General features: G+C 46.7%; 42 protein-coding genes and 4 pseudogenes. 2 read left to right on the top strand and 44 right to left on the bottom strand.

Annotated features, from left to right (window positions below; all coding sequences use genetic code 11):
- Positions 1–130 precede the first annotated feature (130 nt).
- The 5 genes and pseudogenes from AC0YNV_RS37725 to AC0YNV_RS37705 form a co-directional block, all read right to left on the bottom strand.
- Positions 131–1,366: an MBL fold metallo-hydrolase gene (locus tag AC0YNV_RS37725; protein WP_475772662.1), complete on the bottom strand. Its 1,236-nt coding sequence runs from the start codon at positions 1,364–1,366 to the stop codon at positions 131–133.
- Positions 1,367–2,238: 872 nt separating this feature from the next.
- Complete coding sequence (locus AC0YNV_RS37720) at positions 2,239–3,414, bottom strand: glycosyltransferase (RefSeq protein WP_475772661.1); 1,176 nt, start codon at positions 3,412–3,414, stop codon at positions 2,239–2,241.
- A 55-nt stretch (positions 3,415–3,469) separates the two neighbouring features.
- Complete coding sequence (locus tag AC0YNV_RS37715) at positions 3,470–4,198, bottom strand: glycosyltransferase (protein ID WP_475772660.1); 729 nt, start codon at positions 4,196–4,198, stop codon at positions 3,470–3,472.
- Between the two features lie 300 nt (positions 4,199–4,498).
- Positions 4,499–4,684 carry a hypothetical protein gene (locus tag AC0YNV_RS37710; RefSeq protein ID WP_475772659.1) on the bottom strand — a complete coding sequence of 62 codons (186 nt, stop codon included), beginning with the start codon at positions 4,682–4,684 and terminating at the stop codon, positions 4,499–4,501.
- A pseudogene (locus AC0YNV_RS37705) lies at positions 4,681–5,036 on the bottom strand (polysaccharide biosynthesis protein); the annotation flags it as partial. The pseudogene AC0YNV_RS37705 and the gene AC0YNV_RS37710, both read right to left, overlap by 4 nt.
- 837 nt (positions 5,037–5,873) lie before the next feature.
- On the opposite strand from AC0YNV_RS37705, the gene AC0YNV_RS37700 reads away from it, so the two are divergent.
- Positions 5,874–6,008 carry a multicopper oxidase domain-containing protein gene (locus AC0YNV_RS37700; RefSeq protein WP_475772669.1) on the top strand — a complete coding sequence of 45 codons (135 nt, stop codon included), beginning with the start codon at positions 5,874–5,876 and terminating at the stop codon, positions 6,006–6,008.
- 721 nt (positions 6,009–6,729) lie between these two features.
- Here the strand turns inward: AC0YNV_RS37700 and AC0YNV_RS37695 are convergent.
- The 39 genes and pseudogenes from AC0YNV_RS37695 to AC0YNV_RS37505 all read right to left on the bottom strand — a co-directional run bounded on the left by AC0YNV_RS37695 (position 6,730) and on the right by AC0YNV_RS37505 (position 56,366).
- On the bottom strand, positions 6,730–7,149 hold the full coding sequence (locus AC0YNV_RS37695) for a hypothetical protein (protein ID WP_475772658.1): 420 nt from the start codon (positions 7,147–7,149) through the stop codon (positions 6,730–6,732).
- Positions 7,150–7,565: 416 nt separating this feature from the next.
- Complete coding sequence (locus AC0YNV_RS37690) at positions 7,566–8,006, bottom strand: hypothetical protein (protein WP_475772657.1); 441 nt, start codon at positions 8,004–8,006, stop codon at positions 7,566–7,568.
- Between the two features lie 950 nt (positions 8,007–8,956).
- Entirely contained in the window at positions 8,957–9,334 is a 378-nt protein-coding gene (locus AC0YNV_RS37685; RefSeq protein WP_475772656.1) for a hypothetical protein, read from the bottom strand.
- 32 nt (positions 9,335–9,366) lie between these two features.
- Positions 9,367–9,860 (bottom strand): annotated as a pseudogene (locus AC0YNV_RS37680) (ABC transporter ATP-binding protein); the annotation flags it as partial.
- 489 nt (positions 9,861–10,349) lie between these two features.
- Complete coding sequence (locus AC0YNV_RS37675; protein ID WP_475772655.1) at positions 10,350–11,393, bottom strand: Gfo/Idh/MocA family protein; 1,044 nt, start codon at positions 11,391–11,393, stop codon at positions 10,350–10,352.
- The gene (locus AC0YNV_RS37670; protein ID WP_475772654.1) at positions 11,390–12,427 is read right to left on the bottom strand and encodes a zinc-dependent alcohol dehydrogenase family protein; all 1,038 of its coding nucleotides are present in this window, start codon (positions 12,425–12,427) and stop codon (positions 11,390–11,392) included. Before AC0YNV_RS37670 ends, AC0YNV_RS37675 begins: the two co-directional genes overlap by 4 nt.
- A 113-nt stretch (positions 12,428–12,540) precedes the next feature.
- Positions 12,541–13,560, bottom strand: coding sequence for a LacI family DNA-binding transcriptional regulator (locus AC0YNV_RS37665; RefSeq protein ID WP_475772653.1), 1,020 nt, complete (start codon positions 13,558–13,560; stop codon positions 12,541–12,543).
- A 95-nt stretch (positions 13,561–13,655) separates the two neighbouring features.
- Positions 13,656–14,456 carry a Cof-type HAD-IIB family hydrolase gene (locus tag AC0YNV_RS37660; protein ID WP_475772652.1) on the bottom strand — a complete coding sequence of 267 codons (801 nt, stop codon included), beginning with the start codon at positions 14,454–14,456 and terminating at the stop codon, positions 13,656–13,658.
- A gap of 4 nt (positions 14,457–14,460) precedes the next feature.
- Positions 14,461–15,290 (bottom strand): annotated as a pseudogene (locus AC0YNV_RS37655) (carbohydrate ABC transporter permease).
- Positions 15,287–16,237 carry a carbohydrate ABC transporter permease gene (locus AC0YNV_RS37650; protein ID WP_475772651.1) on the bottom strand — a complete coding sequence of 317 codons (951 nt, stop codon included), beginning with the start codon at positions 16,235–16,237 and terminating at the stop codon, positions 15,287–15,289. The pseudogene AC0YNV_RS37655 and the gene AC0YNV_RS37650 overlap by 4 nt, the downstream one beginning before the upstream one ends.
- Before the next feature lie 59 nt (positions 16,238–16,296).
- Positions 16,297–17,688, bottom strand: a complete 1,392-nt coding sequence (locus AC0YNV_RS37645) for an ABC transporter substrate-binding protein (RefSeq protein WP_475772650.1) — start codon at positions 17,686–17,688, stop codon at positions 16,297–16,299.
- A gap of 102 nt (positions 17,689–17,790) precedes the next feature.
- Positions 17,791–19,794, bottom strand: a complete 2,004-nt coding sequence (locus AC0YNV_RS37640) for a glycoside hydrolase family 127 protein (protein WP_475772649.1) — start codon at positions 19,792–19,794, stop codon at positions 17,791–17,793.
- Between the two features lie 302 nt (positions 19,795–20,096).
- Positions 20,097–20,219: pseudogene (locus tag AC0YNV_RS37635) on the bottom strand (transcriptional regulator); the annotation flags it as partial.
- A 341-nt stretch (positions 20,220–20,560) separates the two neighbouring features.
- Positions 20,561–22,012: an FGGY-family carbohydrate kinase gene (locus AC0YNV_RS37630; RefSeq protein ID WP_475772648.1), complete on the bottom strand. Its 1,452-nt coding sequence runs from the start codon at positions 22,010–22,012 to the stop codon at positions 20,561–20,563.
- Between the two features lie 51 nt (positions 22,013–22,063).
- Positions 22,064–22,954, bottom strand: coding sequence for a carbohydrate ABC transporter permease (locus AC0YNV_RS37625; RefSeq protein ID WP_475772647.1), 891 nt, complete (start codon positions 22,952–22,954; stop codon positions 22,064–22,066).
- 143 nt (positions 22,955–23,097) lie between these two features.
- Entirely contained in the window at positions 23,098–23,955 is an 858-nt protein-coding gene (locus AC0YNV_RS37620; RefSeq protein WP_475772668.1) for an ABC transporter permease, read from the bottom strand.
- A gap of 73 nt (positions 23,956–24,028) precedes the next feature.
- Positions 24,029–25,702, bottom strand: a complete 1,674-nt coding sequence (locus AC0YNV_RS37615) for an extracellular solute-binding protein (RefSeq protein WP_475772646.1) — start codon at positions 25,700–25,702, stop codon at positions 24,029–24,031.
- Between the two features lie 355 nt (positions 25,703–26,057).
- On the bottom strand, positions 26,058–26,765 hold the full coding sequence (locus AC0YNV_RS37610) for a glycerophosphodiester phosphodiesterase (protein WP_475772645.1): 708 nt from the start codon (positions 26,763–26,765) through the stop codon (positions 26,058–26,060).
- Between the two features lie 41 nt (positions 26,766–26,806).
- On the bottom strand, positions 26,807–27,421 hold the full coding sequence (locus AC0YNV_RS37605) for a histidine phosphatase family protein (RefSeq protein ID WP_475772644.1): 615 nt from the start codon (positions 27,419–27,421) through the stop codon (positions 26,807–26,809).
- Positions 27,418–28,425 (bottom strand): NAD(P)-dependent oxidoreductase, encoded by a 1,008-nt coding sequence (locus AC0YNV_RS37600; protein ID WP_475772667.1) that lies wholly within the window; start codon positions 28,423–28,425, stop codon positions 27,418–27,420. Before AC0YNV_RS37600 ends, AC0YNV_RS37605 begins: the two co-directional genes overlap by 4 nt.
- Before the next feature lie 221 nt (positions 28,426–28,646).
- Positions 28,647–29,531, bottom strand: coding sequence for a sugar-binding transcriptional regulator (locus tag AC0YNV_RS37595; protein WP_475772643.1), 885 nt, complete (start codon positions 29,529–29,531; stop codon positions 28,647–28,649).
- A gap of 474 nt (positions 29,532–30,005) precedes the next feature.
- Positions 30,006–30,770, bottom strand: coding sequence for a phytanoyl-CoA dioxygenase family protein (locus tag AC0YNV_RS37590; RefSeq protein WP_475772642.1), 765 nt, complete (start codon positions 30,768–30,770; stop codon positions 30,006–30,008).
- A gap of 41 nt (positions 30,771–30,811) precedes the next feature.
- Positions 30,812–31,765, bottom strand: a complete 954-nt coding sequence (locus AC0YNV_RS37585) for an ABC transporter ATP-binding protein (protein ID WP_475772641.1) — start codon at positions 31,763–31,765, stop codon at positions 30,812–30,814.
- Positions 31,755–32,738, bottom strand: a complete 984-nt coding sequence (locus AC0YNV_RS37580; protein ID WP_475772640.1) for an ABC transporter ATP-binding protein — start codon at positions 32,736–32,738, stop codon at positions 31,755–31,757. Before AC0YNV_RS37580 ends, AC0YNV_RS37585 begins: the two co-directional genes overlap by 11 nt.
- Positions 32,739–32,741: 3 nt before the next feature.
- Complete coding sequence (locus AC0YNV_RS37575; protein ID WP_475772639.1) at positions 32,742–33,632, bottom strand: ABC transporter permease; 891 nt, start codon at positions 33,630–33,632, stop codon at positions 32,742–32,744.
- 38 nt (positions 33,633–33,670) lie between these two features.
- Positions 33,671–34,636, bottom strand: coding sequence for an ABC transporter permease (locus AC0YNV_RS37570; protein ID WP_475772638.1), 966 nt, complete (start codon positions 34,634–34,636; stop codon positions 33,671–33,673).
- Between the two features lie 26 nt (positions 34,637–34,662).
- Entirely contained in the window at positions 34,663–36,663 is a 2,001-nt protein-coding gene (locus AC0YNV_RS37565; protein ID WP_475772637.1) for a peptide ABC transporter substrate-binding protein, read from the bottom strand.
- A 487-nt stretch (positions 36,664–37,150) separates the two neighbouring features.
- On the bottom strand, positions 37,151–38,428 hold the full coding sequence (gene hisD / locus AC0YNV_RS37560; protein ID WP_475772636.1) for a histidinol dehydrogenase: 1,278 nt from the start codon (positions 38,426–38,428) through the stop codon (positions 37,151–37,153).
- An 18-nt stretch (positions 38,429–38,446) separates the two neighbouring features.
- Entirely contained in the window at positions 38,447–40,507 is a 2,061-nt protein-coding gene (locus AC0YNV_RS37555) for a hypothetical protein (RefSeq protein ID WP_475772635.1), read from the bottom strand.
- Positions 40,508–40,646: 139 nt separating this feature from the next.
- Positions 40,647–42,332, bottom strand: coding sequence for an extracellular solute-binding protein (locus AC0YNV_RS37550; protein WP_475772634.1), 1,686 nt, complete (start codon positions 42,330–42,332; stop codon positions 40,647–40,649).
- A 61-nt stretch (positions 42,333–42,393) separates the two neighbouring features.
- Entirely contained in the window at positions 42,394–43,260 is an 867-nt protein-coding gene (locus AC0YNV_RS37545) for a carbohydrate ABC transporter permease (RefSeq protein ID WP_475772666.1), read from the bottom strand.
- Positions 43,261–43,289: 29 nt separating this feature from the next.
- Positions 43,290–44,243 carry an ABC transporter permease gene (locus AC0YNV_RS37540; RefSeq protein WP_475772633.1) on the bottom strand — a complete coding sequence of 318 codons (954 nt, stop codon included), beginning with the start codon at positions 44,241–44,243 and terminating at the stop codon, positions 43,290–43,292.
- 109 nt (positions 44,244–44,352) lie between these two features.
- The gene (locus tag AC0YNV_RS37535) at positions 44,353–45,990 is read right to left on the bottom strand and encodes a response regulator transcription factor (protein WP_475772632.1); all 1,638 of its coding nucleotides are present in this window, start codon (positions 45,988–45,990) and stop codon (positions 44,353–44,355) included.
- Positions 45,977–47,710 (bottom strand): sensor histidine kinase, encoded by a 1,734-nt coding sequence (locus tag AC0YNV_RS37530; protein ID WP_475772631.1) that lies wholly within the window; start codon positions 47,708–47,710, stop codon positions 45,977–45,979. The genes AC0YNV_RS37535 and AC0YNV_RS37530 overlap by 14 nt, the downstream gene beginning before the upstream one ends.
- Before the next feature lie 388 nt (positions 47,711–48,098).
- Positions 48,099–49,766 carry a cellulase family glycosylhydrolase gene (locus tag AC0YNV_RS37525; RefSeq protein WP_475772630.1) on the bottom strand — a complete coding sequence of 556 codons (1,668 nt, stop codon included), beginning with the start codon at positions 49,764–49,766 and terminating at the stop codon, positions 48,099–48,101.
- Positions 49,767–49,802: 36 nt separating this feature from the next.
- Complete coding sequence (locus tag AC0YNV_RS37520) at positions 49,803–51,458, bottom strand: Ig-like domain-containing protein (RefSeq protein ID WP_475772629.1); 1,656 nt, start codon at positions 51,456–51,458, stop codon at positions 49,803–49,805.
- Between the two features lie 175 nt (positions 51,459–51,633).
- Positions 51,634–53,331, bottom strand: a complete 1,698-nt coding sequence (locus tag AC0YNV_RS37515; protein ID WP_475772628.1) for an extracellular solute-binding protein — start codon at positions 53,329–53,331, stop codon at positions 51,634–51,636.
- A gap of 103 nt (positions 53,332–53,434) precedes the next feature.
- On the bottom strand, positions 53,435–55,060 hold the full coding sequence (locus tag AC0YNV_RS37510; protein WP_475772627.1) for a response regulator transcription factor: 1,626 nt from the start codon (positions 55,058–55,060) through the stop codon (positions 53,435–53,437).
- On the bottom strand, positions 55,032–56,366 hold the full coding sequence (locus tag AC0YNV_RS37505; RefSeq protein WP_475772626.1) for a sensor histidine kinase: 1,335 nt from the start codon (positions 56,364–56,366) through the stop codon (positions 55,032–55,034). The genes AC0YNV_RS37510 and AC0YNV_RS37505 overlap by 29 nt, the downstream gene beginning before the upstream one ends.
- Positions 56,367–56,951: 585 nt before the next feature.
- On the opposite strand from AC0YNV_RS37505, the gene AC0YNV_RS37500 reads away from it, so the two are divergent.
- A partial coding sequence (locus AC0YNV_RS37500) for an ABC transporter permease subunit (protein WP_475772625.1) occupies positions 56,952–57,671 on the top strand: 720 nt, incomplete at its 3' end.

The raw sequence follows: 57,671 nt of genomic DNA, 5'->3' as shown, positions 1-57,671 counted from the left end.
AGACTTGGAAAATAAGTCGTAGACTGCCTCTTGTTATTGAGCTATCATGTCCCGTTAGTTTAGCGACGACTCCCGTTCATTAAACAGTCATTCAAAAGCATTTATTTCAATTAGTCAATAACTGGAGATTCTACGGTTGTGTTATTGTGAGATCTGTACCGCCAAATTCAACATTTACATTTCCTGATTTGATTGTTGATCCGGTCCAGTTAAGCAGTGCATAATTATTTGCTTTCAGCTCATCAATGATCCTATTATCAGTTCCGCCGCCTTTTCCACTTAAAAAGTACATTTTCTGCAGAACTGTACTATTCAAAGTTTCCTTCAGCGTGCTGGTAGCGTCTGTCAAATCTGCAGAAGTCGGGTTCGTTATATTATGGTTATCATAATAAGAATTCACTATGTCATTATAGCTGTTAGTAACAATCGCATACTTAGGATTGATGGTGCCAGCGATTGAGTCCGGCATGAGACTAAAATAGAAACCATGATGCGCAACCTGATAAACGCTTATATTTCCTACGACTTCTTGTATTTTTTTCCCTACTTCGTAAGAATAATTTTGATTACTATTCTCACCTACGTCAGCGCCCAAGTATGTTCTGAAATTTGTTCCAGTATTTGTTGTGCACTTTAACAACAAAGTTGCTGCGTTCAAGTTTTCATCCCATTTATTTGACAATTGTTCTATTATAGATTCGTAATTCCAGTTGTTTCCATTAAACCATGTCATTGTAAATTTACCAAATGTAATCGTATCATATATGCCAACGGATACATAACTGCCTTGTGCATTTTTAGTAAACCTCTCAATTTTCGCCTTGAATTTGTTAGCGGATAAACCTCTAAGCTCCGATAAGGATCCAACATCATTGTCGAAGGCTTCATAAGGCTTTATTTTACCGATAGCCATGCTTTTAGCTTTTGCTGCAGCTATAATCGTATTCGCTCTAGTGCCAATACTAGATTCACCGGAATAAGTTGAAGCGGGATCTGCTACGTCCTTTATGTAAAGTGTAGTGTTTGCATCCGCAAAACTAGCGATTGCAGCTTCGGCACCGCCTGCATGATCCGCATGCATATGCGAGAAGGCTATAAAAGACAATTTGGTCGATCCAAGTACCGAGGTTAAGTATGGCTGTACGTAAGTTGTGTAATCTCCGCTCGTACCTGTGTCAACCAACCCATAGCTTGCCGTAGTACCGCTAATTGTTTTTATGAGGGTAGCATTTCCTTTTTCGCCAAGGTTGATGAAATAAACGCCAGCTTCAGTAGGAGCAGCTGCAAATGATGTTCCATTTAACATAAGCAAACCCATGCAAAATAGTACAAACACTGCAATTTTCATTCTCAATTTTGTTATCATACTAATACTCTCCTCTATATTAGATTAACTCGAAAAATTAAGCTAAATGTTAGCTTCTATGTATCAACTTGTTATACAAGATTCGATCTCCACTCCTATTTGTTTTCTGTTTAGATCACAAAATTTCTTCACTGCGAATACTCAATCATGTTTCAAACATGATGATCATTTACATCCTTTCCTCGGGAATATCGACTGGAAATCCATTATGCCGCTATGGAACGAAATTGGGTACAAGGGCGATTTCGTTTACGAGATTAAGATTAATAACGGTATACCGGACAAGGGCGAATGCGACTGGCAAAATTCCACATCGCCCTTCTCAGCTGCTTCTTTAATTCGGTAAAGCGCGACTTCCCAATCCGGACCGTTCAGTTCGGTTTTATTGTGAATCATCGCGCACATGTTGAGGTCCAGTACGGAGAAACCGGCATTCTTGCATCTTTGGATGGACTCCTCATATCCGATTGCCCATCTTCTTCTCTTCGTTCTCTAAACAAGCTTGCCATTGTTGCGAAGCGCATGGTCAGACCTCCTACCTAAGTCTTTTTCGTTTTTGGAACGGTTTAAATTTTTCCGAGAAAATAATTACTCCCGTTCGCTCTTATCCAACTTATCATTATTGCTTGCTTTGAATAAACAGATTTTGGTTAACTGGAGGTAAACAAATTGTGAATTTCACCGCCAAAAAATTACATCTGGCGGTGAATATTTAAATCCCTTACCGAATTAGGGTTCCAGCTTCAAAGAAACTTCTTGGGCATGGTATTCAGCCTCCGAACCATCGTGATCACTGCCTGATTGGCGACGCTGACAGAAAAGGCCATTCCCGTGAAGACATTTCGAGAATGGCCTTTTGCTTCCCGTTTCGCTCAGTACGATAGCAGCAGGTTGAGAGCCTGATTGAGATGAGGATATTTCCCCGATTCCTCCAGAGACCTTTTCTCCGCATAGAACAGATCCTCTTCTGGGCTTGGAATGAGGAAGCCGCATTGAGAGCCGAGATTGTGTACAGGCAGACCATAGCGGGTCAGGCGTCCCGCGGATTCGAGCATGGCCCGAAAGGCGTTGATCAGATGCAGGAACCGGTGGGGATGCTCATGAAGGCTGATGGCATAAACATCGTCCAGGACACGGCTGGCTTCGCTGTAGGACATGCCGTACTGAAAGACGAGTAGGATGGCCAGCAGGCCGACGGTCCGGTACTTTTGCTGGAACAGATAGAAATTATGCTTGCCCTCCTCCCCGATAGAGGTTTGGATCGGATGCTCCTGATGGTAGGTAGGCATCGAGCTCAGATGGACGAACCGGTATCCGTTCGTGAACAGACGGAAGCCCATCTCGATATCATCGGCTCCCCAGCCTTCGTATTCCTCGAACATTCCATGCATCTCGAAGGCTCTCCGTTCGACCGAGAGATTCCCGGTTCCAGCCATGACCCATGGCAGATTGAACCCTGATAACCAGTCTCCGTAAAGGCTCAGAACTTGATCGATAAAATACTTGCTGTGCGGGTTTTCGAGTGATAAGTCCCGATAGCGGCCCTGCAGGATTTCATCCCGTCCGATGAGAGCAGGAGGATCCTCCAGATGCCACGTCGCCATCCATTTTTCATACAACGCCGGCTGCTGCCGAAGCAGTTCTTCGGCTTCCAACCGCTGCACAGGCGAAAAAAGAGGATCCATCCGGGTATACGTTTTCCTTATGGCATACAATCCGCCCGCAATGAGACCGCTTTGCTGGCGGTGGATACTCATATGGGAATCGATGAAATCGGGGGGGACGATAACTTCAGCGTCCAGAAAAATCAGATGTGTGCCACGGGAATTATCGATGCCAAAATTGCGGGCTCTGGGCCGGCCGATATTTTCTGCCACCCGGAAATACCGGAATTGGAACGAAAAGGATTGGCTTGTCGCAATGGAAGGAGTGCCGTCGGACGAGGCGTCATCGACCATGATGACCTCGACCTTAGACAGGTCGTATCTTTGCGCTTCAAGGGAATAGAGAGTCAACAGATTGAGAGGATAGCGGTTATGGGTCGGCATGATGATGCTTACCTCGATCGCGATTTGGACCACTCCCTTTCTTGGGTGCCGCGTATCAAGACTCTCCCAGCCTTTCGATGAAGGCGCTGAGCTGCGGCCACCACCGCTGCTTCGTAGCCTCCGCCTCCAGCTGGATGAGGGAAAGATGGCACATCGAGCCCATGGCTTCATGGACCCGGTATTGGATGAGCGGCTCGTTCACGTAATGGAAGTCGGCCCCGCTCAGGACTGCCCGGAACCATAAGTCATAATCATGGGTATAGGGCAGCGCCTCATTGAATAGGCCAAGGTCTGTAAGCAGTTTTTTTCGGGCTACCACCGTGCAGCCGTTGATCGGACAATAATGCTCGAATGCCTTGTAGAACGCAATTACATCCGGATATTTGGGGGTTACGTTCTGGCTGACGACCGAGCCGCTGCCGTCGATGACGTCGTAATCGCTGAATGAAATCTCACCGTTCTTTGGGAGCATGTACTCCAGCTGCTTCTCCAACTTGTGGGGATAGAACCGGTCATCCGAGCTCAGCCAGGCGATATAATCCCCTGCTGCGATCCGGATGCCTGCATTCAGAGCGCTTGCCGTACCTCCGTTGCCTTTTTCGCAGAGATAAACTCCGGGAAGCTGCAGATAGGGAATCAATTGTTCCTTGTGCTGCGTGGCTCCGTCACTTACGATGACGATTTCTTTATGGGGATAGGTCTGCTCCAGCGCGCTTTGAATCGCGTAAGAGACATAAGGGTCATTGTAAAAAGGGATGATGATCGATACCAACGGACTTGACAAAGGAAAAAACTCCTCCTCTCGCTTGCTTCGATTATTTTACAGACAGCTTATGTGCCCCTTCTACTGCTTAAAACGGATGATTGCCTGTACCGGGGCAGCTATTGGCTTGTCTATGATCCTGGAAAGGCCATCAGGCCGATAGTCTGGTGTTCCTTCCGTTTAAATGCCGGCTAAGCCGGTCTGCTTTTTTAGGTTGTATCCTCCACCCCCTGCCGCTGCCGCCAAAATAGCGGAGCATTTCCGTGGACACACTCATAGAGTAGGGAATACAATCATTCAGGCTTGGCGTGACCAAGGCGGTCATGCCGGTCGAAGGTTGGTTGCAGGGGGACGGTCTGCGGACGGTCCCTCAACTGCTGTCTCTTCAGCCTGCGGATTGGCGCTTCGTACGGGCCGTTTAGACGACTTCAAACCCTTGTTCCATCCGGTAATAACGAACAGCATATATCCTACCATTCCATGCCCACCGACAATCAGCAGTTTCATGACAGAAAACCTCCACGCACCAGCATGGTACGGATTTCCTCCATGCTCATCAACGGTTGACTGGAGCTGAAGCTGCTGGATTTGACGGGCTCATATTGGCTGTAATGTTCCTTGAGTCCCGGAATTTTTTATACGTAATCGTCGTTGTGCTTTCGTAGTCTGTCAGCAAAATTTCGTGAATTTTCTCTCCCGGGCGAATGCCGGTTTCAATGAATTTCACTTCAATCCCGACTGCGTCCATCAACTTGTTGGCAATCGCCGCTTCAATGACGTTTTGTGTGCCGATCACTTTGGTTTTGAGCGCTTCTTAGGGTAGATCCTCGCAAACGGGCATATGCTTGAGCGCGGCCACCTTGCTTTAACAAGAGGGATATCCTGGACTACCACCGGAATACCAAGCATCATTGCCTGCTCCGCAATGTCGCCGACTATCGCTACAAAAGTGCGCATGCGTAGCTCGGCAGCGGTTCGCGCATCATAATATCAAGAAGCTTTCCGAGAAGACTAGCATTTTGGATTTTGTACACTTCATACAGCTAGCCGTATCCATCCACACCCTACGAATCTTGGTCCTATATAATATATTTAGATGACCTTTCAATCGGCACGACATTTAGACCCATTCCAAAAGCACAAATATGACCGTTTCCTAGTCCACCATGGATGGAGATGCCAGTGGAGAACACTCTTGCGAAGGTTGGCCGAAAACAGCTATTGCAAACAAATACTATGGCAGACCGGCTAAATGGGAAACAACTACTCTCCCTTTTGTCACAGACGCGATCAAACGGAATTATGGTAACGGAAGTCATTGCAGCCGCTTATCGGGCAATGATAATCTAGCGGAAATGAAAAAAGAAACAATACAGCCTGTTGTTCCGCTAAACTATTGTTCATCATGGAGGCGAACGTCAAGAAGGTTTTGAATACAACAAAGCTGCAGATTTTGTGATTTGTCCTGCTAGTCACCACAGCATTCGAAAAGCAATACAAGGGAGAATACAGAGTGGAAATAGCCCCTCCCTACTGTTTTATTATGATGTTGAGAAGTGTAAGACTTGTTCGCTGAGTTGGTGTTATAAATCAAGAGATTGAGTGCTTGTGATCAATATAATTGTTCATTGAACTTATTGGATGGTAAAACGTGGATTGACCAATTATCCGAAAAAATCAAGGTTAATACGTTGAAATATGGCGATTCATTAATATAATCGATGATGATCCTCACCCTATACACATCCATCTGGTTGACTTTCAAATTCTTGATTGCCAGCCGTTTTATGTTTCTCATTTTCAAAAAAAACGGCCAGCTAATTTTTACTAGGACCTCTTGCTCCAAGTTCTTGTAATCCGACAAACCTTTTTTATTCTAATCTCAAAACATACGTTGCTGCCTGTTTGCGTAAATATGCCAGTTTGTCCAAGCAATGATTGTTATTTCTCATATATTGGATTATCTCGTGCAGACGAGGAGGTGTAGCTCATGTGTAAAAAGACCTGGCACCCTAAAGTAATTAAAGTCGTGCTCAAACCTGGACAAAAAGCAATTGTAATTTGCAAAAAACACAAGAGACATCATCGTTAATAACGCTAGACCTATTCAGGAGCATCCTATGGGATGCTCCCCTATTTCTTTTTGAAACCTAAAACACAAATTGATGGGAACAATTTTCTCTTCATATAGCTTTACTTGCTTGAGTATTACGTATGGCTTAATTACTTCAGCAGCAAATACGCGTTTATAAAACAAAAGAGCCGCAAAGTGCGCGGCATTTAATCGAGGCCTTGTCGTTGACTTTTGCAGAGAATGACAAGAAATTGAAAGTGCTTTACAAAAGGGAGTTTATTTGCAACAGAATAACGATATCTTTGGTCTTTGTGCAGGTAGTTATATGTTGCCCTCTGTGACCTTGCTAATTTCAGAACTTTTCATTTCCTATATCATATACTACACGTCTAGAACCTAAGCCGATCATTTTTTCCCTTTAAGATGCTTTAATTTATTCATTAGCAACTCCCTTGGCATGATGTTATCACAGACAGTACTAATGCCTTGACGTAAATTTGAAATTTCCGTAATCAATAACGATAATTTCACCTTTATAACTCAACCTTAAATTGGTTAAACTAGGTCCTTTATGAGTCATAGAATACATATCAAGTGGATAAATTCCGTTCCGCCTAAATTTCCTTTTTAATTTTCGGTATTTTATTCGATATTTACTTGAATTGCAAAAGGGTTTTACGTACTTCCTCATAATTAACCAGCGATGCCCATACTTTGTGACTTTACCTAGGTGCTTTCTTAAATGACCTGCTCGTTTTGAGTGATAAAGTAAAAATTCAGTCTTGTTACTTCGTAAGCCAGCTTTTGATTTTGCAACTTTTAGAACATAACCATTACCCAGATCATAAACATTTCGCTTGCGACCCGAACCGATCAATTTTTTCTTTTTGTCCATCATAAGTTTCTCTCCTTAGTATCGATAAGCAATCATGGTTATCCCGCTAAGTAAAAATATTGTAAATAGAATATGTAATAAAAAATAAATTGCTTGGGTATTTCCACTAATTCCGCTCTGTTTCTCGGTCCGAGGCTTTTCGTTCGTCCTTCATATTCGATGGGTTTATTTAATATTCCTATTCAAAGGCAAGCAGGGTCTGTCGACATGACAGTAAGGTGTACGCCTCACAAAGCAAAGATTGTAACCTTCACAGTAAATGATGAGGGAAATATGCAAAAAATGAAGTGAGGCTAGGGGAAATGCTCCCCTAGCCTCACTTTGTCAACAGCCCCGTTTACGCAGACTGGACAATGTTCTTAATATCATAAATATACATTTTGTAAACCCTGTTGATGTAGGGCTAGGGGGCAGAGCTGCTATATTTTTCTGCGAAATCTAAAATTCCCGTAATCAATCACGATTATTTCTCCATTTTTCTTTAAGCGCAGGTTTTCATAATTAGGCTTACCATTCCGTCTTAGAATTTCATATGGAATAATGCCGTTCTTTCGAAAGAACCTTTTAAGTTTATAAAGTTTCCGTTTATATTTTTTGAGGCGAGAGAATCGCCGTTTATATTTTTTCATGGTTACCCAATGATATTTATTTGCATAACCAGTAATTATGCCAAGCTTTTTTCTTATTGAAGTTGGGGATGAATAAAAAGTCATTACTTCTTTCTTATTGCTTTTAATTCCATATTTTGATTTAGCAACTTTTAAGACGTAACTTTTGCCGAGATCATATACAATTCTTCTCGAGCCTATTCCGATGATTTTTTTCTTTTTTTTAATAGTTGATCTCTTATTTTTGTTCATATTTAAATCCCCCATAATCAATGATCACGATCTGGTTATTACGTTTTAAACATAGATTAGGAGCATGTGGTTTTTCATAATGACCAACGCCTTTTGATGGGATGATTTCATTGTCCAGAAATTTATTTACTATTTCCTTTATTTTCCTCCTATATATTGGTAAATTGTTCATGTTTACTTCTGTCAGGTTCATGTGCTCGTTCATTTTAATCAAGGCAATATCCTCGTTCTCAACAAATTGATGATCCACAATTGCGCCATTTTTACGGATTTTATTTTATCATATGTTGAGAACCACGACCTGAACTGGGCATTCAAATAAGTAGTAAAAAAAATGACCTTTGGGTGACACACACATCTGCATTAAAGAATTCTGTGACAAGGTTCAATGCTAAAAGCTCGTTAAAATTGGCGACCGAACTTGTGCCTTCTCCACCATTAATCGGATCTAACTGTTGCAGGTATCGACTGCCGATCGTTTTGGCCGGCTGCCTCATTCTGGTCTGAATTATGCTATCGTACCCGTTCGTATTATGAGGTCACCAGATCTTTCTGGTGAACCTCATTTTTATGTGGTCGTAAGATAGCGGTAGCCGGTGATCGAACGTTCGTACCCGTGGGACTTGGATCCCGAGAGCTATTCCGTTCATCCCCTACTTGTTAAACCATGATTAGGCTGGTTGGGACAAAGATCCCGAATAACAAGCGATACTGTGGACAACAAGAAGGTTAGGGTTGCCAGTGAAAATAAGATAAGGAGTGGTGGAATGAACCCTGTCATTGGATTGGACGTATCAAAAGGAGAAAGTCATGCACAAGCTTTTTCAGATCTAGGAAAAATTCTAACCAAGCTGTCTGAAATGGCATGAAAAACAAGTAAATGGTTGGGAGAACAAAAGGTAAAAAGATAAACCATTTGGTTTTTTTCTATTCATGTTTTGATCACCAATTTATTTTTTATGGGCATTTTTGTTTACCCATGTAGGAATCCAAGCGATGGAAATTCCAGTGACGAGTGCATGAATCGTGTTAGCTACACCTGTGATTTGCGGTTCTATAGGATTTGCCCAATCATACCATGAAAGCAATAGTGCAGTCCCGATGGTGATCATACTGTAATAAATAACAGGTCTAGCGGTTTTTTGCCGTAATTTACTGTAAATAAGTGCACCAATTACATTTACAATAATGGACACAATGAGAATCGAAACAGGATTTAGCTGTACAAAGCTGACCTCCAACAAACTACACAAAATATAGTATAAGAAAATACTGAGACCACCAGCTACAATTCCAACAACAAATCCTGCCTTCAAATTGGTTTTCATTCTGTCTCCTGCTTTCTTAATTGAATTTACACAATCCCTACCGTTGGCTCATCCATTATGAGCAGCTTTGGCCGATGTGCGATTGCACAGGCTATGTTCAATCTTCGCTTCATGCCGCCTGAGAAGTTTTTGGGATAGCTTTTGTGCTTGTCGCCAAGACCCACGAATGCTAGTGTTTCAATCACCCGCTCCTTTAACTCCGCCCCTCTGAGTCCGTAAAATCCGGCAAAAAAATGAACGTTTTCGTAAGCTGTCATATTCTCATAATTAGCCATTTCCTGCGGCACAATCCCGATGTTCATCTTCGCAAACTTACCGTGTTTAGCAATACTCTTGCCAAGAACTTCGATTTCACCCTTTGTGACCCGGAGCAGAGAGACAATCATGTTAATAGCCGTACTCTTACCTGCTCCATTCGCACCCAGAAATCCGAATATCTCGCCTTCTTTTCGGACATCGTGATATTGTCCACGGCAATAAGATCACCAAATTTCTTCGTAATCTGCTTAATTTCATGTACGTTCATTCGTAACACTCCCGTTTCGTCTTTAGGATAATGTAATTGTAATAAAAAAGGATGCCCCTGTGACAGTGCACAAGTTCATCCTTAACCCCTGAGATTCTTCCTGTTTAAACTCATCTTATCCGTGAGGAAATTAATATAGTGACACTGAAGCCTCGAGATGGCAGATCTTTTTGAGCTAGATATAGATACAGATACACTCCATTTTTTGTTGTTTCATAAATCATGACCTTTTGAATTGTATGATTAGTGCTGGGTTTTGGAAAGGCGTATTTCCTCATCAAGCATCTCCTTCTTTCAATGCTCTCCTGCAGCTAGGACCCAACGCTTTCACTTTGGTTTAGTTTGATCATACAGGAAAAAGTTGGCCGGACATCTGGACATAATATGTTAATAAATCGAATAAAGAAGATCGCCCTCCATCTTGTCCAGAAGGCCAAGTAGAAGGCGATTGCTGATATAGATATGCGGCTTCTTAAGCTTCTCGATGCCTTACAAATACGACTGAATATTAACCCGTCTACCGCTTTCGAAAGATTGAACGGCCGCTTCCGCAATTAATAACGCCCGGTAGCCCGCTTTAGCGTCTACAGGCGGCCGCTGCTTCTCCCTGAGGCTATGAAGCAAGGCATCTACGTGTTTATCGAAGGTCCGGTGGAATTCACGATCCTCATCGTTGAAATATCCAGCTTCCCAGCTTTCCCCGATTTCATTGCCAACCGAATGGAAAGTGTAACGCTTCACCGTATCATGGATGACGGAACGTCCTTTCGTACCGTCTAATTCAACACGATGCGTGTCTGGATAGGCATAAGAGGAATCATAAGTGCCGATCAGGCTGCCCACTGCGCCGCTTGCGAACCGTAATGCAATCGACAGCGTTCGGTACCCTTTGCCTGTTTTATCTGTCATCTCCGCCATAACCGACTCAATCGGACCGCATAGGTGCTCCAGCATATCGAATCCGTGGCACTGTGTCTCGATAAGATTCGCGTGCGGATGGTCGCTTGAACCTTCTCCGCCGAATCTCCAGGAAGCGAAGGTCAGATCGCCTAACCGGCCAGTGCGAATCGCTTCATGGGCGAGCTGTACAGGTTTCGAGAAGCGATGATTAAAATTAATGGCAAAGAAGACATTGCGTTTCGCTGCTTCGTTCAGAAGCACATCAGCTTCTCTCAAGTCAAAGACGAGCGGTTTTTCGACGAATAAGGGAACCCCCGCCTGTATGACTTGAAGGGTTGCTTCAAAATGCCCTTGATTCGGCAGACACATACTGACCAGATCCGGCGATGCTTTCGTTAACATCTCTTCAATACTTTTGTACGCCTTCGCCCCATATTCCCGGGCCTTCATCTGGGTCTTATCCAGGTCTCTTCCCACAATTGCGCAGAAATCAACGTCCGGTCTGGTGGCGAAAATGCGCGCATGCTGCAACCCCCAGCTCCCCGCACTATTGAAGCCTGCCGACAATCCGAGGCGACTTGCCGTACCGCCTGCTCCGACGAGCGCGACCTTCACTTTGTTTGGCTCATTCATTGCTCGATAACCACCTTACCCGTATCACCTTTGAAAAACAACTCATACGCTTCTTGAATTTTGTCCGCGCCGAGGCGATGCGTAATAATCTGACTCAGATACGGCAGATTTCGTTGAATCAGGCTGTGATTTTCCTCTAATTCGCTATATTTAAAATATTCGCTGCCGAGCACAGCCCGTTCCGTCGCAATGAGGTCACACGATACCTGCAGGTTCAGTTCCTGCCCATGCCCGACACAGACAAGCACACCACGCTGATTTAATGCGTCCAATGCCGTCTGACGTCCCGCCGTCTTGCCGCTCGTATCGATTGCAAGATCAGCGCCGCTAAGACCCGCCTGATGGATTGTATCCTTCACTGTTCCGCTAGCGAGTTGGATGGGAATCGCGCCCATCTTCTCGGCGAGGTCCAGGCGGTACTGCACAAAATCCATAATAAAGACCGGTGTCTCTGCACCAAGCAGCAGCTTGGCCATAGCCAGAACGCCTAACCCGATTGGCCCCGCCCCTGCTACCAGGACCGAACCGATCTCCTGCTGAACAAGCTGAGCGCGTTTGATCGCATGTCCGCCCGTTCCCATAATATCGAGAAGCATGGTCGCTTCCGTAAGCGGAATGGACGGATCGATCGCAAAAAACACGTTTTCGTTGATAAGCATATACGGCCCGTAGCCGCCATCATGCGTGAACCCGTAATCCGCCCGCTTGCCTAGGCATTGATTCGTGAAGCCCAGCTTGCAGCTGCTGCATTCACCGCAATAGTCCATTAAGAATACGACGCCCGGCGTACCTACGCCCACCATCGTATCCGGCCCTGCCGCCGCAACGATCCCGGCTGCTTCATGCCCCGGTGTCGCCTGTGAGCCTTCAAAAAACTGGCTCCGGTCGGAACCGCACAGCGCATTCGCCTTTACCTCTAATAATAATTGACCCGGTCCGGGCGCAGGCACTTGTTTTTCCCCGTACTCTATTTTCCCCTGTCCTACGAAAAGCGGCGATGTCATCGATTGCGGCACATATTTTACTGCTGTCATTCGTTTCCTTCCTCCTTCTTTCCTCTTCGATAACATTAATGATAACATTATCGTTAATGTTAAATTAACATCACCATTAGTTAGCTGTCAATCGATTTTTGAAAGAAAGGTCTCTAGGAGTTGCGCTGCGTGCTTTCCCTTAGTATTAGCCTGGTTTCGACGGTTTCATGGTAATGATTCTGGATCTTGGGTTTATTAATCTTATTCAACAAAATATCCAAGGCTCGGCGCGACATTTTACTCTTGGAGTTACTGATCGAGGACAATGAGAAAGGAAGAAAGTTCCTTGACTGAATGTTGTCGAAGCCGATTACGGCAAAATCTTCAGGCACGCGGAATCCCATTTTTCGAATCATATAGATGGCTTCCCAAGCGAAGACGTCATTGAACGCAAAAATAGCGGTAAAGTCGGCTCCAACGGTTACAAGCTCCTTCACCGTTTTTCTCGCATCTCCCGTCAAAACCCCGTTCTCTGTAATAAGCTTGCTGTCTATTGGCATTCCGTATTCCTTCAGAGCCTGTTTGTATCCTTCTAACCGTTCCCTGGCGCTTGAGATGCGGGATGGCCCGTTCAGCAGCAGAATTTTTTGGTGTCCGTTCTCTAGAAGATGGCGAGTCGCCAGATAGCCGCCGTTAAAATCATCGCAGATTACATAATCGAAATCCTTCTCATCCGCGAAATGCCTGCCCAGCAATACAAAGGGAACACCGTTTTTTTGAATGAAACGAATATTCTCAGGGCTGTGTTGAGCCGGACATATAATAATGCCATCCACATTTTTGCTAATCGCGGTATAAACGGCCCGCTCTTCCAATTCATTATCTTCTTCCGTATTCAGGACGATAATCGTATAGTTATGCTTCCTTGCGGCCTTCTCGATATCTTTGACCATGATCGCGAAGTGGGGGTTAGCAACGTCGCCGACGATGACAGCGATCGTTCGCGTAAGACCCGACCGAAGGGAACCGGCCAGGGAATTACGGACATACCCCATTTCCTTCGCAACGCCTTGGATCATTTTGCGCGTCGCTTCGGCAATATCCTCTTTATCTTTTAAAGCTCTTGAGATCGTATTCATAGACAAACCGGTGGCTTGAGCAATGTCTTTTAGCGTTATTTTCTTTCCATCCATTTCTTCTCTTCTCCTTGACAAAGATCGATGCCATACGCTGACATTATCGTTAATGCAGGAAGCATAACATGTTACTCCATTTCCGTCAATCATGGTCAATTGCTGGAAACATCACCATCCGCTGTTGCTTTCAATGCTTCAGCGACGCAGCTTGCCAAATGAGCGGCTGCCCGCCTTACCGCTTCGTCGGCGCCCGCCATTGCCCAGCTTTGAGGCGTTACTCGAAACATGGCGAGATCATTGTACGAGTCCCCGATGCAAGCCACCTCATGCGCTTCGATATTCAGGTGTCTCATTAACGAAAGCAGGGCATTTCCCTTATCTACCCCTGCCGGCATAATATCGATCCCGTCCGGATCTGAGAAAGACGCGGTAACGTTCTCCCCGAAGGCGTTCGCGAGATCATCAAGCAAACGCCTGAGAACTCGGACTTCTCCGTAAATCGATAACTTCGTCACCCGAAAATCCCGGCTTCTGACCGATTCGATTAAATCCCGTTTCTCCATAATAGGATTCAGGAAGCGTTTGCCTACTCGCTGCACGGATGCATTGCATTCGACGACGTAATTCCCATATGCAGCACAAACGACGGGGACCAATCCGGGAGCATTAACAAATTCAAACAAAGCCGACGCCAGCTCGCTATCAAAGTGGTAAGCATTTAACATCTCCCCCGTATCATCGTATACGGATGCGCCGTTCTGACAAATCGCATAGCAAGGCAGCAAAAGCTGCTCTATCACTAATTTTATTTCGCTGTACATTCTCCCGGAGGCCAGGCAGACGGTCATTCCCTTCTTTGCTGCCTCCCGCAAGGCTTTGATGTCCCGCTCATGGATCTCTTTGCGTCTGTTCATCAGCGTTCCGTCGATATCGCTCGCAAATAATTTTATCATATCCCTACCCTTTCACCCCGGTCATCACGATGCCCTCAACGAAATATTTCTGCCCGAGAAAGAAGACAAGAACGGCCGGTAGAACGACCATTGTCGTGGCTGCCATCATTAAATGCCACTGCGCGTTGTACATGCCTTTGAACAACTGCAAGCCTAAAGCAAGCGTGAATTTCGCCTCGTCATTTAAATAGATAAGCGGTCCGAGGAAATCGTTCCAGCCGTTTAGAAAGGCAAAGAGGCCAACAACGATCAAAGCCGGCTTCGCGAGCGGGAACATGATTTGGGTAAATATCCGAAAGTATCCGGCCCGTCGACCAGCGCCGCTTCATCCAGATCCTTCGGTATGGTAAGTAAAAATTGCCGGATCAAAAATACATTAAACGCTCCTCCCCCGAACCAGGCCGGTACGGTCAGCGGAATAATCGTATTGATTGCACCAAGCGCCGACCATCCCAGAAATACCGGTATCAGCGTTACGGCTCCTGGCAGCATCATGCTTGTCAAAACCATCATAAATACGATATTTCTTCCTGGCCATCGCAAGCGGGCAAACGCATAGGCGCATATTGAGCTTGTCAACACAACGCCGCTAACCTCCAAGACAACGATGAGGAGCGTGTTCGAAAAATATTGCCCGAACGGCAAGACCGTCAACGCTTCCGAATAATTGCTGAACTGAAAGGGCGATGGGATCCAGGTCGGAGGGGTTTCATAAATTTGAGACATCTGCATCAGAGAGCTTCTGATCAGCCAAAAGAAGGGGAAGATGCAAACGCATGAAAGCAAAAATAAAACCGCATACAACACAAAATTAGTTTTTTTCGAGCGGATCATCGTTTCCCCTCCTCATTTTCGTTAAACACCCATAGATTCGAAGTTTTAAACACCAGCAGCGTTAAGGCTAAAATAATGACAAACAACACCCATGCAATGGCTGAAGCGCTTCCCATTCGAAAATTGTCAAACGCTTCCCTATATAAATAGAAGGAATAAAAGAGCGTGGCATTATTGGGCCCACCTTGCGTCATAATATAGGCCTGGCCAAAGATCTGAAAGCCTCCTATCAAACCCATGACCGTATTAAAGAAAATGGTAGGCGTCATCAGCGGAATCGTGACGTACAGCAGCCTATGCCAGGCCTTCCCTCCATCAACCTCTACCGCTTCATATAAATGCCGGGGAATCCCCTGCAGCCCGGCTAAGAAAATAACCGTTATGCCGCCGATTGTCCATAAGCTCATGAATACAAGAGAGGGAACCGCCATTCGTTCCGAATAGATCCATTGCGATGTCGGGAGCCCCAAGAGCTCTAATAGTTGATTAAATAAGCCGATATCGGGATTGAACAGCCATAAAAACAGCACGGAGGAAGCAACGACCGGTACGATCGTCGGAAGATAAAAAATCGTTCTAAAAATCGATCTTCCCTTTACGTTTTGATTCAATAACAATGCCAGAAAAAATGAGCAAACGATTTGCAGCGGAACGCTAAGAAGCACATAATAAGCGGTAACCCCCAAAGACTTATAAAAAAAAGGATCCGTGCCGTCGAACAAATGCTGATAGTTGCTCAGTCCGACAAAATTCATTTTGCTGATCACGTTATAATCGGTAAAGCTGAAGACAAAGCTTGCGATCATCGGGCCCAGCACAAAAATAAGAAAGCCCAGAATGACAGGTGATGCGAATAGATATCCGTACAAAGCCTCTTTCTTTCTTCTCTTCTTGAACGACGATACCGGATTTGTAATCCAGGCTGCAACTTCGGTCAAAGACGCCACCTACTTTCTTCATCTCATTAGAGCGGCCAATCGTCACGACTAACCGCTCCTAAATCTACCTACTTGGCATAAACGCCTTTCAGTACGGCCTCGACCTTTGGCTTTACATCGCTCAGCGCTTCCTGAGCCGACTGCTTTCCTTGCCATATCAGATCAAATGCAGGTTGCAATACCGAATTTATTTCCGGAACATTTCTTACGAAATACACCGTATTTTGAAACCCGTTCTTAAATCCATTATCCAAAATCGCGTCCACATATCCTTCAGGGTGAGCCGGATTTCCATGCGCCCATTTCGCGATCAATTCCGGGTCTTCATACCATTTTTTGAGAACGGGCATCCATAATCCGCTTGCCTGAAGCTCCAGCGTATTCTCGGGGTTCATCATCCATTTCAGCAGAAGCCAGGCCTCTTGAGGATGCTTCGTGTCTTTAAAGATGACGATCGGTTCGCCCAGGTTCATCGTTTTCATTTGTTTCATGACCGGGAGCACCCCGATTCCGAAATCCAGCCCTGACACGCCTAAATCAACCAAAGTCCACTGTCCATCCATCGATATTGCGAATTTTTTGCTCTGAAGCCCGACTGCCCCGCCAGGGAAGGAAGAGGATTGGGTCGGCGTCGGCGCCACATGGTATTTGTAAATCAAGTCCTGCCAGAGCTGAATGCCCTCGATAGCCTCCGGTTCTGAGAGCATGAGCTTCGTGCCGTCTTCGTTCACGAACTTCCCGCCATTACTCGCAACGGCATTCATATAAGCCCAAGTCGGCAAGCTTACCCCAAATTGTTTAATCTTTTGCGGATTGAATGCCGGGTCAAGCGCATTTCGTCCATTGCTGTCGATCGTCAGTCTTTGTGCTACATCGACAAACTCTTCCCAAGTTAGCGCGTCCTCCGCTTTAGTCGGGAGCGGATCTACGTCAAGCTCTTCGAACATCGTCTTGTTATAAAAGAGTCCGAACACCTCGAGCGCTCCGTTTATGCCAGCTAGCTTGCCTTCATCCCACCAGTACTGGGTGTTTTCCAAAACATCCGATAACTGAATTTCCGAATCGGTGTCAAAAAAATCCTTAATATTATACAATCTGCCTTCCTCTGCCCATTTCATCGTATCCTCACCGTACAAGAGTCCAATGTCGGGCGTCTCGCCGCTTGCGGCCATCGTTTGGAGTTTAGTCGTGTATTCCTCGGGGATATGCTGCGCTTTGACCGTAATCCATGGATATTTCTTCATAAATCCTTTAATGGCTGCCTCCTGGACCTTCTTCTCATTCGGGCTTCCCCAGAAAGTGTACTTAATGGTTACACGCTCTTGCTTACCGCTGCCGGCTTGATTCGTAGATTGTTCAGCTGCAGCACCTGACTGGCCGCTGTTCGTTTCGTTACTGCTGCAAGCAGCAAGAACTAGAACAATGACCATCCAAATAAAATAGGGTTTTATCATCTTCATCTCAATTAACCCCTTTCTTTTTTACATTAACGTTAATGTAAAAGCGATTATGAAAAGTGCTTCTATGAAAGAAAGCACTTTATCTAAGCGGGTTCACACATTTTAATCTTGCCAGCCGTTCGAACTTGCAGTAATCGTCCGATATAGCCGGTTTTCCCATCCGTCTATCCCATTTTGCTTCTCATATTGCAGCCATATGTTCATCGCCCCGCGCGATCGATTATTCCAATAAGGATATGGAATCGCGGTAAGGTCATTATTCTCCGCATCTTTCGTGTGAACGATAACGGCGCCGTCAAAGAAGTCCTTCACGTACTCCACCTCAAAAATGGGCCTATGCGGAAGTTGACGTTTCAAGCCCATTCCTTTGTCCAACGATTCACGCGTATACTGAGCCATACCGCGTTTTATCACATACCTTTCATTGTCCATCGATTCAAGACAATAGAGCACCGGACCACGCCTTATTGCCGCCTTATTCGCATGCGTCGTCACATAAGGATGGGCTTCAATCAGAACGACGGGCATATCCAGCTCGAGACGGATGACGTCCTTGAGTCCCCACTCCCTGTCGATCACGGCATATCCGTTCTTGATGCTATATGCTGCCGGCTCGTTGTTAACGCGAATGGAGTAGTTCTCGCACCACCCCGGAATTCTCAGACGAACTTGAAAATGAACCTCTCGTTCAGGCAATACCGTGATGTCAACCGAACCGTCCCATGGATAAGCGGTGTGCTGCGTCAGCTTGATGTCCATATTCAGGATCTTCATTTCGGCTTCGCCTTCCACATAAAGGTTTACGAATGCCCCATCCTCATCGTATGCGTATATAAATGACGGCAATTCAGGCAGCATCTTAACGATCATCGGCGGACAGCAAGGGCAGTTGTGCCATTCCCATCTGTTATGTCCGCCATTGCTGACAAGCGGGTTTTCATAGAAGTATTTATGGCCATTCATGGAGCGGCCGGCCAGCAAAATATTATAAAGAACCGTTTCCAGCGTATCGATATACTGGCATTCGCCCGTCGCCAAAAACAGATTCCAGCTAAAATACCCCATCCCCACGCCAGCGCAAGTTTCCAAATAACCATCGTCGGGAAGCTCGTAGTTATGTCCGAATTTTTCTTCATTATGCACGGCGCCTACCCCACCGCTGATATGAGATTTTTGGAGTGCGATATTGTTCCAAAGCTTCTTGGCTGTTTCTAAATAATTCGGCTCCCCCGTTGATAAATGGAGAGCAGTCAGACCTGTGTACAGAAGCGTTGCTCGAACGGCATGGCCGGCTGCCTCGTCCTGTTCCAATACCGGCTTGTGATCCTGTGCGTACTCTCCCCAGGAAGGTCGATCTTCGCAGTTGCCCCGGTTTCCTATCCAAAACGTTACCAGATCCAAATAGTTGGATGCCTCGAAGGGAGCGTTCAATGCCTTGGCGAGTACCGGCTCGTCGACGGCTAACTGGTAGAGCTTTAAGAGAGCCTCTTCCGGAAGCGAATGCGCGGGTACGATGTTTCGTTTCGGCGGCGGACCCATAAGATCGCTCATATGGTTTGCGAACTTCACGCCAACTTCAAGCAGCGTCGTTTTCCCGGTCGCTTTGTAATGATGCACGGCTGCTTCTACCAAACAACCGGCATTATAGACATCGTGCTGCCAGCGCAAATTGCCTCCGTTGTCGCCCCATCGCTGGTTCGGACGATCAAGAAGCGTATACGTGTTAATATAGCCATCTCCTACTTTCCTTTGCGCCCGGGCTATCTTTTCGATGATCCCATCGACTCTTTTGTCCAAAGCTTCATCGTAATGTACGGCCAAAATATCCGATATGCCTCGTATCGTCTCGTAGATAAGTCCATCAAACCACGGTTCACCTGAGTGATAACCGTTATTCCCCTCGCTCACATAATCGAAATTTCTCATCGCTCCGTCGCTTTCGAACTTGTTTAACACATCGCAAACGGTTACTTCCCGAATGACATTCAATTTGGGCGCCCAAAATGTATCGTTGATTCGCACAGCGCTGACAGGGAGATTTTTTACTCGTTGATACTGAAAAGTAGTCGGCTGCTTTTGAGCCCTTGTTGTTTGAAAATTTGACAATGCATACACCCCTTTTGAACTTATTAGAAAGAAAACGCTTACCAATAATGAATAATTATAAAAACCGATCCCTCCTTTCCGTATGGTTGACATAATATTAATGATAACATTAACGTTAATGTAAAAATACCATTGACTTGCTATTGTGTCAACCGTTAGTTTGGGAAGATTGTAAGGAGCCTGCTCGCCAGATCGGGAAACGGACTGACAACAGCCATCAGTCATCTTCTAGGATGTAAATGGGTACTTGTCCGCCCAGTACCTCACCAGTTGTACACCCGGGGGCAGCATTGCCTTGTTCTGTTGTACGCAAATATTATGGAAATACCTACTTTTCGGTCAAGTACCATTCCGGCCTCTTTAAGGATTGTCAAATGTTTGAATACCGCTGTGCGGCCCATTTGAAACTGTGCCGTTAATTCATTAGCAGTCCATGTATAACAACATTTTATGCCATTTGGCTCCTTGTCTAAATGTTAAAAAGCCTCGGCTCGATAATGCCGAAACTTTTTGATCATGACTCCGTTTTGGTGGGCGACAGGACTGCTTGATTAATCTCGTTCGTGAACCCTGTCATTGGATTGGATGTATCGCTAGGAGAAAGTCCCGCACACGGTTTTTCAGCTTAAGGAATGCCCCACGGTAAGACCTTCCGATTTGAGCACAGTCTTGAAGCGATTAGCGTCCATACTGGCAGCGTCAATAACTCTCCTACTCATTGGCTGACCAAATCAATCTTGGGACACACTCTTCGTTTCCTGGGGGTTCAAAGATAGCCGTTTTCCTGCAGTTGTTCTTTAAAGCGGTCATAATTCGCCACATACCGTTCAAAGCGCTGATCGCTTAGCGGCTTTGTGACATGCTCCAATTGAGTCATATTTCGGTTTGCTTCCTCCAAATGAGAGAAGTATGTGCCGGAAGCCGCAAGAATAGCTGCGCCAACGGCCGCTTCAGCATGCTTCATTTTGTATATCGGCTTCTGCATGACACAGCTTCTTATACGCAGCCAGGTCCGGCTGTTGCTTGCTCCACCCGCTGTAAATATCTTGGATATCGTTTCGCCCGATAATTGTTCTATGATTTCATATGACAACTTCTCCAGATAAGCAACGCCTTCCATTCGGGAAGCAAACCTTTGAATTTTATTCAAACCGGGCGAGTCAAACCCTCTGGCTTTGTCGGAAATAAAGGGAAACCGCTCGCCCGCCTGCTGCAGCGGATACGAGATCCATGGCGTAGGGACTAGTGATTCGGCATGATGGTTTAGTGCTTCCAATTCCTCATCTTCATATTCTGCGGCAACCCAATCGCCCCCTGTATTGCTTGCGCCTCCAGGCATCCAATAGCCTTGCGGATGTTTGTGGCTGTATAGACGGCCATGCGGATCAACAAGCCTGTTTCGCGTAACGCCCTTGATAACCATTGTGGTGCCAATTGTGGTATTCCAGTCCCCTGGCTTGACCGCGCCGGATGCGATTTGAGAAGCACAGCCATCCGTCATTCCGAGCACGACCTTAACCGTACCCGGGAATCCCGTTTGCTTCGCTACCTGCAGATCAAGGTGACCGATGACCGTACCTGGCGGTGAGACTTTTGGAAACCAGGACGCTGGCAAATGAAAGGTATCTGCTATATAGGATGGCCAGCGCGAGTCTTCAAGACTGTAGCCTGATTTCAGGGAATTGGAATAATCGGTCACTCCCCAGACCCCGCTTAATTTCCCGATGATATAATCGGCCGCGTGTGCCCACAGTCTGATCTTGCTTGATTGTTCTGGGAAGCTGCGTGTATACCAGATTATTTTGGGTAACCCTGACGAGCTGGTGAACGTATGATAGCCCTGACTTTCTCCAGCCAACACTGCTTCATTACATGCTCGTGCTTCCAGATGTGATCGCGGATCACTGTACATCAAGGCTGCGCTTAATGGATGGAAGCTGCTATCCAATGCGATCATTGTTCCTGATGTCGCAGTAACGGAGATCGCTTGAATAGCGTCCGTCATATCCAGCCGTTTCAGGTCAGCAGCTGCCTGTTTCAAACATTGTAAGAGAGTATACCACCACTCCTGCGGAGATTGCTCCTCTCTTGAACTCACCCATTCAAATCGCTGCGACCGTGACGATAAAACATCACCATGGCCGTCGACGGCCATTACCCTCACGCCTTGCGTGCCTATATCCGCTCCGATAAATACAGGATGGATTTGCTGCTGCACTCCCTATTCCCCCTTGCTTAATCAGGTTGTCCATTGTTCATTGAACTTGTTTTATTCCTTAACGCTGCCAAGTACAATTCCTTTGGTAAAATAGCGCTGCAGAAAGGGATAAACCATAAGAATGGGTAAGGCACCCAGGAATATTTGTGCAGCCCGTACAGTTCTCGTAGAAATTTTATCGTACTCCTTCAGCGTATCTCCCGTTCCGCTTAGCGAGCTCAGGTCCAGGTCGATTACGATAGTCCGAAGATAGGTTTGCAGCGGATAATGGGTCGGTGTATTCATATAAATCATTCCGTCGAACCACGCATTCCAATGGCCGACGATACTGAATAAGCCGATCGTTGCCAGTGCAGGCATCGATAACGGCAGATACACTTTGACCAGCGTTGTCATATGCCCCGCACCATCCATCATCGCAGCTTCATTCAATTCCTTGGGCAACCCCCGAAAAAAGTTCAGCAGCAGCAAAACATGAAACACGGGAACTGCACCGGGAAGGATAAGCGCCCATATCGTATCGAGAATTCCAGTTGCGCGGACAGTCATGAAGGTGGGAATCAATCCGCCATGGAAGAGCATCGTGAATACCAGCAGCCAGGCATACAGCGTACGCTGTGGAAACACCTTCTCTTCCTTTGATAACGGATAAGCCAGCAGAACAACTAATATCATGTTAATGGCTACCCCAAGCAGCACACGCTGCAGCGTTACTCCAATTGAACGAAGAAACTCAATTTTAGTAAGTACAAGCTCATAAGCATTAGTTGTGAATTGAACCGGCCACAATTTAACATATCCACCCGCAACCGCTACGTCGGAGCTGAGAGAGATAGCAAATATATGCAGCACCGGAAATATGCAGGAGAGCGAAAGCAAGACAAGAAACGTATGGTTGCAAAACATGAACAATTTGGATGTGAATGCAGCATTCTGAACCAACAGCCTTCCTCCTCAGGACTAAATGGTTACACACGAATATCTGTTTAAATACGGATAGAGGAGAGCGGGACGTTGAAGAGCCACAGAGTGCTTCAACGTCCCTCTCCGTCCGGACCAGCAGATTGCTCAAGAAGGCCGCAGCCCTAGAAAATGCGGTAATTCGCAAAGCGGTAGGCTAAAAGATACGAAACCGATATGAGAATAAAAGAAACAACCGATTTGAAAAGACCCACCGCAGTCGCCAATGAATATTGAGCCTTCTGAATACCCATCCGATATACAAGCGTGTCGATGATATCTCCGCTTTCATAAACCGCACTGTTGTACAGGTTGAATACCTGATCGAATCCCGCATTCAGAATTTGACCAAGACTTAGCGTAGCAAGAAGGATGATTACAGGCATCATACCCGGCAGGGTAATATGCCAAATCTGTTTCCATCGATTGGCTCCATCGACAACGGCAGCTTCGTATAAATTCGGGTTAATACTGCTGATTGCCGCTAAATAGACAATTGTGCTGAAACCGAAATCCTTCCATAGATCGGTACCTACAAGAGTATATGGAAATATTTTGGGGTCACCGAGGAAAAATACAGGTTGAAATCCCAGCCATTGCAGCAATAAATTAACAATTCCCGTAGACGGAGACAATATATCGATGAGAATGCCGCCCAATATAATCCATGACAGGAAATGCGGCAAATAAATAAGAGTCTGTATACTTCGTTTGATAAACCGGATACGGATTTCATTGAGCAGTAGAGCTATCAGAATCGGAAATACAAGCCCTGCGATTACCTTCATCACCGCAATGTATATGGTATTCCATATGACCTGATATATATTAGGCAGCGCCATCATGTATTTGAAATTATCCAAACCAACCCATTTCGACCCGAACAATCCATGTGTAGGCTTGAAATTCTGAAAGGCGAGCGTGATGCCGAACATAGGAATGTAATGGTACACAATGAGTAAAGCAAATCCGGGCAAAATCATCAAATGCAGCGGCAATCGTGAAGACCTGATTGTCCGTAAATCCCCCACTCTTCATCACTCCTTACCTTCCATTCTATTTTTTCTGCTGGGCATACCATTCGTTTACTTCATCCGTGATTTCTTTACCACCGAGTTTATTCCAGTCCTCGACGTACTTGTCAAACAAATCGAGCGAGCCTCCAAGCAATATTTTATTGAATACTTGACTCGTCAAGTCGTTCAGGGTACTGCTCCTGTCCGCCATCATATCTGAAGGAAGCCCGTAATACTCATCATAGTTGAACAGGTTTTCATTCATATATTTGTCGATAACCGTCTCCGCTCCATCAGGACCGAATATTTTCGCATAACGCCACATGGACTTGTCGCCAGCCTGATACTGCTTCACCTGTTCGTAATAGCCTCTGCCTTCGGGATTCAGCTTGCTTTCGTCCCCATTCAATGCCGCTTTAATTGCAAGATGGTGTTCAAGGTTCTTCGTGGCACCGAATGTTCTTACCTCCTGGTACAAGTAGACGGCATAGTCCCCATCGTACATGTATTTGAAATCCGCTGTTTCCCCGAACATCTTCTCTACGTACAGATTCATCATTTTAATAATGGCTTCCGGATTTTTACAGTCTTTATTTACGACCCAATATGCGCCAGGCATTGCGGACACCTGTGGCATAGCCGGCTTATCGTCGACAGAGGTGAGAGGATACATCTCCCAGACCATGCCTGGATCGTTCTCCACGGCTCTGTTCAATTTATTCAACGGCTCAGAGAAGCCACCGTAAAACATGCCGATCTTGCCGGCAACGATATCCTGGAGCAGCAGTTCGGCTGTTTTCACTGTGAATTCCTTGTCGATTTCGCCTGTTTTTACGAGCTCCTGAAGCTTGCCGAGCGCCTGTTTCATTTCTGGTTGAAGATTACTCATAACAAGTGCGTTGCCGCCGGAATCCTTCACCCACATGTTCTTATTCGCGTGATAACTGTTGAAGAATCCTGTCATGCCGCCGAACCCGCCGAAAATATTCTGGTAGAAGCCAATCCCGAATGTATCGCTCTTGCCATCTTTGTCCGGATCGTCATTTTTAAATGCTTTGGATATGGCCAATACATCGTCCGTGGTCTTCGGTGGCTGCAAGCCCAGGTTATCCAGCCAATCTTTACGTATCCAGAGCATCTGAGCCCCTTCGCTTGGCGAACTGACATATGGAATGGCCATCAGCTTCCCGTCAATTGCAGCCGATTCCATGCCTACGCCCCCATCACTACGGAGCTTCTCATCGGCAAGCTGCGAAATATTATTTTTATATACGTCGGTCAGATCGGCAGCCACTCCAGCATCGACCAGCTGCTTGAGCTGAGCCGGCTGTACCCGGAAGATATCCGGCAAATCGCCTGATGCTATCGAAACATTCAGTTTTTCATAATAAGCCGTTCCATCTGTCACCCATTTATTACCAATTTTGACCCCGTACGTTTCCTCCAGCAGCCTTGAAAAAACATTATTGTCCAGCGAGTCACCTTCCGGGAAGGTAAGCGCACCCGGCATTTCGCGTACCATCGAAACGGTGATTGGTGGATCGTATTTGCCACTGGCGTTTGGCTGCTCTTCGTTTCCAGCTTGACCGACGTTCTCCGGTTCTTGTACAGGCTCATTTACTTGTCCACTGGTATTGCTTGAACAGGCGGACAACAAAAGTGTAAAAGCCAGAATAATTGTTGTTGCGGTAAAGTAGAATCGATTCTGATTCACTATAATTCCTCCATTTGATTCTCATATTTTTATAAAAGTAAACGCTTTCAATTTACAATCGTTCTCTCAGCCGAATACCATATTTGGATACCAATGGCCCAGAACGAGGAGACGATCTCTCAACTATGTAAGCCCACCTCCTTGCAAATGCTTATGGTTTGAGTGACCATTATCAACTTTGGACATTTGCTCAGTTTTGAATTATTTGACCACGCCATGATCTTAGCATACCCTCAAATGAGTCGTCAACAATCTGATTGTAAAGAATTGGTTGAGCCTAAATTCAAGCCGCGCATACAAAGAAGCACTATATCAGCACACTGATATAATGCCTCGAATGGATATTCTCCCCGCTTTAGCGGGACTCCAGAAATGATTTCCATCGTTCCAATTGATTGGTGCATATCAAAGCAGACGGGTATCTGCTCATCACAAGTTCCATCTCCACATAACTATCAACAGGCCATGCAATCAGTTGAAGCCCTTTTTCCTCAATCATTCTGGCATATTGCTCCGTCAGGAAAGAGAGCCTTACCGCCAAATAACTGGCCTGAATTTCCTTAACAAAAGGAAACACGTAGGGCAAGCTGCCATGAAAGACCAGCCCGATTGGAATATCCCTATTCAATTCGCGCAGGCGGGCCAAAGAAAAATGATCAAACGAAATGACATATACCTGTTCGATCATTCCCACCTTGAGAACCACATCAAGCACCGCTTGTTCAAGACCCGGATACAGGTCTCCTTCCTGCTTCATCTCGATGCTGACAATGATCCGATCCTTCAACAAAAGAAGCGCTTCCTCCAAAGTAGGAATCACTTCCGTCTCACCAATCCTAAACTGACAGAGCTCAGCAGCTGTATAGTCCTTCACATATCCGGTTCCATCTGTCATTCTCTCAAGTGTCTTGTCGTGTATGACTACAGGTACTCCGTCTTTGCTAAGATGCACATCCAGTTCCAAATGGCTGAAAGACAACTCGCACGCCGATTGAAAGGATGGCAATGTGTTCTCATGATATTTGACCGGATAACCTCTGTGCGCTATGCCTCTTACAGTCATTCTTAGTCCCTCCCAGGCTACTTAGCCAACTTATCAGGTCGTTACCCAAAGCTGTCGTATCTGCTGTTCAGCAGCAGGATGCGCATTTCCTCTTCGTGAACCTCCAGTACAGAAACACTCGCATTATGGATGTTCAGCTTTCTGTAACCTCCAAGCGCCATTCCTAATATACCTGCCATCAGAATCCTTATAGCTGTACTATGACTGACTACGAGAATCCGTTTATCGGGCTGCTTAGCATATTGATCCGTCATAAATTCAAACATGCGTTTATATACCGAAGCTGCCGTCTCTCCTGTATCTCCGGCTCTCACCCCAGCTGGATCATTACACCAATCCTTCCAGATATCCGGATATTTCTCCACGATTTCACGAGCCTTCAACCCATCCCAAAGACCAAAATCAATCTCTGTCAGCCGTCGATCCTGAATGACGGTCAACTGCCTCTGCTGTGCGAATGGCATAGCTGTATGCACCGCTCTTTGCAGATTGGAAGCATACACCAGATCGATGGGAACGGACTTCATGAAGGTAGACGCAAGATCTGCTTGCTCCACTCCACGGGGGGATAACGCAATATCAGATAGGCCGCAATAACGATTATGATCACGGTTCCATTGGGTTTCTCCATGTCTCATCAAATAGATTCGGGTCAAGAGCTCCCACGCTCGCTTATAAGGACAGACCGATTAAACAGCTGCCGGATTTCAGTGTTATTTTGTGAAAACCACTTTTCCAGCGCATCATTCATAATGGCGACGCTATATCCATCAACCTCGTAAGAAGCACCTGCAATGTGCGGGGTCGCATAGACATTGGGAAGATTTATCAGTTCGTAATCCGACTCGTCCGGAGGTTCGTGGTAGTACACATCCATTACAGCACCTGCGATGCGCTTCTCCTTCAATGTTTTGAACAAAGCTTCCCGGTTAACGACTGCTGCACGTGCACTGTTAACAAACAGAGCATTTGGCTTCATCAGCTTAAACAAGGATTCATCAATTAATCCAATCGTTTCATCGGTTACCGGCAAGTGAATGGACACAATATCACTTGTTGAGAATAATTGTTCTAACCCGCATGATGAATAATCCGTGTTTGGTAATTGCTTTATATAGGGATCAAAGTATTGGATCTTACATGAGAAGCCTTTAAGAACCGCCGCAACTCTTTGCCCAACTCCCCCAAATCCGACAATGCCCACCGTCTTGCCGCAGAGCTCGTGCCCACGGAACTGGAGATATGATTCATGCGCATCTCCCTTCCACTCCCTGGATTTCAGCCACTGCTCCCCTTCACGCATTTTCCTTAAAAATACAATTAATCCCGCTGCCACTAGTTCAGCCACTGCCTGTCCGTTTCGTGCGGGGGTATGAAATACCGGAATTCCCTTTTTTGTTGCGCTTTCAACGTTTACGTTTGAAGGTGTTCCCCGGCATACACCGATAAATATCAAGTTGGTGGAGCTGATCACCGCATCATCCACATGATCATGTTCCGTAATCAAGGCATCCGCATTCGTTTCTTTCAGCAGTTGAAGCAATTCATCGGCATGAAAGGCTCTGCCATGATCTTTCCATGGTCTGAAGTGCACGTTTCCATAACGCCCTACTTCTTCCAACGCCTCCGGTGTATAAGGGGCCGTCACTAAAATATTCATTAGAATCCCTCCTTTCATAAGTCTTCCTTGGTTAATGAACATTTGTCCAATTTTGACTAATTTGTCCACTTTATTCATCCTACCATTTTTCTTTTTTTCTGTAAACGGATTTCTCCCTGTATAAATTAATCCTGATTTCCAACCAAACAAAAGTAAGCCAGCAATCACTTTTAAGGTGATTACTGGCTTGAACGCTGTATGTTTGTCCATTTGCCGCACGATTAAGTATGTTCCAGCAGTGATTCCGCTGTTTCTTCTGACGTGATCAGCACGTGAACAAGTCCACCATTCAAAGCACCGAGAATGGACTTCGTCTTACCGACTCCGTGTGCAGTACCGATACGCATCCCTATTCGCAGGAAATCCTCCGGTGAAGCACCGACAATTCTGTCACTGAGATCTTTATTCGAAAACTTGCCTTCCTCGTTGAAAAAATGAAAAATAACATCGCCGACACTTGCAGAGGACAGCATACCGCTATCCAATCCGCGAACCAGACCCGAAGATATAATGGTCGCATCTTCTCCAGTGCCGCCTATGCCCACTACCGCAGCGGATACATTGCTGATCTCCTGTACAATATCCTGAATGCTTGGATCCGTGAGAAAATTATTCTTGCTTTCCTCACTCGCTGCCACCGCCGGCGCAGGAAACAAAAGCGGCCTGCCCCGCAAAGCCTGTGCCCACAATTGAATGACCGACGCTGCCGGAATCAGCTCTTCTTTGGCACCGGAACCTCCCGAGAGCTGCACGATTTTCAAATCGGGACGGGAGTCGCATAAATGCATTTGGGTTCCGATCTCATATAACGTCCTTCCCCAGCCTAATCCTATGGTCCCATGTGTTGGAAGCACGGAGTTGAGATATTGGCTGGCCAGCGTTTCGTAAGAATTAGCCGACTCTTCCTTTCGGAACACGACGCAATCCTTTAAGTTATATTTGCCCGAGATCCGTTGTTCAAGTGCGGTGCATCGTGAATTTTCCAAATCCGAACGAATATGAAATTGAATGATGCCCCGATCCCGGGCTTCACTAAGAAACCGGGCTACTGATGATCGCCCAATTCCTAACTGATCCGATATTTCCTGCTGATTCATGTTAAGCATATAATACATCCGCGCAACACGTTCGAGAAAGCTGTCTTTCGATATTTGTTCATTATTAAATGTTTTTACCATATCTGCCCCAATCTATTACCTTTCTAAACATATGTTCATTTTTTAACCATATGTCCATTATCTTAGCATGTGGGTATCTTTTTATCAAGAATACTTTTGGAATCCCCTATCTGGGACCCCTAAACATCATACCAAGGAGCTTTTGCGTTTCTCAAACCTCGTATTTCTTCAAAATAGGAATCCTGCCCGTTACTTCAACAAACGAAAAAGGAGCTGCCGCGCGGCAAGCTCCTCACTAATGTTCTTCGTTAGTTAAATCATTTAGTTGATATCAAAGGGTCTTTAAATGCTGCTTTCCGGTCCGCGAGCCGTATGAGACTGCTCCGGACGATGTGGCGCCACTAACGCTTTGACTTCAAAGGGGGGGGATATGTTGCCCTCATCTGGACGAGCCTGCAGCATCTAACCATTATTGGCGGAGCAAATTTGAATTCCTGGCCAGTGCAGCCATATGTTTCGCATCGGTTCCCGCCAATCCCGGTCGTGATCGATATGTTTCAGCCGGAAAAAGCAGGCGTACCGGATATTCGGTGAGACGTTGGGTCCGATCCCGTGCGCGACCTGATAATGGACCAGCACTGCATCCCCAGCTTGACCGGTAATCTGAACCGGTTCGGGCATTGTGACGGGCGGCATTCCTTTAAGCAGCGCTTCGGGGCCGTGCTCGCGGAAATACGATTCAAACAGGTGGTGAGTGCCCGGCCAAACCGTGAAATTGCCCGCATTCGAATGAGGCAGATCGTTGAGAAACACACCGAGCAGAGCCGTAAAATTGGAGATAGTGCCCGCAGGGACGCCATTATTCGGCGAATGCATACCGTCCAGGTGATATCCGGTTTTTAGGGTAAGAAGCTCGGCCTTGGCCGGAAAACGCAGCGCTATTTGGCCGCTGCCGACCGGCCTCAGCTTGCCTTCCCCAATCACAGATTCGGCCAGCTCCCAAGCCGGAGTCTTGGTCAGCAGTCCCGTAATGACCGGGTCTTTTTGCAATTCCGGACAGTAGGACTGTGCCCGAAAAACAGGCATTTGAACGGAATCCATCCCTTCGCCTATGGAATGGTTGATCGCCTTGATCGCCTCCTCCACCATCATTCTCGGGACGACTCCAGGAAGCTTGACATATCCGTGTTCCAATAAGTGTTTTCGCTGTTCATAGGAAAGTTTCATCGATCGTGACCTCCATTCATATTCCTTATCTAGCTTCTTCGTTAACCGGCGAAATGGCAAGCAGCCTCATGACCCGGGCCGATCGTTCGTTTCTCCGGTTTTCGAGTGCGGCATTGCTCGTTTGCCATCGGGCAGCGCGGATGAAACGCACAGCCGGCTGGAGGATTGAGCGGCGACGGCATTTCCCCCCGAATTTCGATCATCTCCCGCTTCACCCCCGATTCCGGGATTTTCAGCACCGATTCCATTAATACCCGCGTATAAGGGTGCTGCGGATTCATGAAGACCTCCTCGACCGGCCCGTTTTCCACAATTTCCCCCAAATACATGACCGCGACATCGTCGCTTAAGTACTCCACCACCGCCAAATTGTGAGAAATGAAAATGCAGGTTAAATCGAACTCCTTCTGCAATTCCTTCAAAAGAATCACAATTTGCAGCTGTATGGAAACATCAAGCGCCGAAACGGCTTCGTCGCAAACAATCAGCTTCGGCTGAAGGGCGAGCGCTCGAGCGATTCCAACCCGCTGCTGCTGTCCACCGGACAGCTCGGTCGGATAAGCGTCCGCGATGGACGACGGGAGACCGACGCGTTCAAGCAGTTCATCGACCCGCTTCCTTTGTTCTTTTTTTGTCCCCACCTTATGGATGATCATCGGATCCTGAATAGTGCGCCCGACTGACATACGCGGATTCAGAGCCGATAACGGGTTTTGAAAAATCATTTGCATTTGCTGGCGTTCTTGTCGCAGCGCTTCCTTGGACAGCTTCGTCAATTCCTGCCCGTCGAACCAAATCCGCCCCCCGTCCGGTTCCAGCAGCCGCAGGACCGTACGCCCCACAGTGGACTTTCCTGAACCGCTCTCGCCAACGAGACCGAACGTTTTGCCGCGGGGAATGCTGAAGGACACATCTTCCACAGCTTTCAGCGTTTTGCCAGAAACGTTGAAAACCTTTTTGATTCTGTCTACGACCAGAAGCTCGTTAGATAACACGATTTATCACCTCTTCCGCGCGGTGGCATGCAACCGTATGATCCATTCCGATTTTACTCAATTCGGGAATGTCGCGGCTGCACCGTTCGTTCGCTATTGGACAACGGGACACGAAGGGACAGCCGGCTGGCGGCATTGTCGCGATGGAGGAACTTCCGGGTATGGGCACGAGCTTTCGGTTGCGGCTGCCAATCTCGAGAATCGACGTTTTCAGTCCGGTGCTGTACGGGTGAACTGAACGACGGATAAATTGTTCGACGGGTGCGCTTTCCATCACCTTTCCTCCGTACAGCACCACAATCCGATCGCAGAAATTCGTGGCGATCCCGAAATCGTGCGTAATGATAATCGTGCTCATTTGCCGCTTCTCCTTCGCCTTGCGCAGCACCGCCAATACCTGCATTTGCACCGTGACATCGAGCGCTGTTGTCGGCTCGTCGGCAATCAGCAGTTTCGGCTGACAGGCAAGCGCGATCGCGATCATCACCCGCTGCCGCATTCCACCGGAAAACTCAAACGGGTAGCTCCTGTAACGGGTTTTTGGATCGGGGATGCCGACCTCCTCGAGCAGAGCCAGACTTCTATTGTAAGCCTCCCTTTTACCGCATAGGCGGTGAACCAACATCGCCTCCGCTATTTGATCTCCTATGCGCTGGATCGGATTCAGGCTGGTCATCGGATCCTGGAACACAACGCCAATTTCCTGGCCCCGAATTTCTCGCAGCTCCCGTTTGGATAAGGCCAGAAGATCCCTACCCTCGAACAAGGCTTTGCCCTCGGTCACATTACCATTGCTTCCGATCAGCCCGAGCAGCGACAAGATGGAAACGGATTTGCCCGATCCGCTCTCCCCCACAATGCCAAGCGTCTCGCCGGGCTCCACTTCGAAATCCACGCCGTTCACGGCGTAAACCCGGCCATCGGGCCGTTCAAACGTTGCGTGAAGATCGATAACCTCGAGCAAAGGTTTCATCTGTTACGCATCTCCTTTCGGATTGAGAGCCAACTGCAGCCCGTTTCCAACGAAAAGAAACGACAGCAGCGTAAGAGCGAATACGCCTGCCGGGAAATAGAGCATCCACGGAAAGCCGAGAATATTTTGTCCGCCTGCGGTCATCAGGTTACCGAAGCTGGGCATCGGGGGCTGAAGACCAAGCCCGACTACACTCAGCGCGGCGTCCAGCGTCATGGCCGTCGGCAGGCTGAACGATAGCGACACGATGACGCTGCCCATAATGTTCGGCAGCAAATAGTACCGGGCGATGTGAAATCTTTTAGCACCCAGTGAACGAGCGGCCTCCACCATTTCACCGTTTTTCAAAGAGAGAACAAGCCCCCTGATCAACCTGGCGTGATGTGCCCATTGGGTAATACCGATGGACAAAAAGATCGGAAACAGCCCTCGGCCAAGCGTGACAACCAGAATAAGATTCAAAAAATAGGAAGGGAACGCAAACATCAAATCCACAATCCGCATAATGATATTTTCGGTCACGCGGCCGGCGAAACCGGCCCACAGCCCCAAAACCGCGCCGATGATGAACGCTACCGCCGTTGCCCCGAACGCAATGATGCAGGCGAACCGAATGCTGTAGATAATCTGGCTAAACATATCGTGGCCGAGGCTGTCCGTGCCAAACAGAAACCTCCAGCTCGGACCTTCGTTCGCATGGGTATAGTTGGCCTGCTCGTAGCCGTACGGCGCGATCCACGGTCCGATTGCCGCTATCACCAAAACGACCGCCACCCATACCAATCCCACAACCGCCAGACGGTTCCGGGAAAACCTCCGCCACGCCAGCGAACCGCGTGTAACCTTCCGTTCCGGGATCGTCTGGATCCCCGCCATGCTTTGGGCTGGACTCACGTGAGCTCCTCCTTTGTTCTCCTCGTTTGTTGAATGGCTTATGATCCCAGCTTCACTCGGGGATCCAGAATGCTGTAGATGATGTCGACAAGCATACTCATGAACATGACCAGCAGCGACAAGATGAAAATGGAGGTCACCGCCAGCGGGTAATCATTAGCTCCGAACGCGTTTCCAAGCAGGGTGCCCAGTCCGGGAATGGAGAACAGGTTCTCGATCCAGGTCGCGCCGACGACAGTAAAGGCGATCTGCGGACCGATGATCGTGACCAATGCAACGAGGGAATTTCGCAGCGCATGCTTCCGGATAAGTGCCGATTCCGAAACGCCTTTCGCTTTCGCTGTACGAATGTAGTCCTGGTTTAGCGTGTCGATCAGGCTGCTGCGCATATATTGCGTGATCGAACCGATATTGCCGATAGCGAGTGCGATTAAGGGAAGAACGATCTGCTGGGGCGTCCCCCACCCGTTGATCGGCAAAATGGGCCAGAATACGCCGAAAATCAGCATCAGGAAGACGGCGATCACGTATGGCGGTATGGCCTGACCACCCAAGGAAAGCGTCGTTAAGCAATAGTCCACCCAGCTGTTGCGGCGGATTGCAGCAAATATGCCGAGTGGGATCCCAATCACGGCCGCGAGGAAAGTCGCACCGATTGCCAAAAACACGCTGATGGGAAAGGCTGTTTTTAAAGTGTTTGCGATCGGGGTCGTTGAATTTTGAAAGGACGTGCCGAAGTTGAACGTAAACGAATGAATGATATACAGATAAATCTGCTCGTAAAGCGGCTTGTTCAAGCCGTATCTTTCCTCCCATTGGTGCATCAGGTCGTTGTATGCCTGCGGATTTGCCGCGGATAACGCTCCCGTTTGCTGGGCGACGAGCTGCTGATTGAAAAAGCTGCCTGGTGCGTAATACATCAAAGTATAGGACAAGGCGATGATGATGCAGGTGGTAATCGCGATCGCAAGGAGCCGTTTGACGAGAAATCCGGTGAACTGCATGGGGAACGCCTCTTTTCGTCAGAGATTTACTTTCCTTGGGAAGACTCCTCTTTCACGGTCAAGTACTGGAGTTGGAAGAAATTGCCGAACGAAAACTTGTTGAATACTACGTTGCTGATCCACGGTTTCACAATATAAATGTCTTTCGGCGTATAAAGCGGTACGGCCCACCCGCTGTCGATGATTGATTGCGCCAATTCCCCCGCGTAAATCGGCGCTTTCTCGAGATCGCTCGCCCCTTGACGGGCGGTTAATATATTCCACTGTTTGGCATAATCCGGCCGGTTTTGGTGCTGCCATACCTGCATATCCAACCCGGTGGCGTTCCCGACAAAATTCCATGCATTAACCCAAGAGTCATGCTTCTCCTTATCCGTTTTTGCGCTTTTCCAGGCATCGAGATATCCCTGCCATACCGTCTCGTTGCTTGGAAGGGGGGTAAGCGAGTCCCGATACGCTTCATCTGTCTGGGAAGCTGCGAATTGGGTCAAGAAAGTGTTATCTTTTTCGAAAGCGTCCTGCAAGAGCTTCCAATCGGAATCTTGAATACCCCGCTGCGCATCGTCGGGGTTGCCGTATTTGGTTACGGAGTAGGGATTATTTGTCTCAAAACTTGCTTTCGCGACGTATTGTCTCCAGGAAGGCGGGTAGCTGTATCCATACGCTTCATAGGTTTGCAGATCCATATTGGCCGAATCCCACCAGTTGACGACGCCGTTCGAGATAAAAAAGCCAGGCTTGACATCTTTGTGATAGCCTCCCCAAATAATATCTCCATAAAGCGACCCCGTCGTCGGTTCAATAACGGCGTTGATACCTAAAGTGTCCTTCAACTGGTCAGCTGCGGACACCGCTGCCAGTACCTGCGGATCGCCCACAGCCGGAGTGTAAATGTGCAAGGTGGGAATTCCCTTACCCCCCGGGTATCCTGCCTCTTGCAGCAGCCGCTTCGCCTGTTCTACATCTCTCGGAATCCCTTTCTGGTATTTGGCGCTTGGCCAATCAGGCGGTCCGAATACGGATGTGGGGACAACCATGCCGTTCATGACTTTATCGGCGATGATCGAACGGTCAATGACCATCGCGATCGCTTTTCGAATGCGTTCATCATCGAGCGGCGACTGTTCCAGCGCTTTGTTGAAAATGAGTCCCTGCACCTGCCAGTTCGGCTCCTCGTGCAAAACATCCGGCATTTTTTTTCGTAGAAAAACGTAATCCGACGGGTTGGAAATCGGTGCCACATCCAATTGTCCGGCCATAAACGTCTGCGCCGGAGTGGACGGAGTCGGAATAATATTGATTTCCTCTACATTGCCGACATTAAATTGCTTCGGGTTACCCACATACTTCTCGTTTCGGACTAGCTTAAGCTTGCCGTTCGGCACAAACGATTTCACCACGAAAGGGGCGTTCCCGACGAAATAGTGCGGCATAAACCAATCAGTCGGATGCGCTTCGACGATGGGCTTGTAAAGCGGCATTGCCGCTGACAGCGGAAACCAGCCGAGCAAAGAAGGATGAGGCCGCGCCAGCGTGATACGGATCTCATAAGGATTGACCACCTTGACACCGACCTCGTCCGGTTTGACCGCCCCGTTATGATAATTGTTGCCGTTCACGACAAACTGCATAAAGCTTTCCCATGTCGGCGCCTGCGTATTTTGTGGAGACATGAAACGCATCCACGCGTAATAAAAATCTTCTGCGGTAAGCCGTTCCCCGTTGCTCCATCTGGCGTCCTTGCGCAAATAGAACGTCCATGTCAGTCCGTCTTTTGAGACGTTCCAGCGTTCCGCCACTTTCGGAACCAGGTTCAGCTTCGTGTCGTAACCGACCAAGCCCTCAAGAATGGTCCCTTGGCTTACCAGAATTTGCGCCTGCCAGGCATGTGGATCAAGACTTGTCATCGCCGGCTCCGCCACAGTTACTGCACGCTGGTCCTTCGCATTCTTCGACGTGCATCCGGATAGCATTGCGGCCGCCATCCAAACGGCCAACAACGTAAGCGCTATCATTTTTCTCGACAATTTATTTCCAACTCCTTTCCTGAATTGGGTTGAAAAACAGAGAAGAATGAGCAAAAGCTTGTGGGGCGACATTACGATGGTGTCACAGTAATTATATTATTCATGTGTTTGGCAATTTAACATACTTTCTAGAACTCATTTGGAACTAATTTCAAAACTTTGACCCAGAGTTTAGGCCGGATGATTGTTTTAAAGAATAATACACAGATTTTATTCACCTCACACGACCGGAAAACCTATGGTTGATCATTACTCTCATAATAGTTTTAATGACTTACTGATATACAGTGTTGTGTAAATGTGAAAATGCTTGGCAAAAAGCCACTTCTCAGTCTCCTCCGGACAAGCTTAGACTCACCAAAAAATTCGGATTGAAATCACAGGCAAAAGGATTCATATTAACAGGTTAAGAGAATAAAATAAAGCCGGCAGCCAAATTTCGGCTGCCGGCCGTATAACGCCAGCTAATAATAAATCCTGAACTTTATTACTTAACTCCATATCGTCGGACCCGAAGCAGCGCTTGCTCTCGGTGTCCCATAAATCTTTCGATTTCGCACAGACGGGCTGCGTATTCCCCTAGTAAGACACTCGCTTCCGGTGTGCATCTTTGGTATGTGCAGGTTTTAAGGAATTTTCCCACCCAGAGCCCACCGGTATAACGGGCGGCTTTTTTCGTAGGCAGTGTATGATTCGTTCCAATGACCTTGTCACCATAAGCCACATTCGTTTCGGGACCAAGGAATAGCGCTCCATAATTGGTCAGTCGCCCCAAGAAATACGACGGATCCCGGGTAAGAACTTCCACATGTTCGAATGCAAGCTTATCCGCCTCTAGAACCGCCTCCTTCTCATCTTTAACCAATATGACAATTCCATTGTCTCGCCATGCAGCTCCCGCAATGTCAGCCGTAGGAAGAGTCAGCAGCTGACGATCTATTTCTTTAAATGTTTCCATCGCCAGCGCTTCTGAGGTGGTAATTAACGCACCCGGGGAAGTCTCGCCATGCTCAGCTTGCCCAAGGATATCGCAAGCGACCATCTCCGCATCAGCCGTATCATCCGCGATCACAAGCGTTTCCGTAGGGCCTGCCAGAAGATCAATACCGACCCGGCCGAACAGCTGCCGCTTGGCCTCTGCCACATAAGCGTTCCCCGGACCAACCAGCATATCTACCGGAAAGATGGACTCGGTTCCGAGCGCCATTGCGGCAAGAGCCTGTACACCCCCAAGAATATAAATTTCGTCCGCCCCAGCGAGCACCATGGCGTAAACAGTCGCCGCCGGGATTTGGCCTTCAATCGGTGGGGTGCACGCCACGACCCTCTTTACTCCGGCAACCTTTGCAGTTAATATGCTCATGTGCGCAGATGCAACCATAGGATATCTTCCACCTGGAATATAGCAGCCTACACTGTTTACCGGTATATTTTTATGCCCCAGCACCACTCCGGAAATGGTCTCTACCTCAACATCGCGTATAGCTTCCCGTTGAACCTCGGCAAAACGTCGAATTTGTTGTTGGGCAAACCGTATGTCGGCCACCGCTTCCGCTGGAACGGACTGTATAACTTCTTGTATTTGCTCTTCTGACAAACGGAAGCTTGCCGGCTGCCATCGGTCCAGTACGGTCGAATATTTCTTCACAGCGGTATCGCCTAGCAATTCCACTTCGTGAATAATACTTTGGACGGTTTCCGTCACTTTCAATTGCTCAGACTGGAGTTCGTCCCGGCTTCTTCCATGTTTAATCACTTTAGCCATGAATACTTTCTCCTTTCTTTATGTACGAATGCAAATTCCGCAGTACTCGCCTAATGCTTTGATCAGAATGCGAAGCCGTATTTTTCCGTTATTTAGTGGAAGGGTATCCAGCAGTTCCACTTCCCCATCCGCGAACAGAGACTCCATCTTAGCTAAACGCTTCCCCACAAGAACCAGTTCAACCTCCAGATTATATAGTGAAATAATCTCCTGAACCGGTCGCAGCGGAGCAGAGGTCGTGTTAATCACATGAAGCATATAACAGCCCACTTCGTTATGGACCAAGTTTAATTGAAACTGTACGCTGGCCGGTGCACTCGATGTCAGCATCTGTTCACCATCCAGTAGGAGATCAACAGCGTTTCCCAGCACAGTCCTGAAATCCTGATGACCGTGCATCCAGATGTTCCTGTCAGCTCCGTAAGGCAAATACACAGACCTTCCTTTCCCATAATGATTCACGATGCAGGTCGGAAATTCCGTTTCGAAGCTTCTCGGCCAAGCTCGTTCCGGCGATTGAGGGTATATTTTCGGAACATACGCAATTGGGCATTCGACTTCAGCTAGTGGTTTTACTAACAGATTGGTGCCCCAGTTCGCTATCAACTGGGTTTGCTCGAAACCCCTGGTCATCAAATGACTTTGCCGCACAAATTGATAGCCGTACTGAGAACAATCTTTTTTGATTCCGGTAAAAGAACAGCCGAAGACGTCACCCAATCCAAGGTTCTTCCTGGGAGTACCGTCCGGATCATACAGGGACGTCTCATAAGTAGCTAACAGTTGTCCTCCGTTATAAACATATTGCCTGATATGTTCCATTTCCTCATCCGATAAGCAAGCCCCGTTGGGGATAGCCAGACATTTGACCTTACTTAGGGACTCCTCCGACATGTTCTGGTCAAGCAGGAAGCTGTATTGAATCTTTTTGGAAATCAATAGCTGTTCCAGTCCGATCAAGTGAGTAATATAAGCATCCTTAGTTCGATCGTCGTTATTAAAAATGTTGTTGCTGTTTCTTGAATAGAAGATGCTGACTTCAGATACGGGCAACTGTTCATTTAATAATTGCTCGTTTTTTTCCATATACTCGTATATATCCTGACACAACAACGAATTTCTACGGTCAAGGGTTGCCGCTGGGTGCTGCCCGTTAAAAATACAGTTCCACAATGAGCCGCCAGCGCTTGCCGCCTGCCACATCCAGATCCTTGTTTCAGGAACCGACGAGGATACATACCGCAGCTCATTGTTTGTTCCTAAATGACCAAACAGCATAACAGGAGTTTTATTCGGCTCCAGCCCTTTTAGAAACTTCATAAGTGTGGACGGGGCATTAAGCGGCTCGCGATTAGCGGTAAACAATGGTGTGACGAGGAAATCAAAATGATCCTTAACTTGATAGAGATCGGAGCTTGTTCCTTTGTAATGGTCATAAAATAATCCGAAAATCTCCGCGCAATATATTTTGTCTTCACCGTGTTTTTTTACACTTTTCCGATAGTTCTCAAGGTGACGGTTCAGATTCAAGGCTTTCCATGCTCGATATACATCATAGTTTCTGTCGCTGAAATCCCCACCGCGGGGAAGCTCTTTACCCATTTCCACCTGGTAGCTCTCCCTGCAATTCTCACAATAGCAGATTCCGTTCTGAAACGGGGCGTTCTCCCATATTCCATCAATCCCATACCTTTCGAACATGATATCCGAGAAACGAAAAGCATGTTCATTACGGTAATAGCTTAAATAACAAGGCGCATAGAGCGGGTTCGGGATTGAGGAGAGATTGGCCCAGAACACGGGCTCTCCCTTCTCGTCCTGCGCAAACCAGTCGGGGTGAAGATCGTAAATGCGTTTATCGACCCCACGGAAGTCAACACGGACGATGACTTTTATTCCTTTCCGGTGGCAGGCTTCCGTTAGATCCTTAAGAATATCTTCGTCTGTCATCAAATAGTTCGGATTCGCTGTTACCAGATCATGGCGAAAAAAATCGATAATGCCTCCACCATTCACCACGATACAGTTTGCGTGGACATCTTCCAAATACTTGACGACGCTATTCGCATCATAATTCACGACATCCGGCTCGCGAAGAACCGTTTGTATAATACGCAGCTGCCCCTGATACCATTTCTTCTTATCGTCGTTCATGCTTCAAGTCTCCCCTGATAAGAGGGCGAGGGGCCAAGAGTGTAAGCTCTCAACCCTGCCTTCGTTATTTTTGATGAACTGAATTGTACCATTCATTGACTTCCTTCGTAATTTGGTCACCACCAGATGACTGCCATTTCTTCACGAAGTTATCGAATTCATCGATCGGCAAATCACCATAGATTATTTTGATAAAGGTTTGAGATTCCATCGTACTCAGGTTTTCCCATCGGGACATCATGGTTTTGGTCGGAACACCAATGAACTTATCAGGCATCGAGTATTTTTGGCTTGCGATGTTCACGCTGACCCCTTGATATCGAAGAGCGTCATTGAACAGACTGTCTTTTCTTTCAAAGTTGTTCCTGGGCTCTCCACCTTTGGCCAGATGCCCAAGGGACTCCGACTCCGAAGAAGGAATGCGTGCTCCCTCAAAGGTGATCGTATACTTCTGGGGAATGACCCTCCCACCTGGTATGTCATTCGTATCATAGCTTGCTTTTCCATCTTTCAGAATGTAGTCGTATCCTTCGGCAAATTGATACTTGAATTCATCGCTCTGCATTAAAGCGAAATTCTCGAAGAGGTAGTTTTGATAGACGAAGAATGCCTCCGGATTGGCAGCTTTTTTATTAATCAGCACGGCACCACTAAAGTTTTGAGTACCCAGTCTTCCTGCTTTGCCATCGGGTCCTTTAACAACCGGATACGCCTTCAAGCTCGCAGTAGGGATATTTTTCTGTACATTACGAAGAGGGGTTCTGTCCATCCAAAACGGCCCGGCAACGATTCCCGCCCTTCCTGAGGTAAACAGTTCCGATGCCTTGGTTTCATCATATAAACCAGCTTCCTTCGGGATATAGCCTTTCTTGACCCAATCAGCCAACCGCTGCAATGCCTGTTTGGCACCAGGTTGTACAGAACCGTAAACAAGCGAACCGTCCTCGGCCTCATTCCACTGCTCCGGAATTGTGCCGAATGCACCGAACACGAAGCTTGCCGTGTTTTGGGTCGATCTGAACGAGTCTTTCAAAGAGAATGTGATTCCATAGGTGTCTTTTTTTCCGTTGCCGTCGGGATCCTGATTGACGAACGCTTCCATGATTTTTTCCAGATCTTCTAACGTTTCCGGATCTTTGAACCCGAACTTCTGCATCCAATCCTGACGAATCCACAAGACGGTATCGTTATTCCATGCATAACTGGGAATAGGAATGGCGTAAGCCCCGTCCTCGCGCATAAATGGATACCACATGGTCGGATCTTCGTTTACCGCTTTTTTGTATGTTGGGGACGCGTATTTATCCCACATGCTCTTGACTTCCATAAACTGTCCGGAATCGATCAGATCGTTAGCGAGTTGAGTATCGTCAACAGCCACCACATCCGGCATTGGTTCGGATGCCGATAGCGCCAATCGCATGCGTGTTTCATAAGCTTTATTTTGCGTCGAGGCAGTCCATAGATATTTCAAATTAATTCCCAGTCTTTCTTTTGCCCACCGTGTATGCACGTTGTCTTCCATCGTCTCGCCATTCTTAAATGTCGTTGCTGGTGTTAGGCGACCGACAGTCGAGAGCGTGATAGGAGGATCATACTTTCCTTTGGCTATTGCAGCCGCGTAGTTACCTGCCTCCCCTTTATCGCCAGCGGCTTCCTTAGATGGTTTATCGGTACTGCAAGCGGATATAAAAACAGCACAAACGAGTAATGCGTACAAGCATGTTCTCCTAAGCTGCTTTCCTGTCATACAATTTTCCCCCTATCAAGTGAATGGATAGCACATACAGCAGGTCTTTACAGCGGATTTCCTATTCCTTTACAGCACCCAGGACGATCCCCTTTACAAAATAACGCTGCAATAAAGGATATACCAGCAGGATCGGAAGAGCTCCAATAAATATTTGAGAGGCTTTCACCGTTCGGTTTGACAAAATTTCAAGATCAGCAGGATCAATATTTAATTGATTCGTATCCTGCTGTACAATAACTGTTTGCAGGAATGTGGAGAGAGGGTATTTCTTCATTTCCGTCATATAAATAAGCCCGTCAAACCAAGAATTCCAATGCCAAACCATAGTGAATAAGGAAATCGTGGCTATGGCTGGCAAAGAAATTGGCAAATAGATATTAAATACGGTGCGAAAGTGTCCTGCGCCATCCATATATGCCGCTTCTTCCAATGCTTTAGGTACACCTACTTTAAAAAAGTTCATTAATAATATCATGTTAAAAACATTAATAGCATGGGGGAGAATCAGTGCCCAAATGGAATTAATTAATCCGAGCTTTTGAATGACGATGTACGTAGGGACAAGCCCGGCATGTAACAGCATCGTAAAGACGAAAAACCACATATAGAACGTTCGACCCCGGAAAACCGAGTTTTCCTTGGAAAGAGCATATGCCGTAAATACCATAAGAATCATGGAACAAACCGTGCCGAGAATCGTACGCTGAACCCCATTCCATAGAGCTCGCGAGAAGTTATCATTTCCCAGCGTCTGAACATATGCCTCCACTGTGAAATCGATTGGCCATAATTTAACCAGATTAGCCGAGGCGGGTGCCGCACCGCTGAATGAAACTGCCAATATGTGAATTAAGGGGGCGATACAAACAAGCGATAATAGTCCTGTAAATACCAGGTTGAGGATACTAAAAATACGGTAAGGCATGGATATAAACTTCAATGGTTGCTCACCTCTCAAAAGATGCGGTAATTCGCGAACCGGTATGCCATTCGATAGGCGATCATTATCAGGATAAAGCTGATTACGGATTTGAACATACCCACTGCTGTTCCGAAACCAAAATCTCCAGCAATCAAACCAACCCGATAAACGTAGGTATCGATGATATCTCCCTTTTCATAAACCATCGGATTATATAGATTAAATATTTGATCAAACCCTGCATTCAATATATTGCCTAGTGATAACGTGCCTACAACAATAGCAATAGGAATTAAGCTTGGAATCGTAATGTACAACACTTGCTGAAAACGGTTGGCTCCATCGATAATAGCCGCCTCATATAAGCTTGGATCAATGCCCGACAATGCAGCCAAAAAAACAATGGTGGAAAATCCAAAATCTTTCCAGATGTCACTTGCGACAATCGTAACGCGAAACCAATCTCCGTCACCTAAGAAAAAGATCGGTTCGATACCGAACATGGACGTCAGCATATTATTGACCAAGCCACCGTCGGTGGAAAGCATATCAATGAGGATGCCGCCCAGAATCACCCATGACAAAAAATGGGGTAAGTAAACGAATGTTTGCACAAATCGTTTAAACCACATGGTTCTTAGTTCATTTAGTAACAATGCGAATACAAACGGCACCACTAAATGGAAAACGATTTTCAAGCTTGCAATAATAAACGTGTTCACTATGACTTGCCTGGTCTCCGGAAATTCAATAAGCTTATGGAACTGATCAAGTCCGACCCAAGGTGAGTTGAAAAAACCCAGATAAGGCTTAAAGTTTTGGAAAGCCATAATCAGTCCAGGCAGCGGAGCATATTGAAAGACAAGTACAAGTAAAAAGGCAGGCAGAACCAAAATGTGCAGAGGCCAATTTCGTCTAAAATTCCATTTGGGCCTTGCAGTTTTCTTTGCGATAGGGGCATATATTTGTTCAGTTACCGCTTTCATTTCATTTGATCTCCTTTCCGCCATATTTTTGAGCAGCGACTTATAAGTCCATTTTATCTAAGGCGATTTTGCGAGTAAACGATGCGTTTTTAAGGTTCCTGTTCTATTTTTAATCAGTGTGCCTTTCTCTGAATTCGTCAGGGGTCATATCATAATATTTTTTAAATACCCTTGAAAAATGTGACGGATTTTGATATCCTACTTTTCTGCATATTTCATGAATCTTCTCATTGGTCTTACTTAAAAGATGGGCTGCTATTCCCATTCTCAACCGGTAGACGTAATCACTAATTCCTTCGCCAGTTTCCAATTTATATATTTTACTTATATAAGCAGGATGCAGGTACACATGATCGGCAATCCTCTGAAGAGAAACATCATCCTGCAGATTCAGTTGCACGAATTGATTAATCTTTTGTATGATGGAGCGCTGGCTATTTTTTGCTTCTTTTATCGTGTTATCCTTAAGAGCCAGTATGATTTGCCGCCCCCATTTCTTCAGACTTGAGACGCTTTGCAGCGAATCATGGTAAGTACCTTCCAACAAACTGAGTTCAGGTACATGTTTCAATAATTGATTTTCTTTATGTATCGTATGAGAGACAGAAAAGTTCATCATCATAGCCACTTCATATAAATAATCCTGCAAATAACTTTTCCTACTTTGCAATTCCTGTATAATATATTCAAATTTATGCAACGCCGCCTCCCAGCGTCCAGCCTCTAACAAATTCCACAATAAAGGCGGCTCTTGGATGCTTCGCAGCGGCTGAAACTCCTCCGTGGAGCCGGTGTGTAAAGTGTTGATAAAAAAACCCTGGACATTGTCAGGGAGGCTTCTAATCACTGAAATTGATTTGTGATAATAGGAGTATAGATCTTCGGGAAACAGCCCCCACTCACTAATGAGCACCGAGATGCTGCACTTCAAATATGCAGTCACACTTTCCTGCAGCTGCAGCGAGTACTTCTCTAAAAGTTTCCTTGTCTGGTGGGAATCAGATAGTGCCCTGGCATCATGTTTATTAGTGATTACGAAAACAAGATTATGGTTCGCGTCCTTACACTGCCAAAGGGCAAACTGCTGACCGAAGATCTCCTCACTGATGTTGCTGATACCGAACTCTAGTAGAGACTGACTATAATCGTCATACTGATTGAGTCCTTCCTCCATTCTGATAAACATCATGGCAAATAATTGATTCTCACCAATATGGAGATCCAACATGTCCATCTTCTTGGATAACATATTCCTGTGCATATCCTTTCCTTGCAGCAAATCGTATAAGAGCGCTCCTCTAAGCATTGGCAGGTTCTCACTAAGTGTATAAAGTGTACGATGATGTGAAACGACCTCGTTCCATTCCTTTTCGATTTGTATAATTACCGCTTGGACCGTATTTAACAGCTCATCCTCTTTAACCGGTTTTAATAAATAAGCCTCGACATGAGAGGATATGGCTTGCTGCGCATATTGAAAATCGGAGTAACCTGATAGCAGAATACATTTCGTTTTTGGAGAGATAGTTTTGAGTTTTTCTATCATCTCCAATCCATTCACACCCGGCATCCGAATATCGCTGATCACAATGTGAATATTATAACGTGCAATTAATTCTAACGCTTCGTTCGCAGAGGAAGCTGTATAAACGGTTTTTATTCGAAGCTCCTCCCAGGGATACGTCATTGCCAGATTCTCAATAACAAATTTCTCATCATCTACAATTAATAATTCATACACGGCCATTCCCGTCCTTTCTCCAAGATAATACCGCTTTCACCCCGCCTAGCTCAGAACGTGATAAGGAGAGTCCAGAGTCGCCTCCGTATATATGAAGCAGTCGTTGGTTCACGTTCCAGACACCGCATCCCATTTCTTTCGTTAGAGGCTCCGCGATTTTATTTCTTAATTCCCGGAACTGCGTGTCCGTCATACCTCTACCGTTATCCTCGACAATCAGACGAGCCATCTCCCTGTCGTGTAGCCCATATATGTTTAGCCGGCCCATATCCTCCGATGGTTCAATTCCATGTATAATGGCATTTTCGACCATTGGCTGCAACAACAATCGGGGGAATGCCAGGTTTAGCATCTCTTCCGGCACCTGAACGTCATATTCTATCTGTAGTCTTAACTGTTGTATGGTCAGATAATTTCGAACTAAAGCGAGTTCTTCCTGCAAGATGGTCGTCTGATTTTCCAGGCGAGTCGTATAGCGATAGTAATCTCCAAGACTGGTAGCCATGGCCTCCACCGCTTTACTATCACCAAGACGAGACATGCTCACGATGAAGAATAGGCAATTATAAAAAAAATGCGGATTAATCTGCGATTGGAGCTGCTTCACCGTTGCTTCGTGGGAACGGATTTTCTCCGAATACACATTTTCAATTAACTCTTGAATTTGCCTTGCCATCTCATTAAATCGATTAAATAAAAAGTAAAATTCATTCTTCGGCTTTTGAAGCAATCGGGCGGAATAATTCCCCCGCTTCAGCTTCTGCACGTTATAAATTAAATCCCGAATCGGGATCTGAACATTACGGTAAATGACGAACGAAACGGCAATTCCCATGATAAGCAGTATAGAAATAACCCCATAAAACGCGTTACGGGTTTTGATTATCGGGGACAACACTTTTTCCAGAGGCACAAAATCGACCAAATACCAGCCTAAGCTTGAAGAAGGAACATAGCTGAGCAGATACTTCTGACCCCAGATAGTAATCGGCTCATGTCTCGCCCCGGCTTCAAGATTAATGGTCTTCAAATACTCGACCATGTTCGCCACTTTCTCCTGATCTTCTTTGTGTCCCACGATTGGCCCATATCCAGGAGCATAAAAGAAAGGATTTCCTTGCCTGCTGGTCATATATTGATCCAACATGGATCTGATATTTTCCGTACTAAACTCGACCTCAACGATGAGATTCGCTGAACCCGGATCGCTGCGTGCTGCTGGAGGGTCCATCGTATACCATGTGAAGTAAGAATTTAGATGCGTTTCATCCTTTTCGCCAAACGACCAGCGTGTGAACTTATCCGCTTTCAATTCTGACATTTGATATTCAATCAAGGGATATGTGGTAAGAACCGACCTGGATAGAGGAGAATAAACGGAAATATCATTTTTCCAGGGACTTGAGGTACTATATAAAGTTAGTTTTTCCTCGATTCGTTTCTTTGCCGTTATTTCTTCAACAATATTCTCTATCTTGTCTAATCTCATGATCTCCCGTATGCTGCTATCATTGGTGAGTGTGACCGAGTGCAGCGCGAGCTGTGCAATGTTGTTCTCCACCTGACTAAGAAAAAAGTCCAGCTGCTCTATACTGGATTGTTCGATTTGGCTTTTTACGACATTCACATTGATTTGATAAGAGAAGCTATAAATAACAATAACCGGAAGCAGCAGCATAACCACCAGCACAACGATCTTTCGAAAAAATCTGTTTTTATAAGGCATCCCGTTGGAGAACCCCCTTTATTCAAAAACTTATCCTTCTTATACAGATCCAAAAAGCCATGAACATGTTGTCATGGCTTTTTTAGACGTTTTCGTTTAGCCTTTTGTTCCTGCTAGCGCGATACCTTCAACGATAACGCCATAAGAAGATAAACATAAGAATCATCGGAAGTATCGCGAGCAAGGAACCTCCGGATAACGGAATTATACACGCAAACGCGTATGCGACCAAAGAGCAGAACACCAGCTGCGCGAAAGTCTTTGCGAAAGGTGCAGCAAGGTCAAGCCTTTTTTAACTAAAGGACAACCTGTGCAATATAGGATTTGTATCGTTCCCTATGCTAAGATTCATCTCCGGGTTATTCTATCTTTCGCTTAATCATTACTATTAGTCCAAGGCAATTTTGAAGAAACTACTAATCTCCAAGGATGGCACGGTAAATAGCCCTTCTTTGATGTCAACATACTTTGTCAAACCAGGATTCCACGGCGAGAACATTGCAACCTGCCCTGAAATGTGAGTAAAGGCGTTAATTCTTAGGTTCTCGATGGTGGAAGGGGGCTGGTTATGCAGATATAAATACCGCCAATCATCCCGCTTGCTGCGAATAATCCCGACTATATGGCGTTTCCCCCTCAGTCCCAATACCCACACACGGTCATCGGATGTTTCGAACGGCTCGAACCGCTCTCCGGGGAGATCTATCCCGTCCATAAGCATATGCATAGAACGGAACATTGGCCAAAGATTCTTCTTGTCCACATATTCATCCCAATGCCAAATCTGGCCGATTCCTGCCGCACCGGCGAAGAATGCCGGATACACGGTATCGTGAAAAATAAGGCCGCGATGATCCGCCCGGTACCAGCAGAACGGTCCTGTATGATCATCGTTAACTGCACCCGTTTCGGCTAGAAGCACCGGCTTATCCGGCCTGCGGCTCTGTTGCACGGCATCGATTCCCAGCCGGAAGGCATCGTAACAAACCTCCAGCTCCGCTCCATGATCCAGATAACGATGTACCTGTTGGAAGGCGAGCTCATCCATATGAAAGTCGTTATACACGCTTTTCCACTTGCTGCGGTCGAAGCTGCCTAACGAATTCACGACTAACTGTTCCGGAACAAGAGCTTGCAGCTTCTTGGCCGTGCTCGCTGTCCAGTCGCGGAGAATAGACCATTCCGATACGCGGCAGGCATTGATTTCGTTCCACAGCTCCCATGCCATCACTGTCGGATCCCCGCCATAACGGGCCACGTAAGCATTCACCTTTTTCCACCACTGCTTCTGCCATATATGCGTCGTGAACCACTCGTCCATGCTGCCTGGGGAAAGACCAGAATCAGGATGCCGTAATGTTTTTACCGACCATCCTCCGGGGGATGGTCCAATTGTCCGGAAATGCTCCAAACAAAATTTCAGGCGAATGCCGAACGTCCTTGCCAGCTCTACTAGTCCGTCGAGACGGGTGAATTTCTCTAACGCCAACTCGCCCGCAACCTCCGTTTCCGGTTCGAAATACGGTGTGGAAAGCCAAATTCGGATAAAGTTCCCGCCATTCCGGCTGAATTCCTGAAACCACCGCTTATAATCAAGCAAACCCAAGGTTCCCCGTTTATCGGTTGTTTCAAACTCACTTCCGGCTGACAGCGGGTAGCTCGGCGGCAAGCAAAGGTTCACCCCGATCACACAGAATGAATCACCTTCTGTCGTTTCAAAATAGCGGTTGTCGCGTTGGCTGATACGTACATATCCGGGGTCTTTGCTCGGCATGCATCTGAAGGAGCCTTGCTCGGCAACGCTATCACTTTTCCCAATGGCTTGCCACGTATACGTTCCCTCTTCCGTCGGGGTATAGCGTACAGCCAGCGTTGGACTTCCATTCATCATGATAGCTTCATATCCGCGATGATCATACTCAAGCATTGCTGGTTGGTGGGAATAAGCCGGCCGTTCGTAAACGGCGCCGGAAGGAGCAGTAAATTTGACTGTCGTCACATCTGACTCTATTTGAAATTCCCTGGTCCATCGCTGATAGCGCCCAATCGCAGCCATTTGCATCATCCTTTACTCGTAACTATCGCTATTCTTTCAACCTTTACCGTTTTTCACGTTGACGGTCACTGCATTCGACTGCAGCTTTATGCCATTTAACGTAACCTGCGCCGTCAATTGAACGCTGCCCTGTTTATGGCCGGTCACCAGCCCATTGGCGGCTACGGTCGCGACACGTGGGTTGCTGCTGGTAAACTCGATCATCGCGGCTGACAAATCCGCCGGGCTGCCGTCACGCAGCAAGCCGTTTATCTTCAATTGCAACGTTTCTTTGAATTTCAATCTGGATATATCGGTTGACAGCGTAAAATCGGATAATGCGTAGGGGGCATCCGCAAATAGCACCTGGTAAGGGGCTAACGTGTACGGGGTGCCGTTTACGTCGACATGCCGTTGAACGCTGTCCTTATTGATCAGCATGATTTTAGATGCCGACGCCAAAGTTTCTATATCGGGGTCGGAAGAAATGGATTGAAATAACGGCGTCCCTGCCGGGAAATAATCATGCATCCCTTTATAAACCTCATAATGAGGTGTATGTCGTCCGCCAGTCGGACTGTTCGTACTGCTGAAGAGATAATGATGCACTCCGGCCTCTCCTTCAGATGGATTCCAGAGCAGAGCGGTGATCGGTGAGTCGCCGGCAGCTTTAATCATATTGGCATAAATTGATGCCATAGCGGCCGCAATATACTGGCTGCCTCCTTCTGTGTCATAGAGAGTGTAATATTCAGAAAACCAGATCGGCAGGTCCGTCTTTGCTCGAATATCCTCAATGGCCTTCTTGTAAACCCATGTTAACTGCATACTCTCTTGCTCTGTCATCATGTTCGGATTGCCCCAATCCTTCAACCATCTGTCCAGTGTGATAAAGTCGGCACCTGCTTTATGGTTCAGCCAATATTCCATGGAGTCCATATCCCTGGCAGTAAAGGGTGTCTCCGTGCCGTTGCCGTTGAAGCCGAGTGTATGTGAGGCATCTCCTTTAAGCGATATGTAATAACCCCCGATCTCGGCATCGGGCCGCACTTTTTTAACCGCCGCATAGACTGCATTATACAATTGCGTATACCGGACGTAATCGTAGTTTCCATTGGAACCATCGCTGTTCCGGATCGAATTGTCCCAATATCCTTTGAATTCATTCCAGATTTGAAAGTACTTAACGTCTTGATACCGCGCGGCTATCGCTGCGGCCAGTTCGGCGAATTCGTCGACATGCTCGTCTGCAACCCGGTCATCCATGTTCCAATCATCGCCGCTCGTTTTCATCCAACCTGGTGCTGTGCAAAAGGTAAGTACCATTTCTCCGCCCAACGTCCGCATTAAGTCCACTCGCCTGTCGAGTGAATCGAAGATGATCGGACCGCCTTCTTCAGGTTGCGGGTTGTCCGCTCCCCAGCCCATAATATGCTGGTTTTGATACGTAATCACCGGTGCCAACAAATCCTTCGCGCGCTGCACAGCCTCGGATTCCCCGTTTTCCCAGAATACTTGGGTATGGGTAATACCCAGCGTTAAAGTACTGGCGCCTTCCGCGAGCGTCGGATCCACTTCTACCTGCACCGGGTTGTTCCCGGTCGCGCCAGACGCCTGAGGTGTTAAGACGAAAATGAACATCGTCAGTAGTAGAATCATACTGAGCCTCTTGAAAGCATGCTGCTTGGCGCTGCTGTTTACTCCGGTTTTCATATTCCCTGCCTCCTTCTGAATATGATTTACACGCTCATTGTAATACCGGGCAGCGCGTTCTAATAGATCGAAACTTTTAAGGGGACATATGAAAATATTCAGATTATCCCGCCAAGGAAGAAAGAATCGCCCTTAGCTGCCAGGTACAGCGGCTGAAGGGCGACGGTAGTAAACATTAGTTCCCGTGACTTTTTGCGTACGACTCATTCACTTCCCGGGCGACTTGCTCTCCACCCGCGCTGTTATACGCTTTGATGAAATCGTCAAACTTCTCAATGGGAACTTTGCCATATACAAATTTCAGCAGTTCTTCAAACTCCATCTTATCCAGCAGCGCCCCTCTATCGATTTGTGTCCGGGTCGGCGCACCGTTATATGCGCTCGCGATGTACTGGCCCATCGTATCATAAACCGTAGCTATGGCTTCCATCTGATCCGGATTTTGCTTATAGGAAATAGCCGCCTTCTTCTCGGCTGGTGTTTGAGGTTGTTCTCCCTTGACCAATTTCGAGGCCATCTGCATTTCCAGATAAGGGTCCTGCATAGGCGCGATAAAAAATTTATCCGGGAAAATTTGCAGTTTGTCCGGGAAATCATTCTCCTCCACGGACACCGTACCGTCCGGGTTGGTCACGTAGTCGTAGCCTTCTTTGAATCCATTCTCAAACGCGCTGCCCGCAGGAGGATTTTTATATTCGAATATTTTGTTCAAATACAGGAATAACGCATCCATATGCTTGAAATCCTTATGCACAAGCAGTCCGCTCGATTTAAAGTTTGTATCCATAGATCCCCCTTTTCCGTTATCGGATGGAATCGGATACGCCTTCATCGCTGCGCCCGGAACATTTTTCTCCATATCTCCATATGGCCATCCGGCTGACCACGGCGGGGAGACGATGATCCCTACTTTGCCTTGCATCGCAAGCTCCGCAACTTTATTCTCGTCATGCAAACCGACCTCTTTGCTGATCAGCCCGGTGTCATACCACTCTGCCAAATGGGCGAGGCCTTGCTTCATACCGGGTTGGAGGCTTCCGTATTGCAAAGAGCTATCCTCTCCTTTTATCCATTGCCCTGGAATAGTTCCGTATGGTCCGAATACCCAGGTGCTTTCGCCGAACCAGCCTCTTGTACCCGATTTCAAACTCAAACCTAACGGAATCAAATCCGGGACGCCGAGCTTGTCGGCGTTATCCTTGAAGGCCGTAAGCACCGTATTCAATTCATCAAACGTCTTCGGCGGCTGCAGTTCCAGCTTATCAAGCCAATCTTGGCGAACCCACATCAAGCCATTGTTTTGACCCGCCCGTTCAAAAACCGGAATCCCCATTCTTTTGCCGTCGCGTACAACGATCTCCCAAAGTGACGGATCACTGTAAGCGGCCTTCATCTCCTCGGAAGCATAATTATCAAAGTCGGCCCCGACTTCTTTGTATTGGCCAGATTCAAGCAAGTCGCTAAGCAGCGTACCTCCCGACCATAATACATCGGGGAGCTTCTCCCCCGACGTAAGCATCAGACGTGTCTTCGTCTCCGTCTGGTCTTTCGGTACAACCCATAAATACTTAAAATTGATGCCTAGTTCTTCGCTCGCCCACTGCGTAACGAAATTATCTTCGATTTTTTCACCCGGCTTCGTTTCAATTGTCGAATCGCTGCCCGCGACAACAGCGATCGTCACCGGCGGATCGAACTTTCCGTTTTTGAATCCTTCAGATATGACATCATTCGTTGCCGTAGTCTGGCTGTTATTCGTATTGCCGGGGGTATTGTTCTTCGAATTCGCACTATTCGAAGAACAACCCGAAAACAAGGTTATCGATATCATCGCAGCCATCCCTACCATTGCTGTTCTCTTAAATGTTCTCATACATGTCCTCCCCCAGTACGTGGAATGTTTTTACTCATCCATTCTAATATGACCATGTGTCCGGAAAGTAGATGGAAACTTTTAAGGGGAGTATAGAAAATATTTAGATTTTAGCTAATCGGTATTTCTCCCGGTATTCCTGTGGCGTCATGCCGTGGTGACTTTTAAATAATTTGCTGAAGTAGGGTGCATTCTGAAAGCCTAATTGCTGAGCCAATTCATAGACTTTGATATCGGTAGACCGCAGTAAATAACCCGACTTCTCCATTCGATGACGGTAAATGTAGTCGCTAATATTCTCACCCGTTAACTGCTTGTAAACGCCTGATAAATATGCTGGATGCAAATGAACATGGTCGCCTATCGCCTGCAGCGAGATATCGACAGATATGTTCTCCTCTATGAAATAGAGTACTTTATGCACCAGATTAGCGTGCGCATCTTTCGCCTCCTTATCAACTAACGATTCCAGCCTGTCCAGCATGGACAGAAACCATTCTGAAATCGTGGAAATAGAGCCTGTGAACATCGAATAGTCGAAGTTGCCGCCGATCTCTTCTCCGGCCAGGTCGACAATCGATACACCTTGGAGATGAGCCATATAGGAAAAGGCACTATAGAATGATGACGTCACTTCCAAGATATGCTCTTGATCATCCAACTTTTTCATGCGCAGTTCCTCGAATACGTGCAGAATCTTATTTCGGGCATCTTGGAATCGCCCAGCCTCCAGCAGTTGCATTACGGTAGGCGGTTGATATAATTGCGGCAGAGGTAAGACATGTTGATCAATCGCTCCCTCCTCAAGCCGAATAAAAAAACCGTGATCGCTTCGGGGCAGTTTACGAAATTGGCTGAGCAGCATCCGATAAACCGACACAATCTCTTTCTTGGAGAACCGCTCTTTGAAGCTGAGCAGCACCGAGACCTCCCCTCTAAGGTAACTGTTAATACACGCCTGTACCTGCTTCGCCAGCTTTCCCAACAAAGAGTCCTTCTCTTTTCCCTGTTGTTTCGGCTTGATTAACCATACCAAGTAACCCAGGCTATCTCTGCAGGACCATAAATCGAACTCTTCCTGCATCAACTCATTGACAATATTCATTACCGAAAATTCGTAGAGTGAAAGCTCATCGCTGTTTGATTCCAGGTACCATTTCTCTAATCGAATCATTAACATATAGAACGGATCCCCTGGTGAGATCCGTACATCGTACATTCTCAGCTTTTCCGCGATTGCCGGTTCGGAATAATGGCTCCCGGAGAAAAGGTCATTAAGCAGGTTTGATCGCAGCAAGGGCAGGTTTTGCCGGAGCGTTTGGGTTGCGCGTTCAGCCGAACTCACCGCTTCCCATTCCTGCGCAATGGAATTCAGCGTCAAGGTTACAACCGCAACCAGCTCGGCATCCTGTACGGGTTTCAGCAAATAATTGACTGCCTTTGTGTGGATGGCCTGCTGCGCATATTTGAAGTCAGAGTAGCCCGACAAAATAATACATCTTGTTCGTGGACAGTGCTCCTGCACATATGCACAAACTTCAAGTCCGCTCATGCCCGGCATCCGAATATCCGTGACCACTACATCGATTGCATTCGTCTCCAGCAGTTGCACAGCTTCAATGCCTGAGCCGGCCGTATACACATGATCAATGCCAATTGAAGCCCAATCGATCTCCATCATGCTGGTTAACAGCATTGGTTCATCGTCCGCGAGCAAAATACTTTTCATCGTCCGTCTCCTCTTCATCTTGTTTACTATCCCATCTCAAAGTCACACATAATCCGGTTGAACGCTTCGACGGAGACAAAGTCAGATCAGCGCTGCTCCCATAACGGTATTTTAAACGCTGATTCACGTTCCAGACACCACAGCCCATATCGTGCAAAAGCGAGCTGTTCAATTTATGCTGTAGTGAAAACAAGCTTTCGTTGGACATGCCCACCCCGTCATCCTCCACCATGATCACATGCTCATCTCCTTGCCTTTTTCCGGTAATCTTAATTTGTCCGCTTCCCATTTTGGGTTCCAGGCCATGGACAATGGCATTTTCCACAATAGGCTGAAGGATCAACCTCGGAATTTTACTATTCATCATTTCTTCGGGAATATCTATCGCGTAACTGATACGCTCGAGACGCATTTGATAAATATTTAAATAAGTTATGAGCAGCTCGACTTCTTGCCGCAGCTCGGGGGTTTGGTTTTCAACACGCGTAGAATAACGATAGTAATCGGCCAAGCTGTATGCCATGTCCATTACTGTCTCCTTCAGACCCATCTTAGCCGATCCGGCGATAAACGAAAGGCAATTATACAAAAAATGAGGATTAATCTGCGATTGCAGCTGCTTAAGTGTTGCTAACCGGGATCGGTTCTGTTCCTCGTACACATTTTCGATCAAATGTTTGATTTGGATGGCCATCTCGTTGTACCGATAGATCAAAAAATCAAATTCGTTATAATATTTCTTGGATATATGGTAAGAAAAATCACCCCTTTCGAAAGCCTTCAATGCTCTGATCAGTTCCGCAATGGGGACCTGCACGTACCGGTACAGAAGTGCCAGTGCAAGGAAACTCATCAAAAGGAGCAGCGCGGTGCATGTATAAAACAGGTTGCGGCTCTTAATAATTGGGGAGACGATGGACTTCAACGGTAAATAATCGACGAGATAGACGTCAAGCAAAGGAATATAAACATATGCCGCAAAATATTCTTGTCCATCTATATTTAGTTCGAGGTGCCCTCTCTTACCTAACACCTTCTCGAAAAGTTTCTCTTTCAGATGCCGAATTAATAATACATTAGGCGTCTCGCTGGCAATGAACTCGCCTTCGGCGGTAAGCAGAAACGGGTCCCGCTTGCTCTCACCCTTGTAGGTTTCAAGCATATTTTCAATGCTGGAACTGTACAGCTTCGTTTCAAAAACGGCATTTACGTTCGCAACATCCTTCTTCCAAGGGTCCGAAAAATAAAAATCGAAATAGCCGTTATCGTCATGCCCCGAATGATAATCCCATTTGCCGATGTTCACCTGTCGAATATGTTCCGGTTTGTATGCGTCATTCTTGTCCGTCGAAATTCGCATTTGGACATCGGGCAAATACACGGTCAAATCGTTTTTCCAGCCGCCGGAAAAGCTTTGCAAATATAATTTCTCCTCCAGTATTGGCTTGTATTGCGTCATGCCGTAATAATCTTTCGTCAGCACGCTTTTCTCAAGATTCAATACCGACGAATCTCTTGAAAAAGTGCTCGGCAGAAACGTAAATCGATCTACTATTGTTTCTATTTGTCTTTTGAGGAAATCCAGCTGATTCTCATTATTGCTGACAATCTCTTGGTTGATGACTTTAAGACTCGTCTGGTTTGTATACGCATACAAAACCAGAATCGGCAGAAGCAGGCTGAGAATTACCATGTTCATGCGAAAGAAAATCGACCTATGCTTGTGCATACAGCTTTCTCTCCTTAAAATAACAACGGATATCTTAAAAATGAGTTGTTTACAGCTATTGGGCTCTCACCTAAACTACATTTATTAAATACTTGAAGTTGTTGCAAAAAAACCCGCTGTCGATATGCAAGACTCAAGTTGAAAATGAAGGGAAGAGAGGCCATGAGATTAAAGTCTAATATAGCACCGACTTCTGAAACCTACAACACGCTCTCAAAGCACGCCCGTAAACAGACAACGCCAAAACAAAACTGGATGCTGCACATCATGCTGGTCCCGGGGGTATTATTGGCGCTGATTTTCAACTATCTTCCTCTGCCTGGAATCGTAGTAGCGTTCTTGAACTATAAGCCATGGCTTGGCTTTTTTGATTCCACGTGGGCGGGCTGGGATAACTTCAGACTCATGCTTGATTTGAAAGATATTCACCAAGTCATCGTAAATACGCTGTTAATCGCTTGTCTTAAAATTATTTTTGGGCAGGTCGTACCGATCGTGTTCGCCCTGTTGTTGAATGAGGTTCGCCAAGTTTTCTTCAAAAAGACCGTACAGACCCTGATTTATTTACCACATTTCCTATCATGGATTATTCTTGGCGGCATACTGCTTGATATTTTGTCCCTCGACGGCATTATGAACCGTTTCCTCGCCTTGTTCGGCATGACTCCGGTCATGTTTCTCGGGGATGGCGAATGGTTTCGTGCTGTGGTCGTCATTAGCGATATATGGAAGGAATTCGGGTTTGCGACAATCATTTTTCTGGCTACGCTGGCGGGCATTAACCCCGCTTTGTATGAAGCGGCCGAAATCGACGGCGCCGGCAGGTGGAAGCAAACGATTTACGTTACGCTTCCATCCATGCTTCCGATCATCATCGTCACG

The sequence above is a fragment of the Paenibacillus sp. JT31N11 genome (assembly GCF_056269285.1).
The sequence above is the reverse complement of the archived record's forward strand: the minus strand, read 5'-3'. Positions and strand labels throughout refer to the sequence as shown.

Excerpts from the sequence above, each read along its gene's own strand:
- AC0YNV_RS37610 (WP_475772645.1), bottom strand. The coding sequence starts at position 26,765 with ATGACTGTAAGAGGCATAGCGCACAGAGGTTATCCGGTCAAATATCAT.
- AC0YNV_RS37520 (WP_475772629.1), bottom strand. The coding sequence starts at position 51,458 with ATGAAAACCGGAGTAAACAGCAGCGCCAAGCAGCATGCTTTCAAGAGG.
- AC0YNV_RS37535 (WP_475772632.1), bottom strand. The coding sequence starts at position 45,990 with ATGGCCGTGTATGAATTATTAATTGTAGATGATGAGAAATTTGTTATT.
- AC0YNV_RS37710 (WP_475772659.1), bottom strand. The coding sequence starts at position 4,684 with ATGAAACTGCTGATTGTCGGTGGGCATGGAATGGTAGGATATATGCTG.
- AC0YNV_RS37665 (WP_475772653.1), bottom strand. The coding sequence starts at position 13,560 with ATGGATGGAAAGAAAATAACGCTAAAAGACATTGCTCAAGCCACCGGT.
- AC0YNV_RS37530 (WP_475772631.1), bottom strand. The coding sequence starts at position 47,710 with ATGCCTTATAAAAACAGATTTTTTCGAAAGATCGTTGTGCTGGTGGTT.
- AC0YNV_RS37660 (WP_475772652.1), bottom strand. The coding sequence starts at position 14,456 with ATGATAAAATTATTTGCGAGCGATATCGACGGAACGCTGATGAACAGA.
- AC0YNV_RS37580 (WP_475772640.1), bottom strand. The coding sequence starts at position 32,738 with ATGAAACCTTTGCTCGAGGTTATCGATCTTCACGCAACGTTTGAACGG.
- AC0YNV_RS37545 (WP_475772666.1), bottom strand. The coding sequence starts at position 43,260 with ATGCCTTACCGTATTTTTAGTATCCTCAACCTGGTATTTACAGGACTA.
- AC0YNV_RS37515 (WP_475772628.1), bottom strand. The coding sequence starts at position 53,331 with ATGAGAACATTTAAGAGAACAGCAATGGTAGGGATGGCTGCGATGATA.
- AC0YNV_RS37725 (WP_475772662.1), bottom strand. The coding sequence starts at position 1,366 with ATGATAACAAAATTGAGAATGAAAATTGCAGTGTTTGTACTATTTTGC.
- AC0YNV_RS37600 (WP_475772667.1), bottom strand. The coding sequence starts at position 28,425 with ATGAATATTTTAGTGACGGCCCCTTATACACCGGAGGCGTTGGAAGAA.
- AC0YNV_RS37695 (WP_475772658.1), bottom strand. The coding sequence starts at position 7,149 with ATGATGGACAAAAAGAAAAAATTGATCGGTTCGGGTCGCAAGCGAAAT.
- AC0YNV_RS37510 (WP_475772627.1), bottom strand. The coding sequence starts at position 55,060 with ATGAAAAGTATTTTGCTCGCGGACGATGAACCAATGCTGTTAACCAGC.
- AC0YNV_RS37525 (WP_475772630.1), bottom strand. The coding sequence starts at position 49,766 with ATGGCTGCGATTGGGCGCTATCAGCGATGGACCAGGGAATTTCAAATA.
- AC0YNV_RS37620 (WP_475772668.1), bottom strand. The coding sequence starts at position 23,955 with ATGATTTTGCCCGGATTTGCTTTACTCATTGTGTACCATTACATTCCT.
- AC0YNV_RS37690 (WP_475772657.1), bottom strand. The coding sequence starts at position 8,006 with ATGAACAAAAATAAGAGATCAACTATTAAAAAAAAGAAAAAAATCATC.
- AC0YNV_RS37595 (WP_475772643.1), bottom strand. The coding sequence starts at position 29,531 with ATGCTTAACATGAATCAGCAGGAAATATCGGATCAGTTAGGAATTGGG.
- AC0YNV_RS37685 (WP_475772656.1), bottom strand. The coding sequence starts at position 9,334 with ATGAAAACCAATTTGAAGGCAGGATTTGTTGTTGGAATTGTAGCTGGT.
- AC0YNV_RS37670 (WP_475772654.1), bottom strand. The coding sequence starts at position 12,427 with ATGACAGCAGTAAAATATGTGCCGCAATCGATGACATCGCCGCTTTTC.
- AC0YNV_RS37720 (WP_475772661.1), bottom strand. The coding sequence starts at position 3,414 with ATGCCGACCCATAACCGCTATCCTCTCAATCTGTTGACTCTCTATTCC.
- AC0YNV_RS37590 (WP_475772642.1), bottom strand. The coding sequence starts at position 30,770 with ATGAAACTTTCCTATGAACAGCGAAAACACTTATTGGAACACGGATAT.
- AC0YNV_RS37540 (WP_475772633.1), bottom strand. The coding sequence starts at position 44,243 with ATGAAAGCGGTAACTGAACAAATATATGCCCCTATCGCAAAGAAAACT.
- AC0YNV_RS37570 (WP_475772638.1), bottom strand. The coding sequence starts at position 34,636 with ATGCAGTTCACCGGATTTCTCGTCAAACGGCTCCTTGCGATCGCGATT.
- AC0YNV_RS37550 (WP_475772634.1), bottom strand. The coding sequence starts at position 42,332 with ATGACAGGAAAGCAGCTTAGGAGAACATGCTTGTACGCATTACTCGTT.
- AC0YNV_RS37645 (WP_475772650.1), bottom strand. The coding sequence starts at position 17,688 with ATGAAGATGATAAAACCCTATTTTATTTGGATGGTCATTGTTCTAGTT.
- AC0YNV_RS37675 (WP_475772655.1), bottom strand. The coding sequence starts at position 11,393 with ATGAATGAGCCAAACAAAGTGAAGGTCGCGCTCGTCGGAGCAGGCGGT.
- hisD (WP_475772636.1), bottom strand. The coding sequence starts at position 38,428 with ATGGCTAAAGTGATTAAACATGGAAGAAGCCGGGACGAACTCCAGTCT.